Raw genomic sequence first — 57671 nt, forward strand, 5'->3', positions numbered from 1 at the left:
TCTAATCATCCCATGGTTGGAAGCTTTTTTTAAATGTTCAACAAAAAAATTAATCTTGAGATTCTGTATATTTACCAATGATAATCTAGTAAAATTAGGAATACAACTTTCCTCTTAAATAAAATTTTAATGCTTATGAAAAAGATCGAAATTTTGAAAAATAAATTGGCAATCACTTTTGGAACACTATTTATAGTGATTTCAAGTTTTGCTCAATCATCGAATGCAGAAAAAATAATTAATGAAACTATAAATACTTGGCACAAAGCAGCTTCTGAAGCTAATTTCAAATCGTATTTTGAATTAATGACTGAGGACGCTGTATTTATTGGCACTGATGCTAATGAATATTGGAATAAACAAGAATTTCAAAACTATGCTAAACCTCATTTTGACAAAGGAAAAGCTTGGTCTTTTACAGCTTTGGAACGACATGTCTATTTTGATGCTAGTGGAAATACCGCATGGTTTGACGAGTTATTGAATACCCAAATGAAAATTTGTAGGGGTTCGGGAGTCTTAGTTAAAGTTGGGAAACAATGGAAAATCAAGCACTATGTTTTGTCTATGACTATTCCAAATGATTCAAGCAAAGCGGTAATTGCAATCAAAGCGCCAATTGAGGAAGTGCTAATTCAAAATCGAAAGTCCAAAATGTAAAGCTACTTGGGTTTATTTTCTCCTAGATATTTCAAGCTAGTCTACTTTTGTCGTATATATTTCCTTAATTTTGCTGAAAATTTTAAAGAAAGTGGGAAGCAAAAATAAATTAAAGAGGTTCAAAGAAAACGAAACGTTCACAAATGTTTTTCAACCAACACGAGAAGAGGTAGTAGGAAATTTATTCCCATTGAGAGGAAAATGGAATGCTGATTTTTTTAAAAATGACAATCCAATTGTGTTAGAATTGGGCTGTGGTAAAGGAGAATATTCTGTAGGTTTAGCGGAACGATATCCGAATAAAAATTTTATTGGAATCGATATTAAGGGAGCTCGTTTTTGGCGTGGTGCCAAAACTGCTGTAGAAACAGGCATGCATAATGTGGCTTTCGTTCGTACTCAAATTGAATTAATCAATCATATTTTTGCTGAAAATGAAGTAGACGAAATCTGGATCACATTTCCCGATCCGCAAATTAAATACAAGCGTACGAAGCATCGTATGACCAATTCCCAATTTTTGCAATTGTATAAAAAAATATTGAAGAAAGAAGGGGTCATGAACTTGAAAACAGATAGCGAATTTATGCACGGCTATACCCTAGGACTCTTGCATGGGGAAGGACACGAAGTAGTCTATTCCAATCATAATGTATATAGAAATGAAGGAAGTCCGGAAGAGGTCACTGCATTTCAAACTTTTTATGAAAAACAATATTTAGAAATAAACAAAGCAATTACGTATATTAGATTTAAAATTAAATAGTGTCGTTTCGGTTTCAGTAATTGAAGTAAAAGCAACACATTGGTACTGAAACAAAGCACTATATGACTACAATTTCCGCATTATTTTTTGGGTTCATCAGTGCCGTTATCGGAATTTTTCCTCCTGGATTAATCAATATGACGGCAGCTAAAGTCAAAATAAAAGAAGGAAAACGCGCTGCTGTATGGTTTGTTATAGGTGCGGTGCTTATAATAATTATACAAGTTTATCTCGCTATTCTATTTGCTCAATTTATTGGCGAACACCCACAAGTAGTTGTATTACTTAGAGAAATTGGCTGTGGTATTTTTACACTTTTAACCGTCTATTTTTTAGCTATTGCCAAAACCCCTCAAAAAATCAAAGGAAAAATAAAAAAACAACGAACCTCCACCCGTTTTTTTTTAGGGATGTTATTGTCGGCTTTGAATTTCTTTCCAATTCCGTATTATGTACTAGTTAGTTTGTCGTTAGCCTCTTTTGGCTTTTTCGTTTTTGAACCACTCTCCATTTTCATATTTGTTCTAGGAGCCGTATTGGGTTCTTTTTTAGTTTTTTACACTTATATATCGTTTTTTACTAAGATTGAAAATAAAACCGATTTTTTTATGAAAAACATGAATAAAATTATCGGAAGTATTACGGGCATAATTGCTGTAGTTACCCTATTCAATATTATTAATTACTATTGGAATTAATTGAGTATGACCCATCCAAACGATAATTTTTTTGAGCGTGTTTACAGCATCGTCAGACAAATTCCTTATGGTAAAGTGACTTCCTATGGCGCTATCGCCAAGGCTTTGGGTACTGCTCGATCGGCAAGAATGGTAGGCTGGGCCATGAATGCGTCCCATCATTTAGAAGACGTCCCTGCGCACAGAGTTGTCAATAGAAAAGGGTTGTTGACAGGCAAGTTACACTTTGACGGAACGAATTTGATGCAACAATTGTTAGAAAATGAAGGCATTCAAGTTCGAGACAACCAAATTGTCGATTTTGATACGCATTTCTGGGAACCAGAGATGCCAAAATAACTTCCATTTTTTCTTTTGATTCAAATAATAAGTGTTGATTTTAGTATCAATAAATCCAATTTAAAAGGGGTAAAATAAGAATAGAATCTGTTATATTTGCAATTCATATTCAGTTTAAATAAATGAAACTTTTTCATTGGTTTTAAACGTCAAATCCGTAGTACTACATAAAATGAAATTAGATAGAAAAGAAATTCTTAAAGCCTTAGAAACGATTTCTATTGCTGGAGAAGGGAAAAATATGGTCGAGAGTGGAGCGGTTGCTAATGTAATCACTTTTGGAGATGAGGTAGTAGTTGATCTAGTGTTGCATACACCAGCGATGCACATCAAAAAAAGAGCTGAAGACGATATTAAAAAAACGATTCATGAATTAGTTTCGCCAGAAGCTAAAGTGAAAGTAAATACTAAGGTGGAAGTGGCAGATAAACCTGAAATTAAAGGGAAAGCTATTCCAGGAATTAAAAATATTATTGCGGTAGCCTCTGGTAAAGGGGGTGTAGGTAAATCTACTACTACAGCTAATTTAGCTGTGTCTTTAGCAAGAATGGGTTTTTCAGTTGGAGTTTTAGATGCCGATATTTATGGACCTTCTATGCCGATCATGTTTGATGTAGAAAACGAGAAACCGATTTCTATTGAAGTCGATGGCAAATCTAAAATGAAACCTATCGAGAGTTACGAAATAAAAATTTTGTCAATAGGATTTTTCACTTCACCAAGCCAAGCAGTTATTTGGCGCGGGCCAATGGCCGCCAAAGCATTGAACCAAATGATTTTTGATGCCGATTGGGGCGAACTGGATTTTTTATTAATTGATTTACCTCCAGGAACCGGCGATATTCATCTTTCAATTATGCAATCTTTGCCTATTACAGGAGCAGTTGTGGTAAGTACACCTCAAGCGGTAGCTTTGGCCGATGCCAAAAAAGGAGTAGCGATGTTCTTATCCGAAGCGATTAACGTACCTGTTTTAGGAATTATAGAAAACATGGCTTACTTTACTCCTGAGGAATTACCAAATAATAAATACTATATTTTTGGACAAGAAGGTGCTAAAAACTTAGCGACTGATTTGAATGTGCCTTTCCTAGGCGAAGTGCCAATCGTTCAATCTATTCGCGAAGCGGGAGATTACGGTCGACCAGCTGCCATGCAAGAAGGTTCGGTTATTGAATCAGTTTTCCAAGAAATTACTCGTAATGTAGTACAACAAACGGTGGCTAGAAATGAAAGTTTACCAGCAACAGAAGCCATAAAAATTACTACTATGGCTGGTTGTTCAGCAGTTAAAAAATAATTTTTAAAAATATGACAACAGAAGAAGTATTGGCTAATGTGCTAAAAGCCTTAGAAGAAATTAGACCGTTTTTGAATTCGGATGGTGGCGATATTTCATTAGTCGAAATTGAAGACGATAAGCATGTCAAAGTTCGTTTGGAAGGCGCATGTACAAGTTGTAGTGTCAACCAAATGACTTTAAAGGCAGGAGTTGAAACTACAATCAAAAAATACGTTCCGCAAATAGAAACCGTAGTAAACGTGCTTTAATTAACTTTACTAAATACACACACAACTAAACAAGAGAATAAATACAAAATGGACGTTTTAATAAAGATCAAAGATAGAGAAGGAGTCGTACATGAATTACAGGCGCCCACCGATATGGCAATGAATATCATGGAATTATGTAAAGCCTATGAGCTTCCGGTGGAAGGGACTTGTGGTGGAATGGCCATGTGTGCTTCTTGTCAATGTTATGTATTAAACGATGTGCCTTTGCCAGAAAAAGGCGATGATGAAGAGGCGATGCTGTCGGAAGCATTTTATGTAAAATCCAATAGCCGTTTGGGTTGTCAAATCCCAATCACCGAAGAATTAGAAGGATTGGAGTTGGAATTGGCTCCAGAAAATTAAATAAACGCCCTGTCATTTGATGGGGCTTTTATTTTTGAACCACTTCACTTGCTTTGGGAGCTATTCTATCTACAAATAAAGAATAAGCCTTTTCTGATGGATGAAGTCCATCGGTAGCCACTAAATCGGGTTCTGTTAATCCTAGTCTAGTGATGTCGGTGATGTTTATGAAAGTAACGCCATTGGTTTCACAATAATTTTTGGCAAATGCATTATAACGATCAATTTCTGTTGAAGTTTTGGAGGGATTTCCAAATTGTTGGCCAAATGAAGAATATGCATAATCAGGAATAGAAACAACAATAACATTGTTTTTATCCCCTTTGGCTAATGTGATTGCTGTTTGAACTAATTGCGGGAACTCACTTCCATAAATACTGAATTCCTTATTTTGGAATTGATTATTCACTCCAATAAGTAAAGTCACCAATTTATAATCAGGTGTTGGTTGCTGTTCTTTAATTGCTTGGATTAAATTAGAAGTCGTCCATCCTGTTTGTGCAATGATTTTTAAATCTACCGATAAATTAGGGATAGTGGATTCAAGTTTTTTCTTTAATTGTTCGGGAAAACGACAGGTAACACAAACACTTTGTCCAATGGTATAACTATCTCCGAGGGCAATGTAAGAAACTTTCTTACTTACAGGTTGAGGCAGAGGTTGAGGAGCAACTACTGGTTTAATTTCGGCTATGGAAACAAAATTTGTGTTTTCGCTAGAACATTGGTTAAAAAAAAACACTACAACCATCAAAACGAATAGGTGTAGTGCAGTCTTTATATGTATTGAAAAGTTGGCCATTACTTGTTTAGGCAATTTCCATTGTCAAACTCAGTTGTTCTTCAATTGCATCCCAAAGGCCAATGCGTTTTTCCAATGCGGCTATTGAAATTTGCTCTACTTCACTCCATTTTTTGGTGTCGTTTCCACATAATTCGGTAATCATTCCCATAGCCATTGGACCGTGTTCATCGGCATCTAATTCAATATGTCGTTCGAAATAGTAGATTAGTTTTTTCAAGTCGGTTTCAGGGAAATTGGCTTGAAAATTTTTCAAAATGGCGGTAAACATACTCGGAATCAAATCTTCTCTTCCAAAGGTAAATGCGGCTGCAATTTCGTGTGCTTTTCCTTCTTCAATTACTCTAAAAGTAAAATCTAAAAAGGCTTTGATATTCGGATGTAAATCACTGGTTTTAATGGCAACAAAAATATTGTTAAGCGAACTTAAATTGGCTAAAAAAGCTTCAATTTCATTGGTATTAGCGCCACAATCTTGCATAGCCTCAAGGTACATTTCAAAATGACTTTGGCGACGGCCGTCTAAAGTCAAATCGCTTTCTTCAGCTACAACAATTTCATTAATTAAATAACGCGTTTGTGTATTGGCTGTTGGAAACCAAGGCGTAGTGGTGCAAGTTAATTTAGACTGCAATGCTTTCAATAAAGACATAAAATCCCAAACCGCATAGACATGACTTTCTAAAAAACGGTGTAAGTCTTCAATGGTTTGAACTTTATTGTATAAAGGGTGTTGTAATAAGGCCTCTTTTTGAGTTTGAATACTATTGTTGATTGTATCGATAGTCATTTTTTCAAATTTTTTGTAAAAATAGAAAAGCTAATAGGTTTTCTACTTATTTCATCATCGATTTTATGAATACTTTAATAACTGTTTGCTTTACTTAAATGCTGCAATTCCAGTGACATCCATTCCAGTAATTAATAAATGGATATCATGGGTTCCTTCATAAGTTATCACCGACTCCAAGTTCATCATATGACGCATAATGGAATAGTCACCCGTTATTCCCATTCCGCCTAGCATTTGTCTTGCTTCACGCGCAATATGAATGGCCATATCCACATTGTTTCTTTTGGCCATAGAAATTTGAGCCGTTGTTGCTCTACCTTCATTTTTCAAAACGCCTAATCTCCAGGTTAACAATTGCGCTTTGGTTATTTCGGTAATCATTTCGGCTAATTTTTTTTGTTGTAATTGAGTGCCGGCAATGGGTTTGTCAAATTGAATTCGCTCTTTTGCATAACGCAAAGCAGTGTCGTAGCAATCCATTGCAGCACCAATCGCTCCCCAAGCAATTCCATATCGAGCCGAATCCAAACAGCCTAGCGGAGCACTTAATCCAGAATGGTTAGGTAAAAGATTTTCTTTAGGAACTTTGACATTGTCAAAAATCAATTCCCCTGTAGCAGATGCACGAAGCGACCATTTATTATGAGTCTCAGGAGTAGTAAAACCGTCCATGCCACGTTCCACAATTAATCCGTGAATACGACCTTCTTCGTTTTTAGCCCAGACAATAGCAATATCAGCAAAAGGCGCATTTGAAATCCACATTTTGGCACCATTCAAAATATAATGATCTCCGTTGTCTTTGAAATGAGTGGTCATTCCTCCAGGATTGGATCCATGATCGGGTTCGGTTAATCCAAAACAGCCCATTAATTCTCCAGTAGCGAGTTTGGGCAGGTATTTTTTTCGTTGTTCTTCGTTTCCGTATTTCCAAATCGGGTACATTACCAAAGACGATTGTACAGACGAAGTGGAACGGATCCCTGAATCTCCGCGTTCTATTTCTTGCATTAACAACCCATACGAAATTTGATCTAGACCTGCTCCTCCGTATTCTTCTGGAATGTAGGGGCCAAAACCACCAATCTCTCCAAGCCCTTTGATGAGTTGTTTGGGAAATTCGGCACGCTGAGCAAAATCTTCAATTATAGGTGAAACTTCCCGTTTTACCCAGGCTCTTGCCGATTCACGAACTAATTTGTGTTCTTCGGTTAATAAATCGTCAAGGTTGTAATAATCAGGAGCTTGAAAAAGGTCAGGTTTCATCTTTGTGTATTTAGTACTAACAAATGTACACAAAGAAATAGAACAAAATAAAACGAAGATGTTGTGTTATCTGGATTTTACATTTTCAAGTAAAATTCTTTTGTCAAAGCTATGTATTCAGAGGTATAATCATGACGACCGATTTCGATAATCAACTCGTAAATAGGATAATTTTCAATCTGAATTCGGCTTAAAGCCAAAAGGCTACGCTTTATTTCAGAAGAAGGGGTGCCTTTTACACGGGTAATTTGCATTGGATACAATTCAAATTCATTGGCTATGGTCAAAAATCGTTCTTCTTCTTTAAAAGGAATGATTACTGCAAAAATTCCGTTTTCAGACAATAACAAATCAGCGGCTTCAATCAAATCTTCAAAGGGAAGTGCGTCTTGAAAACGGGCCAAATCGCGTTGGTCGTCATTAGTTTTGTAATCTTCGGCATAGAACGGCGGATTGGAAACAATTAGATCGTATTCGTCTTCGGGTTCTTCCATAAATTCATCTAAGCCAGCATGAAAACAAAATAAGCGATCGTTCCATGGAGAGTTTTCAAAATTGTTTGTCGCTTGTTCGTATGTTTTTTCGTCAATTTCCAACGCGTCTATTTGTGCAGCATTGGAACGTTGTGCCAACATTAAAGCGATAATACCTGTTCCGGTACCAATATCTAGAATACTATAAGGTTGTTGTATGATAGGAGCCCAAGCACCCAATAGTACACCATCGGTGCCAACTTTCATTGCGCATTGATCTTGCTGAACAGAAAATTGTTTGAATTGGAATTTAGACAACTTAGATTATTTAGACTATTAGACTTTTTGGATTCTTTCTAAAGACGCAGACGTTTCTATTAATCGAAAAGCGCAGCGAATCTAAAAGGCTTACAGGTACATTTCAATCAAGCCTTCTGGCAAATTCATCACAACTTTTTTGTTGTCGCGATCAATGGTTACCAAGAAATGGTCAATCATTGGAATTAGAATTTCAACTCCGCCATGAAGCACTTCAAAAAGAGGTTGTGCGGTGGAATCGTTGATGGATTGAATGGTACCGACCACGCCAAGGCGTTGGTCTTCGACTTCAAATCCAATTACTTCGTGAAAATAAAATTTATTACCACTTAATTTCGGTAGCATACTTAAAGGAAGGTAAAGGTCATTCCCCAGTATAGCCTCGGCTTCTTCTTCTGTAGATACATCTTCAAAACGAATTCTAAGAAAGTCGTTTTTATGGAGGGAAGCGGTTTCAATAAAAAAAGGAACCAAGTGTTTGTTGCATTCAACAAACACTGATTCCAGATTTTCGTATAACTCGGGTTCGTCTGTGTCTAAATAAGCTAAGACTTCACCCTTGAAACTAAATTTTTTAGCGATTTTACCTAAATAGAAACAATCTTCTTTACGCATTGTCGCTTAGAGAATTTATGCTTCAGTTGTTTCGTTATTTTCTTCAGCAGCAGGAGCCTCTTCAGCAGGAGCTTCAACAACTTCTTCAGCAACAGCCTCAACAGCTACTTCTTCAGTAGGAGTTTCTTCTACTACTTCTTCAGATGCAGCTTCAACAGCTACTTCTTCTTCAGCAACAACTTCTTCTTCAACAGCAGGAGTTGCAGCAGCAATAGCATCAGCTTCAGCTTGAGCCGCTGCAGCTAAACGTTTTGCATTTACTTCTTTTTCTGCTTTCAAAGCTTTAGCTTTAGCATCGGCTTGCGCTTTTGATAAACCGTCTTTTTTAGCATCTACTTTACCAGCTTTTGCTTCTAACCAAGCAGCTAATTTAGCATCAGCTTGTTCTTGAGTTAAAGCTCCTTTACGAATACCTCCATCAAGGTGGTGTTTCAATAAAGCACCTTTGTAAGAAAGAATTGCTTTTGCAGTATCTGTTGGTTGTGCACCATTGTGCAACCATTTTACAGCGCTATCTAAATTTAATTCGATAGTTGCAGGGTTAGTGTTTGGATTGTAAGTACCGATTTTCTCTAAGTATTTACCATCTCTTTTTGAGCGAGCATCAGCTGCTACTACCCAGTAAAACGGTTTTTGTTTTTTACCGTGTCTTTGTAATCTAATTTTTACTGACATAATCTTATGATTAAATTTTGAGGTACTCGACCTCGGTTAATTAAGGGTGCAAAGATACATTTTTTATTTAAAAATGCTAATTCGAATTGTAATTTAATAATTGAAAATTATTTTACTGTTTTTATGCCTAATTCATTGACCTTAAGGAGTATTATCATTAAATTCATCATAAATAAGTGCAATCATAGTAGATTAGGATATATTAAGACTACATTTGTCCCTTAATTAAACAAGTTTATATGAACATTTTTGTGGGAAGTCTTCCATTCAGTATTGAGGAAGCAGATTTAAGAGAGTCTTTCGAGGCTTACGGAGCAGTAGATTCAGTAAAAATTATTACTGATAAATTCACTGGTAGAAGTAAAGGTTTTGGTTTTGTTGAAATGCCAAGCGACGAGGAAGCTCAAAAAGCAATTGACGAATTGAATGGTGCAACTGTTCAAGGACGTTCAATCGTAGTAAACAAATCTGAGCCGAAACCAGAAGGCGAAAGAAGAAGTTTTAACAACAACCGTGGTGGAGATTCACGCGGAGGTTACGGAAATAACCGTGGCGGTGGAGACCGTGGAGGTAGAGGAGGATATTAATATTTTTTCTTTATATAAAAAAAGGTGTCAATGAAAATTGACACCTTTTTTATTTTTAATCAGTTTGTAAATTACAAATTAGCCACTAACCAATCGCCTACTTCGCTTGTTTTGTACGCTTTGGATCCTTTTGGAGCTAGATCTTCAGTCACAATTCCTTCTTCTAATGATTTGTTGACTACGCTTCTGATCGCTTCCGCTTCCGCTTTTAAGCCAAAAGCATCTTCAAACATCATCGCTGCTGATAAAATTGTAGCCAATGGATTTGCAATATTCAATCCGGTAGCTTGTGGATACGATCCGTGAATAGGTTCGTACAATGAAGTGTGTTCTCCTACAGAAGCCGATGGCATCAATCCCATCGAACCAGAAATCACAGAAGCTTCATCGGTTAAAATGTCACCAAATAAATTTTCAGTAATTAAGACATCATAGGAATTAGGCCATTGAACCAATCGCATCGCCACAGCATCTACAAATTCATAAGACACTTCCACTTCAGGATAGTCTTTTTCCATAGCTTGAACGGTTTCTCTCCACAAACGAGACGTTTCCAATACGTTAGCTTTGTCCACACAACATAATTTTTTAGAACGTGTCATGGCTAACTCAAACCCTTTTTTAGCCAAACGTTGTACTTCGGCTCTAGTGTATACACAGTTGTCAAAAGCAGTATCGCCGTTGTCTTTTCTGCCTTTTTCACCAAAGTAAATTCCGCCTGTTAATTCTCGTAAGAAAACCAAATCAGTTCCTTCAATGCGCTCTCTTTTTAAAGGAGAATTGTCAATTAAAGAAGGGAATGTAAAAGTGGGACGTACATTGGCAAACAAACCTAATTTTTTACGCATCAACAATAATCCTTGTTCCGGACGTACTTTTGCTGAAGGATCGTTATCGTATTTTGGGTGACCAATGGCACCAAATAAAACCGCATCAGCTTTCATACAGATGTCGTGCGTTTCATCAGGGTAAGGAACTCCTACCGCATCGATAGCACAAGCTCCAGTTAAAGCGGGTGTCCAGTTGATTTCGTGATTGAATTTTTTTGCAATAGCATCCGAAACTTTTACAGCTTCATTAATTACTTCTGGTCCTATTCCGTCTCCGGCTAAAAGTGCAATATTGAATTTCATTAGGTATTATTTTTCGTGTTATATATTATATTTCGTTCTATCTATTTTAGATACTTACTACATTCAGCATTTTTTGAGTGGCAACTATTGCCGCTACTGTTTGATCGGAATCCAATCCGCGGGTTTTGAATTCTTTACCGTTGTTGGTCCAAGTAATAATAGTTTCGCACAGCGCATCCGAACTACTTCCTGGAGGGATTCGCACAGCGTAATCGATTAATTTTGGCAAACTCATTTTTTTGCTTTTGTAAATTTTGGCTAACGCATTCATAAAAGCATCAAACTGACCGTCGCCTTGTGCATTTTCTTCAATTGTCTCACCGTCAATTTTCAGACAAAGTGTAGTCGAAGGGCGCATTCCTTTGGCGTGAACTAACACATAGGATTCTACAATAATGCGTTCCTCATAAGTTTGGCTGTCCAAAACATCTGAGATGATGTACGGTAAATCTTCTTTGGTCACCGTTTCTTTTTTGTCACCCAATTCGATAATGCGTTGGGTAACCAATTTTAAATCTTCTTGATTCAGTTGTAGTCCTAATTCTTGAAGGTTTTTTTCGATATTGGCTTTGCCAGACGTTTTCCCTAAAGCATATTTTCGTTTTCTTCCAAAACGTTCTGGAAGTAAATCATTAAAATATAAGTTGTTTTTGTTGTCTCCATCAGCATGAATTCCTGCAGTTTGGGTAAACACATTGTCACCTACAATGGGTTTGTTGGCTGGAATTCTATATCCTGTAAACGTTTCGACTAATTTACTTACCGAGTACAGTGAAGACTCTTTTACATTGATACTTACTTCAGGAATGAAATCATTGATTACGGCTACGGTACTTTCTAAAGGTGCATTTCCAGCGCGCTCACCCATTCCGTTAACCGTAACGTGCAAGCCGTGAATACCTGCTTTTACCGCTTCAATAGCATTGGCAACACTTAAATCGTAATCGTTGTGCGCATGAAAATCAAAATGAGTATTGGGATATTTGGCAGTAATTTTAGAAATGAATTCAAATGTCTCTGACGGAATTAACACTCCCAAAGTATCGGGCAATAAGATTCTTTTGACCGGTTGTTGTGTCAAAAAATCCAAATAGTGAAACACATATTCTGGAGAATTGCGCATTCCGTTGCTCCAATCTTCTAAATAGACGTTAGTTTCAATGTTATTAGCTTTTGCCAAAGCTATGGCTTGTGCAATTTCAGTAAAATGTTGTTCGGGTGTTTTCTTTAATTGATGGGTCAAATGATTGAGCGAACCTTTGGTCAATAAATTTTGAACTTTGGCACCTGCTTTTTTCATCCATTCGATTGAAACGCCACCGTCAACAAAAGAAAGCACTTCAATTTTATCTGTATATCCTTTGGCCGTGGCCCACTCCATAATGCCTTTAACACCTTGAAATTCTCCTTCACTCACACGAGCTGAAGCAATTTCGATACGATCAATATGTAATTCTTCAAGCAACAATTGCGCAATGGTTAATTTTTCTGCAGCAGAAAAGGATACTCCCGATGTTTGTTCACCATCGCGAAGTGTCGTGTCCATTATTTCAATTTTTCTTTTTCCCATTATCAATTTGATTCTAAAGGCATTTTGATTTCGTTATTTTGAAATCAAAAGAGTTTATTTGTATAAAACGGTAAAAGCAGTTACCCAGTCAAACTGTAAATTTGACAATTGGTAACTGCATTTGTATTGTTTGGTTTTAGTAAGGCAGTTGATTGGCAAAACCAACAATTTCTTCCTTCATACTTTGTAAATAATCAATATCATCAAAACCGTTGATCATATTGTTCTTTTTGTATCCATTGATAGCAAAAGATTCGCTTTGGCCAGTGGCCAATAAGGTAATCGTTTGGGCAGGCAAATTGATTTCCAATTCGGTGTTTGGATCTGCCTCAATGGCGCTGAAAATAGTATCAGCAAATTCTGGACTTACCTGAACCGGAAGCACGCCAATGTTCAAACAATTTCCTTTGAAAATATCAGCGAAGAAACTCGAAACTACCGCTCTGAATCCGTAATCGTAAACCGCCCAAGCAGCGTGTTCTCTAGATGAACCTGAACCAAAGTTCTTTCCGCCTACTAAGATTTTTCCACTGTATGTTGGATTGTTTAAAACGAAATCAGCTTTTGGAGTATCGTCTCCATTGTATCTCCAATCTCTGAAAAGATTATCACCAAAACCTTCACGTTTGGTTGCTTTCAAGAAACGCGCTGGAATAATTTGATCGGTATCTACGTTTTCTATAGGTAGTGGCACCGCACTACTTCTTAGAATATTGAATTTATCGTATGCCATTTGATTTTTATTTTTTTATTAGTAATTGAGTATTCTTTTTTAAAATGAAAATCTCAATTCACAACTTAATTATAACCTCTTTTATTCTTAAAACAAATCTCTAGGATCAGTCAATTTTCCTGTAACTGCAGCGGCAGCAGCCATTATTGGACTAGCCAATAAAGTTCTTGAACCTGGACCTTGACGACCTTCAAAGTTTCTATTAGATGTACTTACCGCATATTTTCCAGCAGGGACTTTATCATCATTCATGGCTAAACAAGCCGAACAACCTGGCTGACGCAATACAAATCCTGCTTCGGTAAGAATGTCTAATAATCCTTCTTCTTTAATTTGTGCTTCCACAACATGAGAACCTGGAACTAACCAAGCGGTAACATTGTCTGCTTTTTTTCTTCCTTTTACAATTTCTGTAAAGGCTCTAAAATCTTCAATACGTCCATTAGTACAACTCCCTAAGAAAACGTAGTCGATTGGTTTGCCAATCATCACATCATTTTCTTCGAAGCCCATATAGGCTAATGATTTTTTATAGGTTTCCTCGCCACCTTCTACTTGGTTGGCATTTGGAATATTTTTAGAGATACCAATTCCCATTCCTGGGTTAGTACCATAGGTAATCATAGGTTCAATGTCCGAAGCCTTGATGTTTAGTTCAGCATCAAAAACCGCATCCGCATCTGTTTTTAAAGTTTTCCAATAGGCTACCGCTTTATCCCAAGCTTCGCCTTTTGGCGCGTGCAATCTTCCTTCTAAGAAATCAAAAGTAGTTTGGTCTGGAGCAATCATTCCGCCTCGAGCACCCATTTCGATACTTAAGTTACACACAGTCATACGACCTTCCATTGTCATGTTTTCAAAAACATCACCAGCATATTCTACAAAATATCCAGTACCTCCAGAAGTAGTTAATTGGGCAATAATATAAAGTGCTACGTCTTTTGGACCTACGCCTTTGTTTAATTGACCATTCACGTTGATGCGCATTTTCTTTGGTTTTGGCTGCATAATACATTGAGTAGACAATACCATTTCTACTTCAGATGTTCCGATACCAAAAGCAATAGCGCCAAAAGCACCGTGAGTAGACGTATGTGAATCGCCACAAACGATAGTAGCACCAGGTAAGGTGATTCCGTTTTCAGGACCTACAACGTGTACGATTCCATTTTTTTGGTGACCTAATCCCCAGTGAGAAATACCATATTCATTGGCATTGTCCTCTAAGGCTTTCAATTGATTAGCAGATAATGGATCTGCCACCGGTAAGTGTTGATTTATAGTTGGTGTGTTGTGATCGGCAGTAGCAAAAGTACGCTCTGGATATAAAACCGAGATTCCTCTTGTTTTTAAACCTAAAAAAGCAACAGGACTCGTAACTTCATGAATGAAATGACGGTCAATAAAAAACACGTCTGGTCCATCCTCAATTTTGCGCACTACGTGCGAATCCCATACTTTGTCAAATAATGTTTTACTCATTGTAACTATTTTTTTAAATGTATTTCTGTGTTTTCACTATCGGGTTTTAGAACCCAATTGTAAGAATTGATGCAAAAATAAAAAAAGAATTAAAGTCGCTTTGATACAATACGCACTATATACGATACCCAAAATGGCTTAATCAATACGATTAGTATTTTAAAGAATTCTGTTTTGAATTATTTTACCTTTACCTATGTCGTTTGAGTTTATTTAAAACTTCTTTTTATTGTGTTTTGTTCTAATTTTAGAAATTGCAAATTTAGGCTTGTTTTGTCCTAATTTGATGGTTTTTAAGCATAAAAATGTAACATTTGAGCATAAAATAGTCATAATTTGGAAAATTCGGCAGAATTTAATTTTCTGTTTTGAATCATTTTTATGTGTTTTTGAGCTTCGATTTTGAAAAATAAAACAGTCAGAATTGTTGCTTTTTTTTGAGTTCATTTTACGACATCCAAAAAAATTGAATTCCATTTTTTTGTTAATAACTTCCCGATTTTTTTAGCCTAAAAAAAACTAAATTTGAAACTCATTTTTTTTGAGTTTTTCTATTAATAAAATGTTTGCAACCAGTTAAATAAACAACTCAAATCAATCCGATTTTTGTTCCCGACGATAAGCGGCGGGCTGGGCTGAAGCTTTATGTACTTAATATTCGATACCGAAACCACAGGTTTACCAAAGCGTTGGGACGCACCCATAACCGATACCAACAATTGGCCACGCTGTATTCAAATTGCTTGGCAGTTGCACGATGATATGGGAAAACTCATCGAGCATCAAGATTATTTGGTAAAACCAGAGGGATTCAACATTCCTTATGATGCGGAACGAATTCACGGTATTTCAACTGAGTTAGCCGAGGCTGAAGGAATTTCTTTGGCCGAAGTGTTAGAAAAATTCAACATCGCTTTGGCGAAAGCCCAATTTATTGTCGGTCAAAATTTAGGGTTTGACGTCAATATTATGGGCTGCGAATTCCACCGATTAGGAGTAGAATCGCCAATGGCTTCGATGCCCGTTTTAGACACCTGTACCGAAGTAACAGCTTCACTTTTGCAATTGCCTGGCGGACGTGGTGGAAGGTTTAAATTACCAACTTTAACCGAATTACACAGCTATCTTTTTAACCAACCTTTTGCCGAAGCCCATAACGCGACTGCCGATGTGGAGGCAACAACCCGTTGTTTTTTAGAATTAATTCGCCGTGATGTTTTTACAAAAGAAGAATTGGATGTTCCGGCTTCTTATTTTGAAGATTTTAAAAATAGAAACCCAAGAACGATTGAATTTATTGGTCTAAAACACATCAATTTAAAAGAAGCTTCAGATCGAATTCGCCAACAGTTCGGTGAGAAACAGACTGAGACGGTTTCAAAAGCAACGCTTTCTGAAAATAAAAAAGCATTAGTTGATACTGATTTTGTTCATCTTCATAACCACACCCAATTCTCCGTTTTACAATCTACAATTAGTATTGCTGCATTGGTAAAAGCAGCTGCGCAACAAAAAATGCCTGCCGTTGCAATGACTGATCATGCTAATTTGATGGGCGCCTTTCATTTTGTTCGGGATATTTTGGCCCATAATAAATCGGCTGCAGCCAAGAACAAGACGGCAATCGAGAATGGAGAAGAACCTACTGAAGTTCCTATGAAACCGATTGTAGGTTGTGAGTTTTTTGTGTGCGACAATCATAAAGATAAGTCTCGAAAAGACAATGGATACCAAATTGTATTATTGGCGAAGACTAAAAAAGGCTATCACAATTTGGCAAAAATGTCATCGATTGCCTATACCGAAGGGTTTTATTATGTGCCCAGAATTGATAAAAAAGTCATTCAAGAATACAAAGAAGATATTATCGTTTTGTCTGGAAATCTATATGGAGAAATTCCAAATAAAGTTCTGAATTTGGGAGAAAACCAGGCTGAAGAAGCCTTGCTTTGGTGGAAAAACGAATTCCAAAATGATTTTTATATCGAGTTGATGCGTCACAATCAGGAAGATGAAAATCGTGTTAATTCGGCTTTAGTAACTTTGGCAAGAAAACATGAAGTAAAGCTCGTTGCGACTAATAATACTTTTTATATTGACAAAGAAAACGCCAATGCTCACGATATTTTATTGTGTGTGCGCGATGGCGAAAAGCAAACTACACCAATAGGTCGAGGTAGAGGTTACCGATATGGTTTGCCTAATCAAGAATATTATTTCAAGTCGGGAGACGAGATGAAACAACTCTTCAACGATTTGCCAGAAGCCATTTCTAATATTGCCGAAATTGTCGATAAAATTGAAATTTACGATTTAGCTCGCGATGTTTTATTGCCTAAGTTTGAAATTCCTGCCGAGTTTTTGGTTCCCGAAGATGAGATAGATGGAGGCAAACGAGGTGAAAATAAGTATTTGCGTTACCTGACTTTTGAAGGGGCAAAAAAACGTTATCCCGAAATTACTCCCGAAATTCAAGAACGCTTGGATTTTGAGTTGATGACCATTGAAAATTCAGGTTATCCAGGGTACTTTTTGATTGTTCAAGATTTTATCGCTGAGGCTCGTAACATGGGAGTTTCTGTGGGACCAGGAAGGGGGTCTGCTGCAGGTTCGGTGGTGGCCTATTGTTTGAAAATTACCAATATAGATCCGCTGAAATACAACCTGCTTTTTGAGCGTTTCTTGAATCCAGATCGTGTGTCATTACCCGATATTGATATTGATTTTGATGACGAAGGTAGAAGTAGCGTTATGGATTATGTGATTCGAAAATACGGATCCAAACAAGTAGCTCAAATTATCACCTATGGTAAAATGGCTACCAAATCGGCTATTCGTGATACGGCGCGTGTATTGGATTTGCCTTTATTTGAGGCCGATAAAATCGCGAAGTTAATTCCGGGTATGATGCCGTCAAAATGGAATTTGGCTCGTTTTCTAAACGAAGACGATGCATTAATTAAGAAAACGGTTCGTCCAGAAGAATACGATAAAATTAAAGAATTAATAGCCTTGGCTGGCGGGAATGATTTAGGAGGCGATACCATTCAGCAAGCCAAAGTGTTGGAGGGAAACCTAAGAAATACAGGAATTCACGCTTGTGGTGTGATCATTACGCCCGATGATATTACCAATTTTGTACCAGTAGCTACAGCTAAAGATTCTGATTTGTACGTGACCCAATTTGACAACTCCGTGGTAGAAAGTGCCGGCTTGTTAAAAATGGACTTTTTGGGATTGAAAACCCTAACCCTGATCAAAGACACGGTTAAATTGGTGAAATACCGATCTGGAATTGACTTGAATCCTGATGAGTTTCCTATTGACGACCAAAAAACCTATGAACTATTTCAACGTGGCGAAACCGTAGGGATTTTCCAATACGAAAGTCCCGGAATGCAGAAATACATGAAGGAATTAAAGCCTACGGTTTTTCCTGATTTGATCGCTATGAATGCGCTATATCGCCCAGGTCCGATTGCCTACATTCCAAGTTTTATTAAGCGTAAGAATGGCGAAGAACCAATTGTTTATGATTTGGACGATTGTGAAGAATTATTAAAAGACACCTACGGAATTACAGTTTACCAAGAGCAGGTAATGCTTTTGTCCCAAAAATTAGCTGACTTTTCTAAGGGGGATGCCGATGTATTGCGTAAAGCAATGGGAAAAAAGATGATCGATGTCTTGGCGAAAATGGAACCAAAATTCATCGAGCAGGCGATGGCCAAAGGACATGCTAAAGACAAATTAGAAAAAATTTGGAACGACTGGAAAGCCTTTGCCGAATATGCGTTTAACAAATCGCATTCTACTTGTTATGCTTGGATTGCCTATCAAACCGCCTATTTGAAAGCCAATTATCCAGCCGAATATATGGCGGCGGTGCTTTCGAATAATATGAGCGATATCAAACAAGTTTCGTTCTTTATGGAAGAATGTAAACGAATGGGATTGCAGGTTTTAGGACCAGACGTGAACGAGTCATTTTATAAATTTACGGTTAATGATGATTATGCGGTTCGTTTCGGAATGGGAGCGATTAAAGGAGTAGGTTCAGGAGCTGTTGCTACTATTGTAGAGAATCGAAAAGACGGGAAATACAAATCGATTTTTGATTTGACCAAACGCATTGATTTGCGAGCCGCCAATAAAAAAGCTTTAGAGAATTTGGCTTTAGCCGGAGGATTCGATTCGTTTGAAGGGACAACCCGAGCTCAATATTTTCATGATGATGGCGACGGAATTACCTTTTATGAAAAAGCGATGCGTTACGGAGCGAAGTTCCAAGAAAATGAAAATTCATCGCAAGTAAGTTTGTTTGGAGAAAGTAGCGATGTTCAAATTGCTGAGCCCGTGGTGCCACCTTGTGAAGATTGGAGCACTATGGAAAAATTAGCCAAGGAAAAAGAAGTGGTTGGAATTTATATTTCTGGGCACCCATTGGATGATTTCAAGTTTGAGATGAAATACTTTTGCAATGCCAAATTAGAGGCGTTGAAACACTTGGAACACTATGTAGGGAAGACACTTTCTTTTGGAGGAATTATAAATAATGTGCAGCATCGGGTGGCTAAAAATGGCAAAGGTTGGGCTTCTTTTTTTCTAGAAGGATACGATGAAAGTTACGAGTTTAGAATCTTTGGAGAAGAGTATTTGAAATTCCGTCACTTTTTGATTCAGAATAACTTTACCTACATGCGTGTATTGGTTAAAGAAGGTTGGGCGGATAAAGAAACCGGTAAAAAAGGAGAACCTCGTTTGCAGTTTACGCTGATCCAATATTTACAGGATGTATTGCCGTCATTTGCCAAAAAGCTAGTGTTATTATTGAATATCAATGATATTCAATCAGATTTTATTCAGCAATTGAACCAGCTTTTTCAAGACAATAAAGGAGACAATACGGTAACTTTCGAAATCATGGAATTAGAGAAAATTACCAAAATTGTCGAAACGATTTCTGAAATTGCCGAAACCGATGAGGAGGTATTTGTAGAAGAAACGGATATTGAAGATGTAGATGTTCCTTTGATGGAAACCCAAAAAATAAGTACCACTACTGAAGTAGAAGAAATCAATGTAGTGACCAAATTGAGTATGCCAAGTCGAAAATTAAAAGTTAAAATATCCAACGAGTTATTGTTGGAATTAGAAAAAAGACAGATTAACTTTAAGTTGAACTAATTAGCATATAAAAAAAGGCAATACTTTTATAGCCAAAACTAATTTCGTAGTGATGTTCGAATGGTTTTTAATTTATAAATTTGCATCACAATAATTAAACAAAATAAATAAATAACGATATTATGGCATTAGCAATAACAGATGCTACTTTTGATGAAGTAGTTTTGAAATCAGACAAACCAGTTTTAGTAGATTTTTGGGCAGCATGGTGTGGACCATGTAGAATGGTAGGACCAATCGTTGATGAATTAAGCAATGAATACGAAGGGAAAGTAGTTGTTGGAAAAGTAGACGTTGATGCTAACCAAGAATTTGCAGCAAAATACGGAGTAAGAAACATCCCAACGGTTTTGATTTTCAAAAATGGAGAAGTAGTTGGAAAACAAGTAGGAGTAGCTCCAAAACAAACCTATGCAGATAGCTTAGACGCTTTGTTGTAATTCATAGATTACAAAATTTATATAAATTAGGATTGGCGAAAGTCAATCCTTTTTATTTTAGTTGATATTTCAAATAAAGTATTCATTTCAAGAGATGGTTTGAAAACTATTAATTGTAAAACAGGCAGATAAAGCTCTGTGTATTTTGTATTACACTTTATTAGTAATCTAATATATATGACGTAATGTATTTTGAAAATCTAATGGGAACTTCTAGCTAAATAAGAATTCATTATGTCGTAGTTATACTGAATAAAAATTTTGAAAAAATCCTTTTAGCCTAGTTGGTTGAAAAACAAAACCTTGGTTGATTTCAAAACGAATTATTTAATTTTTTTTATAAAAACACTTGCGTAAACAGAAATCTGTTGTATATTTGCAACCGCAATTAAGCAGAGGTTTGGTAGTTCAGTTGGTTAGAATACATGCCTGTCACGCATGGGGTCGCGGGTTCGAGTCCCGTCCAGACCGCTAAATTGGGAAAAGCACTTCGTAAAGAAGTGCTTTTTTGCCCAAAAATGGTATCTAAGGCTAGTTGTGTTGTTTGGTCGGCCTTGTAAGCTGACCGGGTTTAGTAGTTAGACCGATGAAAAGCTTTCCAGAAATTCTGATTTTCAGAACTAAGGATAGCTTTTTTGATTTAGAAAGGTACTAAATCGTTATAGTTAGCTCTTATCTGTTTAAAAGAACATCTTCTCTTACATTTTTTCACTTGTTTTTTCTATTTTCATTCTTCTATCAAGATTTGTAACTTTATAGCCCTTCTCAAATAAAAATAATTGTATTTTTATACCCAATTAGTTCCAATCAAATACAATACATTGAAGCATTATTTTCTTTTATTACTTTTTCTTTTGTTTAATTCTTGTCAGTATTTTGGGAAGCAAGTGCCTACTGAACAGGAATTGTTGGCCAAAGAGTTAAACGAAATCAATTGGAAAGAAGTCGATGAGTTTCCTTCGCTAGTTGATTGTGAGAAAATTGAGAATAAGACCCAGCGCCAACAATGTTTTTTCGAAATTTTAACTCAGTTAATTCAAGAAAAATTAAGTGTTGATACGCTTTCGGTTTTGTATCCAGAATTAGATACTATAGAAGTAAAAGTCACTGTCTTTCCAAATGCAACACTGCAATTTGAACCTCAGTTTCCTAAAGATTCGGTGGCCTATGATACTATAAAAATTGACAGTATTTTAAAAGCTCGATTGGTTGATTTCCCGAAAGTAAATCCTGCTATCAAACGCGGTATTCCGGTTAAAACCCAATTTATTCTTCCGGTTATTCTAAAAGTAGAGTAATTGCTACCTGTAAACAATCCTCCATTGGCAAACGAACGCATCATATTAGGAATAGACCCAGGAACTACCATTATGGGTTTTGGATTGATTAAAGTAGTCAATAAAAAAATGGAGTTTTTGCAATTGAACGAACTACAACTATCCAAATACGACAATCATTACCAAAAGTTAAAAATCATTTTTGAACGTACTATTGAGTTGATTGAAACCCACAATCCAGACGAAATAGCGATTGAAGCTCCTTTTTTTGGAAAGAATGTGCAATCAATGTTGAAATTAGGACGAGCGCAAGGAGTGGCTATGGCAGCTGGTCTTTCACGCGGAATCCCTATTACAGAATACGAACCCAAAAAAATTAAAATGGCCATTACCGGAAATGGAAATGCCAGTAAAGAACAGGTTGCTAAAATGCTCCAACAATTATTAGGGCTTACAACTTTGCCGAAAAACTTAGATTCTACTGATGGATTAGCTGCTGCTGTTTGTCACTTCTTTAATTCGGGTCGAGTAGAAATTGGGAAAAGCTATTCGGGTTGGGATGCTTTTGTGAAGCAAAACGAAGAACGAATCCGATAAATTACAAATTAAAATGTCAGGAATCTATATTCACATTCCATTTTGTAAACAAGCCTGTCATTACTGCGACTTTCATTTTTCGACTTCGATGAAGAAGAAAGAGGAAATGGTTTTGGCTTTAGCCAAAGAATTGCAGTTGCGTAAAGACGAATTTCAATTCGATGCTGAATATCCATATATCGAAACTATTTATTTTGGAGGAGGAACCCCATCTGTATTGAATGTAGAGGATGTCCGATTATTGATTGATACAGTGCGCCAAAATTATCCGGTGTCCCAAAACCCTGAAATTACTTTAGAAGCCAATCCAGATGATTTATCGGAAGAAAATTTGAAAGCATTTGCTGCAATCGGGATTAACCGACTTTCGATTGGGATTCAATCTTTCTTTGAAGAGGATTTAGAGTTGATGCATCGTGCACATGATGCGGCGCAAGCCAAAAAATGCCTAGAGTTAGCTACCCGATATTTTGACAATATTTCTTTGGATTTAATTTATGGAATTCCTGGGATGACAAACGAAAGATGGCAACAAAATATTGAAACGGCACTCTCTTTTGGAATACCACACATTTCCAGTTATTCCTTGACGGTAGAACCAAAAACGGCCTTAGATAAACTTATTCAAACAGGCAAAATTGCTTCGCCTAAGGATGAAGTAGCTCAAGAGCATTTCATAATTTTGGTTGAAACGCTTGAAGCCAATGGGTTGCTGCATTATGAGTTGTCTAACTTTGGTAAAGAAAATTATTTTTCTCGTAATAATTCGGCTTATTGGTTAGGCAAAAAATACATTGGAATTGGCCCTTCGGCTCACAGTTATGATGGCGTTTCTAGGAGTTGGAATGTTGCTAATAATACTTTGTATTTGAAAGCAATTCAGAAGGATGAATTACCAAATGAAGCTGAAATATTAACTCCAGAAGATCGCTATAATGAATACATCATGACCGGATTACGAACAATCTGGGGTGTTTCTTTAGTTCGAATCGAGCAAGAATTTGGCACAGATTATTTGAATTATTTGGAACAACAATCACAAAAATTCATAGCTGATGGTTTGCTTATTATTACTGATGGTATTTTGAAACCAACATTGAAGGGTAAATTTTTAACTGACGGAATCGCTTCTGATTTGTTTTACTTAAATTTGGAATAGTCTAACCGTAGGGTTAAATAATTATGAAAGCAACAATCAAAAATTTCGAAATTGACTTATCAAAACCCATAGATATTTCGCTTCCAATAACAAATGACGAGCACAATCCGATTGCTTGGTACCAAAACGCACCTGAAATTCAACCGGTAGTAATGGGAGATTGGATTGGTAAAGTTTCAGAAGGACAATCGTCTACCAATTTCAACAATCTATTTTTTAACCCGCATGCGCATGGCACGCATACTGAGTGTTTGGGACATATTACGAAAGAGTTTTATAGCATCAACCAATGTTTGAAGCAGTTTTTCTTTGGGGCGACATTAATTACCGTTCAACCCGAAAAAGTAAGTGAGGACGAAGTAATTTCAAAAGAGCAGATTGAAAAGGCATTGAAACTTTTTCATGACTCAGAAATGAAATCAGAAGCTATTGTAATTCGGACATTGCCTAATGAGGTTGCCAAAAAATCATTCAAGTATTCCAATACCAATCCGCCCTATATGTCTGAAGAAGCCGCATTGTTTCTTCGCGAAAGCGGAATCCAACATTTGTTGATTGATTTACCTAGTGTTGATAAAGAAAAAGACGGGGGGAAGTTAGCCGCACACAAAGCCTTTTGGAATGTGACAGATGTCAACCAATTGAATAAAGGTGCGAGATTGAATTGCACCATTACCGAGATGATTTTTGTGCCTAATGAAGTTACTGATGGGAATTATGTGCTCAATTTACAAATCGCTTCTTTTGAAAATGATGCGAGTCCGAGCAAGCCCATTTTATACCCAATCCAATAAAATAATTAATTACACTTTAGTATGAACTTGGACTATTTTTACGAATTTTGTCTTTCTAAAAAAGGAGTTACTGAACATTTTCCATTTAACGAAGATACGCTGGTACTAAAAGTAGGCGGTAAAATGTTTTTATTGAGTTCGCTAAGTTCATGGGAAAATGGAAGTCCGCAGGTCAATTTGAAATGTGATCCAGAAAGAGCGCAAGAATTGCGGGCTGAATATGACGGAATCCAGCCAGGATATCATATGAGTAAAAAACATTGGAACACAATTAGCATCAATAAAGATGTATCAGATGCTTTGGTCAAAGAGTTAATTGATCATTCGTATGAGCTGGTTTTTACTAGTTTGCCCAATAAAATAAAAAATGAAATCCTGACAATAGAAAATTAGGTAGTATATTTACTTTCACTAAAATAATTCCCAAATAAAGCAATTATGAATGAGCAACTTAAAAAGTTTTTAAACGAAGAACAAGATCCTAAAGCCATCGAAAAAGTCATGTCAAAACTGAATGATTTGTTGATGAAAAATGAAGAAATTGGATATATTGCGGTGCAAAAAAAACCAGCTATTACGGTTTTGCCAGATAGTATTGTAGTGACGAACAAGCGAATCATTATTTGCCAACCGAAAAATTTAGGGCTTTCGATGAACTTTACGGATTATTCTTGGGACGAAATTGAAAGTACTTTTGTGAAAGAAGGAATTTTGGGTTCTGATTTTTCATTCGTTACTAAAACAGCTATTTCGGTGACAATAGAGTATATTCCGAAAGTTCAAGCGAGAAAGATGTATGCTTTTGCAAAGGAACAAATCGATGTGTTAAAAGGTGGATTAAGTTCTACTACTAACTCGGCAGTGGAAGAAATAGAAACAGAAGAAGTTAGTTCATTTGCAGAGATTATGCCATCTCAAACCCCTTCGTTTTCGGAATACAGCACAATGGATGTAGATAAACCACTAAATGAATTGTCCTCAGATGAACTTTTTGAAAAGTTGCAGAATTATAAAAAACTACTCGATAATGGATTGATTTTACAAGGCGAATATGATGCTTTGAAAAAGGAAATTCTGAGTTATATGTAATAAAAAAGCGGTTTCAATTGAAACCGCTTTTTTTATTTTCTTGTTTTTAAAATCGAATAACCGAGCATTCCCCATGCGAGTATCAGTAATAATCCGCCTATTGGCGTTATGAATCCGATGGATTTGAAACTAACACCTGTTATTCCCGTCGTGGACAACAGATAAATTGATCCCGAAAAGAAAAGAGTTCCTGATAGGATTAGTGTAAAGATTGTTTTTTTAGTTTTCTCCAAAATATCCTTTTGAGTGCCTAAAAAGAACAAAAAGAACGCTTGGTACATTTGGTAACGCACCCCTGTTTCAAAACTAATTAATTGTTCTGGAGTGAGTACTTTTTTTAAAGCGTGTGCGCCAAAAGCACCTAATATTATGGCAACCAATCCTATAAAGGCAGCAGTTGCCGTGATTTTTTTATTCATAATAGACCAACTATTTACTTAATTCTACAAAATACTTGTAAAATAACGGAATGGTTTCGATTCCTTTCAAGTAGTTAAATATTCCAAAATGTTCGTTTGGTGAGTGAATGGCATCGCTATCCAATCCAAATCCCATCAAGATGGTTTTACTTTTCAATTCTTTTTCGAATAAAGCTACAATTGGGATACTTCCGCCGGAGCGAACCGGAATTGCAGGAACGCCAAAGGTTTCGGTGTAGGCTTTGTTGGCAGCTTGGTAGCCAATACTGTCTATTGGTGTAACATAACCTTGTCCACCATGATGAGGTGTTACTTTTACCGTTACGCCTGCAGGAGCAATACTCAAGAAATGATTGGTAAATAATTCAGTGATTTGTTCCCAATCTTGATTCGGAACCAAACGCATCGATATTTTGGCGAAAGCCTTACTTGCAATAACTGTCTTAGCGCCTTCACCGGTGTATCCACCCCAAATTCCATTCACGTCAAGTGTTGGACGGATTGAGTTTCTTTCGTTGGTTACATAGCCTGTTTCGCCATAAACAGCATCTATGTCTAAGGCTTTTTTATAGTTTTCCAAACTAAAAGGGGCTTTGGCCATTTCGGCTCTTTCAGCAGCAGAAAGTTCTTCTACATTGTCATAAAATCCCGGAATAGTAATATGATTATTTTCATCATGAAGCGAAGCAATCATTTTGCTTAGCACATTGATTGGATTAGCAACAGCCCCACCATACAATCCAGAATGTAAATCGCGATTGGGTCCTGTAACTTCGACTTCAACATAACTCAAACCACGAAGCCCTGTCGTAATGGAGGGTTGTTGATTTGAAATCATTCCAGTATCCGAAATTAAAATCACATCATTTTTTAGTTTTACTTGGTTGCGTTCTACAAACCAACTCAAACTTTTGGAACCAATTTCTTCTTCGCCTTCAATCATGAATTTTACATTGCAGGGCAAACAATTTGTGCTAACCATAAATTCAAATGCTTTGACATGCATGTACATTTGTCCTTTGTCATCGCAAGCGCCACGCGCAAAAATAGCACCATCAGGGTGAATTTCGGTAGTTTTGATTACAGGTTCAAATGGAGGGGAAGTCCACAGTTCCATAGGATCTGGGGGTTGTACATCATAATGACCATACACTAAAACAGTAGGTAAATTAGGATCGATTATTTTTTCGCCATAAACGATAGGATATCCAGGAGTGTCACAAATTTCAACTAGATCACAGCCCGCTTTTTCCAAGCTTGTTTTTACGGCATCGGCGGTGTCAAAGACATCTTGAGCGTAAGCAGTATCGGCACTTACTGATGGAATTCTTAATAATTCAATTAATTCGTTGATGAAACGCTCTTTATTTTTCTGAACGTAAGACGCAATATTTTCCATAAATAGATTTCAGATTACACCCTCAAAAGTACAAAAAAGGAGTGAAATATTTTTGTTTAATTTGCTTTGAAAATTAGAACTTATGTGTATATTTGCACCCACAATTACGCGGATATGGTGAAATTGGTAGACATGCCAGACTTAGGATCTGGTGCCGCAAGGCGTGTAGGTTCGAGTCCTATTATCCGCACAAAAAAAGCTTCTCAATTGAGAAGCTTTTTTTATTTTACAATGTACCCAGGAATAAGGCAATTTTGCTAAGATCGGTTTCATTATCAAAATCCAAATCGTTCGATTTAATGAAATTTGTTATTTGATCTTTAAAATTCGGGAAGCTATTGATTAATTGTTTTTTATTTTCAGGAAAAGCTATAATTGGATTATTCTTGATGCCAATAAAATAACGTGCCTTCATCCGAATTAATTTAGGTTGTGTTGTTATTTCAAATGAAGTCATGGCCTCTTTGCCTGGAAGTAGTTCAATTTTATCTCTTCTAAATAAGGTGATTTCATTTCCAGAAGCAATTTCAACAAGATAGCCATTGCTTTCTTTTTTAGAAGTACCCCAATAATTGACTAAGCGTAATTTATATGCTCCGCGATTTATTAGAATGGTATTGAATTCACTTTCTTTTTTCAAAGCATAAATTTCATTTGCACTTTTTTCTACTTCAATTTCATCCGCATAGGCATTGTATCTCATGTTGAAAGTATGTTGTATACCCACGATTTCTGAAGGGGTAAAAGCTTCAATTATATAAGGGCTGCCATCTATTTTCCTATCATTTAAATATCCTTTTCTATATTCTGAAATTTGATTTAAAGAATTGAACATCGGGGCAGTAAAATTTTTATCCCCACTATTTAATGGGGTTCCGTAATTTTTAAATTCTTGAGCTGAAGTAATAAAAGCACACAATAAAACAAATGGTAATAGCAACTTTTTCATATCGAATTGGGTTATAATGACTTTGGCTAAAGTAATTATTTTTATTTTATTCTCTTTTCATTTTATAAGTAATTGTTTGTAGTATTTGATTAAATTTACTTTTTTAATTCTCCAATTTATGATACAAAAAACTTTATTTGTTTGTCTAGTCATAGGAAGTATGCTAACCGCAAATGCACAAGAAATGACCACTATGAACCCATTTTTCCAGGCGTATAATACGTCATTTAATGTTCCGCCTTTTGATCAAATTAAGAACGAACATTTTAAACCCGCTATTTTAGAGGGTATTAAAAGGAATGCTGCTGAGATTGATGCGATTGCAAATAATACAGCCGAGCCTACATTTGAGAATACAATTTTGGCAATGGAAAATGCGGGAGAGTTATTATCAAATGTCAACACCGTTTTCTCTAATTTGAATTCGGCTCACACCAACAAAGAAATTCAAACTATAGCCAAAGAAGTTTCTCCCAATTTATCATCACACCGCGATAACATCTATTTGAATGAGAAATTGTTCGCAAGAGTGAAAACACTTTGGAACAAAAAAGAAACCTTAGGATTGAATTTAGAGCAAGCTCGAATTTTAGATAACGCCTATAAAGATTTTGTTCGTTCTGGCGCTAATTTGTCTCCTTCAGAGAAAGAAACGCTTCGAAAAATTAATGGAGATTTGTCTTTATTGAGTTTGAAATACGGCCAAAACATTTTGGCGGAGACCAATAAATACCAATTGGTCATTACGGATCAAAAAGAATTAGCAGGACTTCCTCAAAGTATTATTGATGCGGCAGCGGCCGATGCTAAAGCTAAAGGAAAATCAGGAAGTTGGGTGTTTACTTTAGCCAATTCAAGCGTGATGCCCTTCTTGCAATACAGTGCCAATAGAAAACTGCGTCAAGAAATTTGGAATGCTTATCAAACGCGTGCTAATCACGATGATGAAACGGATAACAAAGCCAATGCGATTCAGTTAGCCAATCTTCGTGGACAAAAAGCACGTTTGTTAGGATATGCGTCCCACTCTAATTATGTATTGGAAGAATCTATGGCCAAAACACCAGAAAATGTCAATAAATTATTGAATGATTTATGGAAACCTGCTTTGGAAAAAGCCAAAGTAGAAGCTGCCGACATTCAAAAAATGATGGCTAAAGACGGGATTAAAGGACCGGTGCAACCCTATGATTGGCGCTATTATACAGAGAAAATCAGAAAAGAACGATTTGATCTAGACGAGCAAGAATTGAGTCCGTATTTTAGTTTAGAACTGGTAAGAAACGGAGCTTTTCAAGTGGCGCAAAAATTATATGGATTACAGTTTAAAGAATTAAAAGACATTCCTAAATACCACGAAGCAGTAACTGCTTTTGAAGTTTTAGAAGCTGACGGAACTCATGTTGGGGTACTGTACACCGATTTTCATCCACGTGAATCCAAAAGAGGTGGGGCTTGGATGACATCATATAGAAACCAAAAAACAGAAAATGGCATTCGTAAAGCACCAGTAGTTTCGATTGTGTGCAATTTTACAAAACCAACAGAAAACAAACCAGCGTTATTAACTTTTGACGAAGTGACAACGCTATTTCATGAATTTGGGCATTCTTTACATGGTTTGTTGTCCAATGTAACCTACAAAAGTTTAGCTGGAACAAGTGTGCCAAGAGATTTCGTTGAATTGCCTTCGCAAATTATGGAAAACTGGGCAGCAGAACCGGAAGTACTTAAACTATTTGCTAAACATTATCAAACTGGCGCTGTGATTCCCGATGCTTTAATTGCTAAATTGAAAAAGTCAGGAACCTTTGATCAAGGTTTTGGAACTACTGAATATTTAGCTGCATCATTATTGGATTTGGCATACCATTCTCAAACTAAAGACATCACCATTGACGCCAATACTTTCGAAAAACAAGCCATGAATAAAATTGGCTTAATTGAATCTATTATTCCAAGATATAGAAGTACGTACTTCAGTCATATATTTTCGGGGGGCTATTCTTCAGGATATTACAGTTATATCTGGTCTGGAGTTTTGGATACTGATGCTTTTGAAGCGTTTAAAATCACTACTCTTTTTAATCCTGAAAAAGCGAAGTCTTTCCGAAAAAATGTTTTGGAAAAAGGTGGAACAGAGGATCCAATGGTCTTGTACAAACGTTTTCGTGGTGCAGAGCCAAGTATTGAGCCCTTACTACGAAAAAGAGGCTTAGACAAGAAAGAAGAAACTCCTGTTAAAAAGTTTAAAGGATAATCATAGTCTAAAAAATAAAAAACCTGCCAAGTAATTGGCAGGTTTTTTTATGAATTGAATTTGATAACTAAACGTTTTTCAAATTAATTATTTCTTGTTCTGTAAGCATTCGCCAATTGCCTCGCGGTAAATTCTTTTTGGTTAAACCTGCAAATGCGACACGATCAATACGCAATACATTGTAATCGAAGTTTTCAAAAATAGCACGAACTACTTTTACATTGGAAGAACGTAATTTAAGACCGATTTCACTCTTAGGTTCGTTATCGATATAACTTACTTCTTCTACAAATACACGGTGTCCGTCTAAAACTAAACCTTTACTAATTTTTTCTAAATCTTCGTATTTCAAATTTTTATCTAAGGAAACTTGGTAGATTTTAGATGATTTTTGATTAGGTAAAGTAAATTTTCTAATCATATCCGTGTCATTGGTAAACAATAACAATCCAGTAGTATTTTTATCCATTCGACCTACGGCGCCAATTTTGGCAGTGGTAGCTCCACGAACCAATTCCAAAACATTACGAAATTCTTGGCCTTCGTCAAGTGCTGTTGTAAAGTTTTTAGGTTTGTTCAAAAGGATGTATTCTTTTTTCTCTGGCGTTAATTGGACTCCGTCAAAATTAACTGTATCGGTTATTTTTACTAAATACCCCATTTCAGTTACAGGAACTCCATTTACTTTTACATTCCCTGATTGGATGTAAATATCGGCATCGCGTCGAGAACATACTCCTGAGTTTGCGATGTATTTATTCAAACGAATTTCGTCAGCCGCCTTGGCTCTTTTAGGCTCTTGATTTGGTTTTTTAGCTACTTTACTAGCTTCTACTTCAGCAACCTTTGTGTTGATTTTAGCCTTTTTAGGACCCTGCGCACGCTTTTGCATCGCTGGCTTTGGCTTATTTGAATTGGGTCTAGAACTATTGGTTCTTCCACCACCTCTATTAGTATTCATGATAATTGGTAATTTAATGCTGCATTCGGACGAAATTGTCCTTCAGCCTGCAAAGATAGTATTTATATCCTTGAGAAACGATTTTAGCATCAAAGAGTTGAAATCAGCAGTTGTTACATAAAATGCAACAATCGTTTTCCGTGCCACAAAACGGATGGATTAATTAACACGATACAAAAGACTCCGGCTACAATGAGGAACTTTAAAACATTATGCAATCGAAGAAATTGTTCTTTTTGCGTTGCTTTTTGTAAAGCCAAAACAAAGAAGAGGAGTACAATTAAACAACCGTAAAAGTAAGTGTCCATATAACCTACATCGTAAATTTCAATTAATATATACACAGGAAGAACTGTAGCAATAATTAAAACCGAGATTATATTTTTCGAAAATTTTTCACCATAAACAATGGGGATAGTTTTGTAATTATTGGCTAAGTCCCCTTTTAGATTTTCTAAATCCTTTATCATTTCTCGAATGAGTAATAACAAAAATAAAAAGCTAGCATGAGCAAAAATTACTGCCAATTGATTGCTGTAGTTTTCAATTGCTTCAAATGGGATTTGGTTGTAATAATATAAGAGGATGGCAAAAAAAGGCAATACCGCTAAAAAGGCCGACATTAAATTCCCGATAAAAGGCTGTTTTTTTATTTTATGGGAATAGAACCAAATCAGGAAAATGTACACTGAAAAAAATAGAAAGGCACGCCAGGAAACAAATAAGGCCATTAATGCGACTATGAAATTGAGCGTGAAATAGACATTCAGTTTGGTTTTTTGACTCACCAATCGATCGAGCATGGATTTATTAGGGCGATTGATTAAATCTTTTTTACTGTCGTAAAAAGAATTGATAATATAACCAGAGGCAATTGTCAAACCTGAAGCAAAAACCAAGATAAATAAATTAAAGTCGAGTAGAACGTTTAGCGCTCTTTGCTCAGGTGCCAAGATAAAAACGGCTGATAGGTATTGCGCTAAGATAATAATGGGAATGTTGTACCCTCTTACTACAGAGAACAAGCTGATAATTTTCTTAATCACCAATTTGTTCGCTTTGCTTAGCATGGTAAGGTTATTAAATGATTGGAATTAGAATTGGTATACCACTTCTAATTTGTAGTCTTTCAGAGAAGTTTTGGCACGTTCTAAATCTTCGGTAAATCCTAAGATATAGCCACCGCCACCTGAACCACACAATTTTAAATAGTAGTCATTGGTATCAATTCCTTTTTGCCAAATCGCGTGAAATTCTTCTGGGATCATCGGTTTGAAATGGCTTAAAACTACTTTAGATAGTTTTTTAGTATTGGCAAACAATGATTTAATATCGCCACCTAAGAAATTCTCTACACACGAATCCGTATATTTTACAAATTGTGTTTTAAGCATGTTTCGGAAACCTTGGTCTTTCAAATTTTCCATGAAAATATTTACCATTGGAGCAGTTTCACCTACAATTCCAGAGTCGATTAAGAAAACCGCTCCTTTGCCATCTAGGCTTTGTGTTGGAATGCCCGTCGCTTCAATATTGTCTTTGGAGTTGATTAAAATTGGGATGCTTAAATAACTGTTTAACGGATCTAAACCAGAACTTTTTCCATGAAAAAAGCTTTCCATTTGAGAAAAAATGGTTTTTAATTCTAACAATTTTTCACGAGTTAGGTTTTCTAAAACGGTGATTTTATGTTGGGCATATTTGTCGTAAATAGCTGCAACTAAAGCACCGCTACTTCCCACTCCATATCCTTGCGGAATGCTGGAGTCAAAGTACATACCTTTATTTACATCTTGTTCTAAAGTAACTAAATCAAATTGTACTAGAGTAGGCTGTTCAACGGCTAAATTTTTCAAATGCGCCACAAAACGTTTCAAATGTCCGTTAGAGGTAATAGCTTCTTCCGAAGGATTTTTGTCGGTTTTTAAGGCACCGTTATAAAAATTATAGGGAATTGAAAGTCCTTTGGAGTCTTGAATAATTCCGTATTCTCCAAAGAGTAATATTTTTGAATAAAATAAAGGTCCTTTCATACTGTTGATTAATCAATTAATTGACTGCCATTTCCAATTTGATCACAAATATACTGACCATTTTGACAATAGCCAACTAATTCGTCCTGAATAAATTGCAAGACTTTTTCTTTCACTTGATATGGGTAGAGAACATGAACGTTAGCACCGGCATCTAAGGTAAAACAAACAGGTATTTGAGTTGCATTTCTGAATTGCCAAATACGATTGATAATTTCTAATGTATTCGGTTTCATTAAGATAAAATATGGCATCGAAGTCATCATCATGGCATGTAGTGTCAAGGCTTCGCTTTCCACAACAGCGATGAACTGTTCTAGATTTCCCGATTCAAAAATAGCAATCAGTTGGTCTAAATTTTCATGTGCTTGTGTAAATCGTCTTTCGGCAAATGGATGGTGGTGCATCAAATCGTGACCCAATGTGCTAGATACTTGTTTTTCGCCTTTATCTACTAAAAGTATCGTGTCTTGGTAATTCTTGAAAGTATCATGAATTGTGTGTGGAAATTCTACTCCAAATAAATCCGAACTTCCAGGAATATTCGCTTGATTACCCCAAACTACTAGTTCTCCTTTAACACTTCGACAGGCGCTACCCGAACCTAAACGTGCTAGCAAAGAGGCTTTTTGGTAAAAATACGCTTCGGTCATTGCAGGATTCAATTCCTTTTCCAAACTCATTAAATTCATGGCTAACGCTGCCATTCCAGAAGCCGAAGAAGCAATTCCGGAACTGTGTGGAAAGGTATTTTGAGTATCAATTGTAAAATGATAGTCTTTCAAAAAAGGCAAATAGATTTCAATTCGCTCTAAAAACTTTTGAATTTTGGGTTTAAAATCTTCTTTTGGCTTTCCTTCAAAAAGTAAGTCAAAAGAAAAAGTCGATGGGTCTTGATTCTGTTTTTTGGCGAAAGCCAATTGGGTAATGGTTTTACAATTATTCAAGGTAAAACTTACCGAAGGATTCGCGGGAATTTGATTTTCTTTTTTCCCCCAATACTTTACCAATGCAATATTACTTGGCGCCGACCATTGAAAAACACCCTGATCAATCGAATGGGTATAGGGAGCTGGAATAAAATCGTTTGCTGTGGCCATGAATCAAAATTTTAGCAAAGATACTTTTTTTGCTGAATTGGTTTTGACTAAATTTGATTCAAAATAAACAAAATGAATAAATTCTCTCGTGTTGCCATTGTTGTTGTTATTTGTTTAGTAGTGGGCTATGTGTCTGGTATGGTCACCCGTACTTCAATAACCACTTGGTATCCTACTTTAGTCAAACCTAGTTTTAATCCTCCCAATTGGATTTTTGCTCCGGTTTGGACTTCGTTGTATGTGATGATGGGTGTTGCAGCGGGATTCATTTGGAATCAAATTACAACGCAAAAAGTAGCAGTTACTAAAGCCTTGCAAATTTTTGCCATCCAATTGGTATTGAATGCGCTTTGGTCGTATTTATTTTTTGGATTGCACAATCTGATGTTGGCAACTATCGAAGTAGTTTTGCTTTGGCTTATGATTTTTGAAACCTATTCTCAATTTGCTAAAATTAACAAAACAGCGAGCTATTTAATGCTGCCGTATTTGGCTTGGGTAAGTTTTGCTTCGGTATTGACGGCTAGTATTTGGTGGTTAAATAGGTAGTTGCCTTTCTAGTTTGTAAGCAATACCATTTTTATAATTCTGCTATAGCATTCGCTACAATAAACCCAGATGTCCAGGCATTTTGGAAGTTAAAGCCACCTGTAATGGCGTCTATATTGACGATTTCGCCAGCAAAATATAAGTTAGGATGTAATTTACTTTCCATAGTTTTGAAATTAATTTCTTTCAAATCAATGCCGCCCGCTGTGACAAATTCTTCTTTAAAAGTACTTTTGCCGTTGACTTGAAAAATCCCTTTAGTAAGTTGGTTGGCTAGGTTTTGCAATTGAATTTTGGATAAATCAGCCCATTTGGTTTCTGCACCAATTCCGGAAGCGAGAACCAAACTTTCCCACAACCGATTTTGCACTTCCAATGGCGATTTTTTGGCTACTGTTTTTTTGGCATGTTCTTGTTTGAGTTCTTTCAAAAGAGTTTCTGCTTCTTCAGTATCGATATCGTTGAGCCAATTCACTTCTATCGCAAATTGGTAGTTTTTATCGTGTAAGATGCGTGCTCCCCAAGCCGATAATTTTAAAATGGCAGGACCGCTCATTCCCCAATGGGTAATTAATAAAGGGCCTGTTGACTCTAGTTTGCTGCCTATTACTTTGACGTTCACTTGAGTTGCAATACCCGGTAATTCCTTAATTCGAGGATCTTTGACATTAAAGGTAAATAGAGAAGGAACAGGTGTAATTATAGCATGGCCGAAGGTATGCAACATATCCCAAATTTTCGGATTGCTTCCAGTAGCTAAAATCAATTTTTCGGCTAGATAATTTTCGGTTTGTGTTTCAATTTTCCAGCAATTTTCTTTTTTGAAAATGGATTGAACACTTTGTCCTGTCAAGATGGTAATGCCTAATTTGTGACTAGCATGTAAAAAACAATCGATGATGGTTTGTGAAGAATTGGAAACAGGAAACATTCTACCATCGTCTTCAATTTTAAGTTCGATACCATGTTTTTCAAACCATTCGATGGTATCACCAGAACAAAATTGATGAAACGGACCGCGTAGTTCTTTTTCACCCCTGGGATAAAATTTCACTAATTCGTTGGGATCAAAACAGGCATGAGTGACATTGCAACGACCTCCTCCTGAAACCCGCACTTTGGAAAGTACTTCTTTCCCGCGTTCTAGAATCGCCACTTTGAGTTTAGGATTGCGCTCTACGATATTGATCGCCGAAAAAAATCCAGCAGCGCCACCTCCCACAATTAGTATATCAAAGTTTTGATTCATTTATTGATTTTGAACGACAAAGTTAAGAATAAAAAAACGCCTTTATTCTTAAAGGCGTTGCTATAATTGAATTGTATTTTATTTTTTTAATTCCAAAAGAACCAAATCATATTCTGAATCAACTGTTACTTTTCCATTGGTAACAACCGCCTCTTTTCCAGAATAAGCATCTATTAGTTTAGCTCCATTTTGAAAGATAGTTCCGGTTGGAATCGTTTTTTTGCCTTTGGTTAGATCCAATCCTACAACTACTTGATCCGTGTAATTTTCTTGAAAAAAAGTACGACTAAACACATAAGGACTAGCTGAAATTTTTTGATGAACACCAGCTCCTACTGCAGGATGATTTTTTCGAAATTGACCTAATTTTTGCCAGTGTGCCAAGGTTTTTTGAGTAGTTGGGTTGTTTTTGATATCCTCCCAATTCATGAATGAACGCAAAGTCGCATCGCCTTTAGTTCCTTCAATTACTAAATTACGGCCTGATTCGTCTCCGTAATAGACTTGTGCCGTTCCAGGAGTTAGCAATAATTTGGTAGCACTTTCAAAAGTTTTTTCTCTTTTACCATCAAAAGGAGTGGAGTCGTCGTGAGAAGAAACATAATTCAATACCCCAAATCCTTTTAACTCTTTTTGCAATGTATTGGAGTAGTAAGAAAACAAACTTTCGTAGTCTTTTTTGGCTTCGTTTTTAAATTCAAAATTGATTAAACTATTGAATCCATTAGCAAAGTAGTTTACTTTTTTATCGCCAAAATCATAGTATAAACCACCGCTAATGTTATAACCAGAAACTTCACCAGTAGTGTAAAAAGCTGTGTTGTCCAATACTTTTGCAGGATTATTTTTCTTCCAAGTTACAAAAGCATAGTCGCATTGTTTTTTGAATTCGGCCCAAACACCTTCCTCCAAATGTTTTGTAGTATCAGCACGGTAACCGTCAATTCCGTATTCAGTAATGTAATCCGTCAACCATTTAATAATATAGTATTTAGGTGCTCTTGGGTAACCAGTACGCGCAAAGAACTCGTCTAATTCTTTTACTTCTTGTTCGTAGCGACCTTCTTTTTTCCATTTTTCGACTAAAGCTGCAGGCAATTCTACGTTTTGTTCGCTCTCCGTTAGAATGTCTGGAAGATTGGCAACTAAGGTACAAGCCGTAGTATTTTTATAATTTTTATAATCGCAAGCTGGAGATGTTCGTACCCAATTTTCTGGCCAAACGGCATCTTGTGGTGTAACAGGACCGGTGTGATTAATTACCCCATCAAATACGATTCGAATACCGTGTTGGTGTGCTTTTTCAACCATGTTTTTTACTTCTTCAGGAGTGCCAAAGTTAGGATCTAAAGCAGTCCAGTCTTTGGCCCAATACCCATGAAAACCATAGCTATATCCAGTTCCTTCATCTGTTCCATCGTGAATTTGCTCCACTAAAGGCGTCATCCAAATCGCATTAATTCCCAATTGGTCAAAATAGCCTTCTTCAATTTTTTGAGTTATTCCTTTAACATCACCACCCATGAAACCACGTAATTTACCTGTTTCTTTATTTCGGTTGTAATTGCTATCATTGCTTGAATCTCCGTTGTTAAAACGGTCGGTCAATAAGAAATAAAGATTGGCTCCTTCCCATACAAATGGAGTGGAGTTCGTTACTTTTTTAGTTTGCGCTTGAGTTGCATTTGGCACAACGAATGCCGCCAAAAGGGCAACTAATAGAATATTTTTTTTCATGGTATTCATTATTTAAGTTCTAATATTAAAGCTGATTTGGCCTCAATATTAATGTTGTTTTTAAGGTTAATTATTTGTCCAGTAATCACATCTTTTCCAGTTGAATAATTCTGAGTGTTTTCTCTAAAACGAGCAACGTTTACTTCTTGTTTTTCATCCGAATTGTTCAGCAAAACCATAACACTTTCCGAATCATTGTATCTAAAATAAGTGTAGACATTGTTTTCAGGAACAAAATGTGTAGTTTTTCCTGTATGAATCACTGATTTTCCTTTCCTCCAGTTGAATAATTGCGCTGTAAAATCATAATACTGTTGTTGTTCCATGGTACGACCCACAGCAGAAAAAGCATTGTTAGTATCGCCTTTCCATCCCCCTGGGAAATCGTGACGAATATCGCCATCCCCTACATTTTTATCCCCTTTCATACCAATTTCAGAACCGTAATATAATTGCGGAATCCCACGAACTGTAGCGACCAAACTCATGGCCATTTGGTATTTTTTAAAATCGCCTTGGTATATTTGGTTAAAACGACTGGTATCGTGATTTTCGGCAAAAACCAAGAGATTATTGGTGTTTGGATATAGGAAATCATTCGTAAAATTTTCATATACTTTGATAATTCCTTTGTCCCAATTGGCTTTACTTTCGTTAAAAACACCTCCGTTAATAGCATCATGTAAGGTAAAATCCATTACCGAAGGCAGGTTGGAATTGTAGCTTTGGATCGCTCCAATTTTACTGTCTTTTTGCCAATAAGCCATTTGCGCTTGATCGTGCATCCACACTTCTCCTACAATATTAAAATGCGGGTACTCGTCGGTAATAGCTTTAGTCCAAGTTGCAATACCTTTCTTATCGCAATACGAATAAGTGTCTACTCTAAAGCCGTCTAAGTCGGCATATTCAATCCACCAAATAGCATTTTGAATTAGGTAATTTAATACTAATGGATTCGACTGATTCAAGTCGGGCATCGATTTGACAAACCATCCGTCCATGCACATGGCAGCATCTGTTTTGGATGCATTGGGATCAAATTGAGATGTCATTCTATAATTGGTTTGTTTAAAACCTGGAAATTGATGAATCCAATCGTAAGTTGGTAAGTCATTCATCATCCAATGTTTGTACCCCCAATGATTCGTCACATAATCCATAATATTTTTCATGCCGCGTTGGTGTAATTCGGCACTCAAACGAACATAATCTTCATTGGTTCCAAAACGGGAATCGATTTTGTACACATCGGATTGACCGTAAGTATGGTACGAACCTCTTTCGTCATTGTCTTCGCAAAGTGGAGTAGGCCAAATGGCAGTGGCGCCTAATGACTTGATGTAATCTAAATTATTGATGATACCTTCGATATCCCCACCGTGTCGACCGTCTTTATTGGCACGATTGGCTTTTTCAATCGTTTCTTTGGTGCTGTCATTATTTGGGTTGCCGTTTGCAAAACGATCGGGCATCAACAAATAAACCATGTCTGAGCTATCAAATCCTTTGCGAAAGCGGGAATTTTCTCTTCTTGATTTCAAGCTATAAGGCTTTGTAAAGGCTACTTTTTTATTTTTGGAAAACGAAAAAACAAGCTCTTGTGCCGGTTGATTTTTAGTGTCAATCGTTACAAATAGATAGTTAGGATTTTCTGTTTTCTGAATGGTTTTAATCACCACTCCATTGGAAACAGCTACTTCATTTTGGGCAATATTTTTTCCGTAAAACATAATCTGTACTTCTGATAGATTCATGTCGGCATACCAAAACGGCGGTTCCACTCGATCGATTTGAGCAAATGCAAAGCTTGTGGTCAGTAATAAAAAGAGAAACTTTTTCATAGAAGTAAAATTTATTTTTTTAATAAAAATTGCAAAGGAATGTGTAGACGTTCTGCCCACGATTTTTCGGAATGGTCTTTTCCATCAAAAAATTGGGTCGACCAATTGGTGTTGGTAAAACCTTTTTTCTGCATAAGAGCATCTACTTTTTTCTGTAACTCAGGATACAACGCATCTAGTGTTTTATTGCCATAATCGAAATAGATTTGGTGTGTTTTTGGATTGGGTAAATGGGACTCCATATACTTTATAAAAGCGTTTGGAATAGGGTTATTCTCAGAGGAAAATGTTCCAGGCCAATGGGTTGAAATACAAGCAGCACCGCCAAAAACTTCCGGATATTCGCAAATGGCATACATGGAAATTAATCCGCCCATACTGGATCCCGCAATAACAGTATTTTCTTTGTTTTTTATAGTAGCAAAATGACTATCGATATAGGGTTTTAATTCGGTCACCACAAATTTCAGATACAAATCGGAGATAGGATGAAAGATTTCTTTTGTCCTTCCAGCTTTTTGTAATTGTGCCGTAATCGTGTCTTTTTGTGTTTGATTTAAACTTTCATAGGGCTTTTGCGGAAAATATTCAGGATGGCGTTTTTGTGAATTATTCCAAATACCTACTACAATGAATTTTTTGATCTTGCCTTCTGAAATCAATTTTCCAGCTACTTCATCCACTTCCCATGATTGCTTGTTCCAAGTTGTGGCTGCATCGTACAACATTTGTCCATCGTGCATATACAAGACAGCATATTGTTGTGTGTCAGAATACCCATCCGGCAGCCAAACATCAATAGTTCTTGAATCAACATAGTTGGATTTAAAGTTGTCAATGCGCTGCACTTTGCCAGAACTCACTTGAGGACTTTGAGCTTGCATTTGCATGGAAAGTAAAACGATTAATAGGATTATTTTTTTCATTGTATCTCAATTAAAAACCCTTTTAGAATTATCGTCTAAAAGGGTTTCTTACCATTTTTGTTTAAACCGTAACTGCAGCATTTGCAGCTACAGCAATTTCTTTTCCATTAACGACAACTGTAATAGCGGTGTTACCCTCTAAAGCAATTTGAGTTGCTTTTTGATCAACCGTTACTTTTACAATTTGGTTTCTGAAATTAATTTTGAAGGAGTATCCTTCCCATTCTTTTGGAATTTTTGGCGCAAAATGTAAGCTGTTATCCTTTACACGCATACCGCCAAAACCTTCAACAATGCTCATCCATGTACCTGCCATGGAAGTGATATGACATCCTTCTTCTACTTCTTTGTTATAATCATCTAAGTCCAAACGAGAAGTTCTCAAATAGAAAGTATATGCCATGTCCATTTTATCCAAAACAGCTGCCTGGATGGAGTGAACACAAGGTGAAAGCGAACTTTCATGAACCGTAAACGATTCGTAGAATTCAAAATTATTTTTCAATTGTTCTTTAGAGAAATGATCTTCAAAGAAGTAAAAACATTGCAAAACATCGGCTTGTTTGATATAAGGCGAACGTAAAATTCTATCCCAAGACCATTTTTGGTTGATCGGGCGTTGACTTCTGTCTAAATCGGCAACGCGAACTAATTCTTTATCCAAGAATCCGTCTTGTTGCAAATACACTCCCAATTCTTCTGATTGCGGGAAGTACATATTATCCGCCACTTTTTTCCAATCTTGTAATTCGGCATCGGATAAATTTACTTTTTCGATAACGCGTTTGTGATCAGATGGGTATTCTAAAGATACTTTCTGAATTTGTTCAGCCGCATAATCAATACACCATTTGGCAATGTAATTAGTGTAGAAATTATTGTTGACATTATTTTCATATTCATTTGGACCGGTAACTCCTAAAATCACATACTGATTTTTATGGGTTGAGAAAGTAGCTCTTTGGTGCCAAAAACGAGCAATACCAATTAATACTTCCAATCCTTTTTCAGGAATATAACTATAATCTCCTGTAAAACGGTAATAGTTAAAAATGGCAAAAGCGATTGCACCATTTCTATGAATTTCTTCGAAAGTAATTTCCCATTCGTTATGGCATTCTTCACCGTTCATGGTTACCATTGGGTACAAAGCGGCGCCATTAGTGAATCCTAATTTACCAGCATTTTCTATGGCTTTGTCCAATTGGTTGTAACGATAGGTCAATAAATTACGAGCCACTTCTTGGTCTTTGGTTGCCATATAGAAAGGAATACAATAGGCTTCAGTATCCCAATAGGTAGAGCCACCGTATTTTTCTCCGGTGAATCCTTTGGGGCCAATATTTAAACGAGAATCTTTTCCTAAATAGGTTTGGTTCAATTGGAAAATATTGAAACGGATTCCTTGTTGTGCTTTCACATCACCTTCGATAGTGATATCTGACATTTCCCAGATTTTAGCCCAAGCTGTTTTTTGTTCTTCTAAAAGGACATCATATCCTTTAGCTAAAGCCAATTTAATTGCATTTTCAGCTGCAGATTGGGTATTAGCATGATTCATAGAAACGGTATAGCCACCAATTTTTTGAATCGCTGAGGTTTGTCCTTGTGCAATTACGGTTTCGTAACTGTGTTGGATTTTTTCGTTAGTCGCATCTATGGCTACTGGAGAAATATTTTCGTTTTTTCCATTGGCCCAAATGCTATTGTGCATGAAAGTAGTTGCTTTGAAATGCGTCTTGAACGTTTGAGCCGTTACAAAAGCTTCATTGCTTCCTTTTTTCACTTCCAATGGTTCCCAAAATTTTTCTTCCCAGTTCGCATCTTCATTGGTTACACCTGCGTCGATGAAGGGTTTGTATACAATTTTGGCATCTTTATTTATAGGAGAAATTTCATAATTGATCATTCCCACTTCGTCCAAATCGATTGATAAGAAGCGTTTTACATTGACTGCAATCTCGGTTCCGTTTTGCAAAGTAGCTTCAAAAGAACGTTGGTACCAACCTTCTTTCATATTCAATTCACGGCGGAATTTTCGAACAGAAGCACATTGATGTAAATCTAAATTTTCTCCATTGATTTCAATATCGATTCCAATCCAATTGGGTGCATTCAATACTTTGGCAAAATATTCTGGATAACCATTTTTCCACCAGCCCACTTTGGTTTTGTCTGGATAATAGATTCCGGCAATATAAGATCCTTGAAAGGTTTCGCCAGAATAGGTTTCTTCAAAATTGGCACGTTGCCCCATGGCACCGTTTCCAATACTAAAAAGACTTTCGGATGATTTTACTCTTTCTACATCAAATCCTTCTTCAATAATCGACCAGTTGTCTGGTTTAATATAATCTTGATTCATTTTGTTAATTTGAAAATTTGAAATTCGAAAAGGAACTAATGAGTCCTAATTCTCATTTTAATTATTTATAAGTGAATTTAAAAAGGCTTCATCGATATAAGTGAAGTCTTGAAAATTGAATTTTGCTTCGTTTAAAATAGCCGCTTCTCCAATACCAATACTGGTCATAGCCGCAATGTTAGCGGCTTGAATTCCGGCAACCGAATCTTCAAAAACAATTGAGTTTTCGTTGCTAATGCCTAATTTTTGAGCCGCTTGAAGAAAAACTTCTGGATCAGGTTTAGCGTTACTTACGTCATTTCCGTCCACAATGGCATCAAAATAAGATAAGATTCCTGTTTTTTCTAAAATAGGTCGGGCATTTTTACTCGCTGATCCTAAGGCGATAGGTTGATGATTGGCTTTCAAAAATTCCAAAACCGTCATCACTCCAGGAAGAATTTCACTTTGATCCATATCCACTAAATAGGATAAATACTCTTCGTTTTTTTGTATCAACCATTGGTCTTTTTGCTCTTGAGAAGCATCTACGTTTCCTAAACCTAATATAATATCGAGTGAGCGTACGCGGCTTACTCCTTTTAATAATTCGTTGTGTTCGTGTGTAAATTCGATACCTAAGGCGGTTGCAATTTTTTTCCAAGCCAAATAATGGTATTTAGCCGTATCTACAATTACGCCGTCAAGGTCGAATATGAATGCTTTTTTTGTCATTATTTATTTTTTTACTACGTCATCTACATCTTTAACACGTGTCACTAAAAGTGCAGCGATGATGAAACTCACTCCACTAGTTACAATGGCATAAATAGCGTTGTCTTGATACACATATTTAACTAAAGGACCACCAATTAAGGCGTTTACGATTTGTGGCAATACCACAAAAAAGTTGAATATTCCCATGTACACTCCCATTTTAAAAGGAGAAATAGAACCTGCAAGAATAGCAAATGGCATAGATAAAATACTAGCCCAAGCAATTCCTATTGCGATCATAGAAAGAATTAACCAATTTTCATTGGGCATAAAATACATTGAAATTAATCCAAGACCCCCAATTGTTAGTGAGATAGCATGAGTTGATTTTCGTCCAATTTGTTTAGCGATGTAGGGCAAAGCAAAAGCATAGATAGCCGAAACTAAGTTGTACACGCCAAATAAAACCCCTACCCAGTCGCCTGCATTTTGATAGGCATCACTAGAGTTATCACTGATAGGCAATCCATAAATATGATGTGCAATAGCTGGAGTAGTAAATACCCACATCCCAAACAATCCAAACCATGAGAAAAACTGAACAAAAGCCAATTGTCTCATCGTAGAGGGCATTTGTCTAAAATCGTCAATTACATCAAAAAGGCTAGATTCTTTTTCTGAAATTGGTTTTTCATCAGCAAATTGTGCTAATTCTTCAGGTGAATATTCTTTGGTGCTAAAAATAGAAATCAATACTGATCCTACTAATACGACAGCTCCAATGATAAAGGATAAGATTAAATTATAAGGAACACCGCCTTCTTCGTTTTTGTTGGAAATTCCAAACCAATTGGTTAATACATAAGGAAGCCAAGACCCAATAACGGCTCCAAATCCAATTAAGGCCGTTTGCACGCTGAATCCTGCAGTTCTTTGATCGGTTCTTAGGTTGTCGCCCACTAAAGCTCTGAAAGGTTCCATCGCAATATTGAAGGAGGCGTCCATAATCATTAACATTCCGGCACCCACCCATAAAGCAGGAAGTACAGCAATGAAGATTTCGGCTTGCGGCATAAGGATTAAGCCTATTGAAGCTAGTACTGCACCGGCAAAGAAAAATGGTTTTCTTCTTCCAAATCTTCCCCAAGTTTTGTCACTGTAGTAACCGATGATAGGTTGTACAATCAATCCCATTAAAGGTGCAATTATCCAAAACCATGAAAGTTCGTGCACATCGGCACCAAAAATTTGAAGAATTCGGCTGGCATTAGCATTTTGCAATGCAAAACCCATTTGTATCCCCAAAAATCCAAAACTCATTGTCCAGATTTCGGCGGTACTTAATTTACGCTTTTCCATTATCGTAAGGTTTAAATTAATACGATAAGCGCTATGCTTATCAAAACTTAACTGTAATTTTCGAAGTAATAGTAAAAGCTTTGATGGTCCAAATATAAATAAATACCTATAACTTTTATTTCAAAACTCGTTTTTTTACATGAAAAATTGAACTACAAGGTTGTAGTACTGAATGAATTAACAAATTGGTTCTAATTTGTAGATTCTCTTTCTATTAAATGGGTGGAAATTACTTCGGTGACATAATTCTCTTCCCCTTCATTATAATCATCAGCTTCTAATCGCTTGATGAGTATTTTAGCAGCTTTAGCTCCCATTTTTTTTCCATTCTGACTTACGGTGGTGATGGTAGGAGTTGAATATTTTGAAATAATACCGTCTGTAAACGCAATTACCGCAACATCATTAGGTACCTGAAGTCCCATTTTGTTGGCCATTTTTATAATGGTTACCGCAAATAGTTCATTCACTGCAAAAATAGCATCAATAGTTTTGTCTTCTAATAATTTACTAATGGTAATTTCGCAGGTATCCACATTTTCAATTTTGATAATTAAATTTTCATCAAAAGGGATGTCGTTGTCTAATAATGCTTTAATATATCCGTCAGTGCGCAGTTTTCCAACACTCACATAATCGACAGTTGTAACCAGCGCAATTTTTTTCTTCCCTTTATCTATTAGGCTTTGTACCGCTTCGTAGGCTGCAGCTTGATCGTCAATAATCACTTTGTCGCAAAGAATATCATTAGTAACTCGATCAAACATAACTACTGGCATGCCTTGGCTAATCACTTCAGTAATGTGGTGAAAGTCGCCTTTGAATTGTGTTTCTTTAGATAAGGACATGATAAAACCATCAATACTTCCATTGGCTAGCATTTCCATATTTAATACTTCCTTATCGAAAGAGTCGTCTGATAAACAGATAACGACACTATAGCCATTTTCATTGGCTACATGTTCAATTCCGTTGATTACCGTAGAAAAGAAATAATGTACAATTTCAGGAATAATGATGCCGATGGTTTTAGTTTTTCGATTTTTTAAACTCAGGGCAATATTGTTGGGTTTGTAGTGATACAATTTAGCAAAAGCTTGAACCTTTAAACGAGTTTCTTCACCAATTTCGTGGCTGTTCCTCAATGATTTGGAAACAGTAGAAATAGAAACGTCAAGTTCCTTAGCAATTTGTTTTAGCGTGACTTTTCTTTTCATTGTAAAAGGGAGAAATGGTTATTGTGAATAAAAGTATTGTTAAATTATTTCAATTGCAAAAATACCCGATATTAATTGTTGTCAGTGCAAACTTTTCAACACTATCACGTTTTCGTAAAAAGAAATCGTTTTCGTGCTTTCGAAATCGTTATCGTTTTATTATGTTTGTTATTCGAAGTAATGTAATAGTTTATTAAAGTAAACCAAAATTTCAATTAATTTAAACAAACAAGTATGAAAACAATTTACAAAAAGTTGTTAGTTTTATTACTACTCTTACCAGCAAGTTTGTTGGCACAGAGTTCATTTAATGGTGTTGTTGTTGATGCTAAATCAAATCAACCAATTCCAGGAGTAAATGTGGTAGTAAAAGGAGCGCAACAAAGTGTTACTACTGATTTTGACGGTAAATTTAAATTGTCAAAAATTAAACAAGGTGATGCTGTGGTATTCTCATTTGTAGGATACAAAGGACAAACCATTACCTATTCTAACCAAGCTAACCTAACGGTAAAACTTCAAGAGGCTGAAAATCAACTTCAAGAAGTAGTAGTTCAAGTAGGGTACGGGTCTGTTAAAAAGAAAGATGCGACAGGATCAGTTGCTGTAATTACGGCAAAAGATTTCAACAAAGGAGCTATTACAAATACTGAAAACTTACTGAATGGTAGAGTTGCAGGTGTTGTAGTAACTCAAGGCGGTCGTCCTGGAGATGGTGCTGCAATCCGAATTAGAGGAGGAGCTTCTTTAGGAGCATCTAATGATCCTTTGGTAGTTATCGACGGTTTACCAGTTAATAACGGATTGTCTTCTATCAACCCAAATGACATTGAATCATTCTCTATTTTGAAAGATGCTTCGGCTACAGCCATCTACGGTTCTCGTGGATCGAATGGTGTAGTATTGATCAAAACTAAAAAAGGAACAAAACAAGACGGTGTAAAAGTTTCATTTAACTCATTAACTACATTGAATACAGTTGCTAAAAAAGTAGATGTATATACAGCGGATGAGTTTAGAAATATTATTACTACTTACGTACCTTCAAGAGTAGGTTTGTTAGGAACTGGAAGTACTGATTGGCAAGATGAAATTTACCGTAATGGTATTACATTTTCAAATGATTTGTCTTTAAGAGGTAATTTCTTAAAAGTAATTCCAACGAGATTATCTGTTGGTAAAACTAATATTGATGGGGTTTTAGAAACTTCTTCATTCAAAAGAAATACCATTGCGTTGTCTATGACACCATCATTTTTAGACAATCACTTGAAATTTGAAGTGAATGCTAACTATGCTACTGAAAAAAATAGATATGCTGATGAAGGAGCTATCGGTTCAGCTATTTCATTCAATCCAACTTATGTAAACTACGACGCTAATTCACCATTTGGGGGTTATAAAGAAAGTTTCACATTAAATTCTCCTAATAACTATACTGTTTATGGAGCAGCTAACCCAGTAGCTTTATTGCAACAAAAAGACAATCAAGGGAAAAGCACTCGTGTTTATGGAAACATTCAAACGGAATATAAGTTACACTTCTTTGAAGACATCAAAGCGGTGGCTAATTTAGGGTATGATAGAATTGAAAGTAAAGGTACCAATGTTACAAGTGCTAATTCTAGAGCAGGACTATATAATGCGGGAAAATTAGGATACAATCAAAACACATGGGGTAACTCAACCAATACATTGTTAGATGGTTATTTGAATTACAACAAAAAATTTGGTAATGTAAAAGTGGATTTAACAGCAGGTTATTCATATCAAAACTTTGATTCAGAGAGCTATTATTCAACTAACACTTTATTGCCAGCTGCTGAACAAAAACCAGATGTTGTAACAAGTCCAGGTGTAAATTTGCAAGCGTATTATTCTAGATTGAATGTAGACTTAAGTGAAAAATACTTACTTACACTTAACTTTAGACGTGATGGTTCTTCAAGATTTTCTGAGTTAAACCGTTGGGGTAATTTCCCTGGAGCAGCTTTTGCTTGGAAAGTGTCTAGCGAAGAATTCTTGAAAAATTCTAAAACTGTTTCTGAATTGAAATTACGTTTAGGATGGGGGGTTACAGGTCAACAAGATATTGGAGGAGCAGCTTATGATTATTTCCAAAGATATAATTTAAGTGCTTTAACTTCAGGAGCTACTTACCAATTTGGAAGTCAATTCTATCAATTGGGTCGTCCTGAAGGATACAATGCTAACTTGAAATGGGAAGAAACTACAACAGTGAATGCTGGTTTGGATTTCGGATTGTTTAACGATAAAGTAACAGGTTCGTTAGATGTATACAGTAAAACTTCAAACGATTTGATTGCTTATGTTCCTGAAGGTTCATTACAGAACTTTAGAACTGCTGGTTTCCAAAACATTGGTTCATTAACTTCAAAAGGGGCGGAATTAAACATTAATTATAAAGCAATTGAAACTGCTAATTCATCTTTGAATTTTAACTACAACATTGCTTACAATGATATCAAAATTAAAAATCTTGGTGGTCTTGAATTTTTCCAAGGTTCAGTTGGTTTAGATGTGTATTCACAAATTCACCAAGAGCGTTTAGCTCCAAATACTTTCTGGTTGTATGAGCAAGTGTATGATGCTGCAGGAAAACCAGTAGAAGGGGTTTATGTAGATAGAAATGGTGACGGTCAAATAACATCATTAGATAAACATGCATTTAAAAAACCAAATGCTGATATCACAATGGGATTCATGACGAACTACAACTACAAAAAATGGGATTTCTCAATGGCTTGGAGAACAAGTTTAGGGAATTATATTTATGATAATGTAAATGCAAGTAGAAGTTTCTTATCTCAAAGTATCTCTGATAACAATGTTAATGCTATCAACAATACTACTGTTGATTTTGACAATACATTGTTTACTCAAAAAAGAGCTGAATCTGATTACTACGTTAAAGATGCTTCTTGGTTAAAATTAGATAACGTAACAATTGGATACTTAATTGAAGCGCCATTTAATGTTCAATCATCCTCTTTACGTTTGTACTCTGGAGTTCAAAACGTATTGACAATTTCTAAATACAAAGGAATGGATCCTGAAGTTTTTGGAGGTATAGATAGTACAATTTATCCACGTGCAAGAATGTTCTTATTCGGATTAAACTATAATTTTTAATATACACTATTATGAAAAAGATAAAATCAATTAATTTTAAATTATTTGTATTTCTTGGATTAATTGCATTTTTTGTATCATGTACTAATGATATGAATGTGTCTCCAAAAGATGATGATGATTTTACATCAGAAGCTTTCTACAAAGACCCAAGTTCTTACAAACAGTTTTTAGCTAAAATCTATGCAGGTTTAGCTGTTACAGGTCAAAATGGACCTGATGGAAGTGCTGATATTCAAGGTATTGACGAAGGTTTTGGTCAATATTTAAGAGGATACTGGCAATTACAAGAGTTGCCTACTGATGAAGCTATGGTTTCATGGGGAGATCCAACTTTACCAGAATTGAACAATCATACTTGGAATGCAGACAACCGTTTTGTAAAAGCGTTTTATGCAAGAGTATTTTACCAAGTAGGATTATCTAACGAATTTTTGCGTGCTACAACTGACGAAAAATTAGCTTCAAGAGGAGTTAGTGATGCAGTAAAAGCAGAGATTAAAACATATAGAGCTGAGGTGCGTTTCTTGAGAGCATTATCGTACTATCATGGTATTGATTTGTTTGGAAAAGTAGCATTTGCAACTGATGCAGATTTAGTTGGTACTAAACCAGTTGAAAAAGACAGAGCGTTTGTTTTTGACTTTTTAGTTAAAGAATTGAATGCTATTGATGCTGATTTAAAAGATGCTAGAACTAACGAGTACGGAAGAGTTGACAAAGTAGCTGCTAAAATGTTATTGGCTAAATTGTATTTGAACGCTAAAGTATACATTGGAACTAGTAAAGATGCGGAAGCACTTGCAGCTATAAACTCTGTAATTGGATCTGCTTATACAATTGCTAATGTTCCTTATAGCAACTTGTTTATGGCTGATAATGATAGAACTGCAGTACAATCTGAAATTATTTTTCCAATTCGTTTTAACGGTGTAAACACTAAAACATGGGGTGGAACTACTTTCATTATTCATGCTGCAACTGGAGGTTGGAATACTGAAGTTGGTGTTGATGGTGGTTGGTACGGATTAGCTGCTCGTAAAGAGTTTGCTAACGTATTCTCTGATTTGACAGGTACGACTGATAGAAGAGCGATGTTTGATGCTGGATCTACTTCAACTTTGACAATTAATACTGTTTCTGATTTCTTTGGAAATGGTGGATTGAAAGTAAAAAAATTCTCTAACAAAACTTCTGCTGGAGCTAATGGTAGTAATTTAACACACACAGATACTGATTTCCCATTATTTAGATTAGCAGATGCGTATTTAATGTATGCAGAATTAGCAGCTAACAATGTGGCTTCTGCATCTAAATCTGTTGCTAGAGGTTATGTTAACGCATTAAGAACTCGTGCTGGAGCAGCTGCAGTAGCAAATGATTCAGATATTACTCCAGATTTTATTTTGGATGAAAGAGCTAGAGAGTTATACTGGGAAGGTCATAGAAGACAAGATTTGATCCGTGCTAACAAATTTACTGGAAGCGCTAAATTATGGCAATGGAAAGGTAATGCTTTGAATGGAGCAAGTATTGATGCTAAATTCAATGTATACCCAATTCCTCAAACTGAATTGAATACCAATTCTAACTTGACTCAAAATACTGGATATTAATGTTTAAAAAATCCAATGGTCAAAACTTTTGACCATTGGAAAATAAATTAATAATTATGAAAAAAATATATTTAAGTTTAATTTTAGTAGCAGGAATACTATCAAGTTTAGTTTCTTGTTCAGATGATCTATTAGATCCAGTTGCTGCAAAAGGAGATGCTATTGTACTTTCTGCACCAACAGGTGGTACCTATGCTTTATCAGCTTCTACCGCTTCTGCAACTGCCTTTACAGTGAAGTGGACCTCTTCTACTTTTGGATATTCAGCTGCAGCAAGATATACATTACAAGTTATCAAAAGCACAGGTAATTTTAATGCACCTGGAACTTTTCCATTAGGTGACTACGGTGTAGCAACTTCCATTAATTTAGAAAAAGCAATTACTAACAGACAATTAAATGCAGCTTTATTAGGAGCTGGTGGTCCAATTGGAGCATCACAAGCATACAAAGTACGTGTTGTTGGAAGTCCATTAAACCAATCTTCTTCAACTGTTACAGCCTATGAAGTTATTTCAAATGAAATTACAATTACTGCTACTGCTTTTGATACCTATGATGAGTTTGCTAGATTATATGTACCTGGAAATTACCAAGGAGCTAGTGGTTATGGCAACAACTGGTCTCCAGATAGTCCTAGTGTAGCTAAATTGTTCTCTGCTGGGAATAATGGTGTTTATGAGGGATTTGTTTGGATGAACGATGCAAATCCAGAATTCAAATTTACTCCAGTGCCATCTTGGTCAGGGGATAAAGGAGAATCTAACGGTTCAGGTGCTTTTTCTGGACAATTAGGAACTTCTAGTAACATTAAACCTTCAGCTGGGGCAGGTACTTATTTCTTTAATATAAACTGGAATACAGGTGCTTATACAATGGATAAAAGACAAGTATCAATTATTGGTGCAGCTACTCCAAATGGATGGGGTAATGGAACTCCTATGACATTTGACACGAATCCAAGTTCGCCTTATTACCAAATGTACACCATCACTTTAACTTTGGCTAAGGACGAATTCTTAATTCGTTTAAAAGACGATTGGTCAGTTAAAATGGGGACTCTTTCAGGAAATACTGAAAACACTACCACAGGTGGTCAATATAAAATCAAACTTGGAGGAGGTAACATGAAAGTGCCAACTGCGGGTACCTATAAAGTTGTTTTAGATATCAGAAACTCTGCTAACTATAACATTCGATTAATGCCACAATAAACAGTAGTATGTAATAAAAAGCACTAAATTTGTATAATTAAGTGCTTTTTTTGTTTTAACTAACCAACAATACACCAATGAAAAAAATTTTACTAACTTTTTTAATTCTTCTTGGTTGCCGTTCTTTTGCTCAACAGCAAACGGCTACCTATAGCGTGAGTCCTGCCGCTTTTGAGGAAAACACATCGATTACGGTTACCATTAACGGGAGTAGTATCGATGAAGCTGCTTGGGGAGTTACTGGCAATGTGTTGTACATGTGGGCTTGGGCATTTGATTTAGGTGGAGTTACTCAAAAAGGGACACCCTTGAATGGTACTTGGAATAATTCGGATGAAGCAAGTAAATTTACTTACAATCAGGCCAATGATACCTACACCAAAACCTTTACGCCAACAACCTATTACAACACAACAGGAATTGGAAAAATTGGATTTTTGATTAAAGCCAAAGACGGAACAGGAGACAAAAAATCGCAAGATATCTTAGTTGAGGTAGGTTCTTTTCAAGTTAATCTAACAGCACCATTACAAAATAGTGCGACCATTATTAATTCGGGTGCTAATTTTACAATTACTGCTACTAATACCAATGGAAATGCAAGTTATAATTTGAAATCGAATGGAGTGAGTATTCATACCAACGGTTCGACTTCAAGTTATACTTTTACACAATCCAATATTACGAGTAATCAGAATTACGAATTAGAAGTGCTTCAAGGAACAACTACCATTACTAAAAAGTTTTCGGTAATTGTTAATCCAGGTGCTAATACACAAGCCATGCCTACTAATTTAGTAGACGGGATAAACTATAATTCAACAGATGCTACAAAAGCTACCTTGGTTTTGGATGCACCTTTAAAAGATTTTGTATATGTAGCGGGAAGTTTCAATAATTGGCAACCTACCAATGCACATGCCATGCTAAAAGATCCAACTACTGGAAAATTCTGGTTGGAATTAACTGGTTTAACTTCAGGGTCAAATTATACCTACCAATATTGGGTTGTAGATGCTACGCCAATTGCAGGAACGCCAGCCATGGTAAAAACAGCCGATCCCTATTCGACTTTAGTTTTATCTCCTTATGACGATCCAACTATCCCAGCTGCATCCTATCCAAACTTACCAGTTTATCCAACAGGTCAAGAACGTGAAGTAACTGTTTTACAAACTGGGCAAACTCCTTATGCATGGAGTACTGCGACTACCAATTTTGTTAAACCAGCTAAGGAAAAATTAGTGGTGTATGAATTGTTGGTCCGTGATTTTGACGCTAATCGAAATTTTCAATCCGTAATTGATAAATTAGATTATTTTAAAAATCTTAAAATTAATGCGATTCAATTGATGCCTGTAATGGAATTTGAAGGCAATGAAAGTTGGGGATACAATACCGCTTATCACATGGCTTTGGATAAATTTTATGGGACTTCAAATAAATTGAAAGAGTTAATTGATAAATGCCATCAAAATGGTATTGCTGTTATTTTAGATGTGGCTTTGAACCATGCGTTTGGCAGAAATCCTATGCTCAGAATGTGGATGAATGATCCTGATGGTGACGGTTGGGGAAGCCCTTCGACCGAAAATCCCTATTTCAATACAGTGGCAAAACACAGTTATAGTGTAGGGGAAGATTTTAACCATCAACAACCACGAACTCAAAATTATACAAAACGGGTTATTAAACATTGGATTGAAGAATTCAAAATTGATGGATTCCGTTGGGATTTGACTAAAGGATTTACTCAAGAATGTACTGCCGGGGATGACAATTGTACCAATGGATACCGTGCAGATCGTGTCGCGCTTCTAAAGTCGTATGCTGATTATTCATGGAGTTTAGACCCAACACATTACACCATTTTTGAACATTTAGGAACCGATGCTGAGGAGAAGGAATGGGCTAATTATAGAATTTCCGAATCGCCTAGTAAAGGAGTGATGTTGTGGGGTAAAATGACGACCGAATACAATGAACTTTCTATGGGATATACCGCTAATATTGCTAGAATGAATAGTTCTAGTAGAGGATTTACGAATCATCGTTTGATGGGGTATGCCGAAAGCCATGATGAGGAACGATTGATGTATAAGAACTTGCAGTTTGGAAATTCAGCAAACACAGCTCATAACGTAAAAACGTTGAACACTGCTTTGTCAAGAATGTCAGCTATTGGAGCCGTATCATTATTAGTTCCAGGGCCAAAAATGATTTGGCATTTTGGAGAATTAGGCTATGACGATTCTATTTTCACTTGTAATAATGGAACCGTTAATTCACAATCGGATACAGCTACAGGTGATTGTAAATTAGATACAAAACCACAAATACAATGGACCAATAATTGGTTAGCCAATGCTAATCGATTCAAAATCTATTCGGATTGGGCTAAAATGATTCGCTTAAAAACAGAAGAAGCCGTATTTTCTGGGACTGCAACCATAACTAATGCAAGTTCATTAGTGCAAACTATCAAAATTACCGATGCGGCACTTCCTGCTACTAGTTTAAAGGATGTAGTGATCTTGGCTAATTTCGATGTGACAAGCAAAAGTGTTCCCACAGGATTCCCTTATGCAGGTGAATGGTTTAATTTAATGGATAATTCAACTTTGAATGTGGTCAATGTAAACGATCCAATCACCGTTTTACCAGGTCAGTTTAAAATTTACGGAAACAAACAAGCTTTTGGGGCGAATGCTGCTTTTGCATTACCTGCTGATAATTTTAGTATAGAATCTAGAGCGGAGACTTGTGCCAATAAAAATAATGGACAAATCGTAATTAATGCTGCTCAGACCTATGCTTATGTAGCCACCATAAACGGGACCAATTATAATTTCACCAATAATAGTTTGACGATTTCTAATTTAGCGCCAGGTGTATATCCCGTTTGTATTTCTATTCCGGGTAAAACCTTTGAACAATGTTATAGCTTAACAATTACTAGAGGTTCTTCCCTAGCTGGAAAATCATCAGTATCTTCAAATCTTGCCTCAGTGCAAATAACCGAGGGAACAGCTCCTTTTGAAGTTTTTGTTAATGGGTTGCCTCAATTTGAAACCTCGGCATCGAGTTTTTCAATTCCTGTAAAACAAGGCGATTATTTAGAAATAAAAACAGCAAAAGCTTGCGAGGGGATTTATGCCACTAGCATAATGGATCCATTAAACGGTATTGCAGCGTATCCTAATCCAACTCATGGATTAATTGAAATTGCCATACCTACTCTTAAAACAGCCATTGCGATTGAATTGTATAATTTGAATGGGCAATTAATTTCAAAAGGGATCTATACTGTTTTGAATGGAAAAGTACAATTGAATTTAGAAAAAGAATCGGCTGGAGTGTATTTTGCAAAAGTACATTTAGATACTCCAATAAGTTTAACTATTGTAAAAGAATAAACATGAGAAATATTTTATATCTAGCGAGTATGGCCTTTTTGTTTGTCTCTTGTGGAGGAGGTGGTTCAGATGGAGCTACTCCAACACCAGAACCAGCAAATACAGCACCATCTGTTCCAAGCTTAGTTGCGCCAACAAATAGTTTGTTGTGTATTAATAACGTAGTTACTTTTGAATGGGGAGCTTCAACAGATGCCGAAAATAACCCAATAGTATACCAATTACAAATTGCGACAGATAATCAGTTTAGCCAAATTGTAAGTACAAATGAAGTGTCTTCTAGAACCCAAGCCGTTACATTAGACAAAGGCAAAGCCTATTATTGGAGAGTGAAAGCTACTGATAGTAAAAATGCATCAAGTGCGTATTCAGGAACTTATAGTTTTTATACCGAAGGTGCGGCTGTAGCCAATCATTTGCCTTTTTTGCCAGAGATAATACAACCAGAAACTAACACTACAATTAGCGGTGTTACAGCTACCTTAAAATGGTTTGCTTCTGATGTTGATGCTTCTGATGTGCTGACATATGATGTATATTTTGGAACTGCGAATCCTCCAACGATAAAAGTCGCAGAAAATAGGACTACTCCAGTTTATGAGGCTACTTCATTACAAGCCGCAACCCAATATTATTGGAGAGTGGTAGTTAAAGACAATAAAGGAGGAGCAACAACGGGACAAGTTTGGAACTTCAGAACTAATTAGAGAATCCTACATTAGTAAAACAAAAAAGCTACTCCCCGAAAGGAGTAGCTTTTTTTAACTACAATTAACACATTAACTAAAAACTAAATTTTGCCATCTTTGATTTCATCCACAATTTCTGGATTTAATAAAGTGGTAATGTCTCCAAAATTGGAGAAGTCGCCTTCTGCAATTTTACGCAAGATTCTACGCATGATTTTTCCAGATCTTGTTTTTGGTAAACCGGATACGAATTGGATTTTGTCCAATTTGGCAATCGGTCCAATGTGGTCTGAAATATGTTGGTTAATCTCTTTGCTTAAGTTTTCACGGTCGCGGTATTCACCAGATTCTTTTAAGATAACAAATCCGTATAGTGCATTCCCTTTGATATCATGAGGAAAACCTACAATCGCCGATTCAGCCACTGCTGGGTGTTCATTGATGGCATCTTCAATTGGTGCAGTACCTAAATTGTGTCCTGAAACAATTACTACATCATCGACACGACCTGTGATTCGGTAATACCCCACTTCATCACGTAAGGCTCCATCACCGGTAAAATATTTGCCTGGGAAAGCACTAAAATAAGTGTCTTTATAACGTTGGTGATCGCCCCAAATGGTTCTGGCAATACTTGGCCAAGGGAATTTGATACACAAACTTCCAGTTACTTGATTGCCTTCAATTTCATTTCGTTTTTCATCCATTAAAACTGGTTGAATTCCAGGTAGGGGAAGGGAAGCATAGGTTGGTTTTGTTGGTGTTACAAATGCCAAAGGCGAGATCATGATACCGCCCGTTTCGGTTTGCCACCAAGTGTCAACGACAGGACATCTTTTTCCACCAACGTGATCGTTGTACCAGTGCCAAGCTTCTTCGTTGATAGGCTCGCCAACCGAACCAATAACTTTTAATGATTGTAATGGATATTTTTGAACGTATTCAATGCTTTCTTTAGCCAAAGCACGAATGGCTGTTGGTGCTGTATAGAATTGAGTAACTTGGTGTTTTTCGATTACTTCCCAGAAACGACTAAAGTCAGGATACGAAGGAACTCCTTCAAAAATTACGGTTGTCGCTCCGTTCAATAAGGGTCCGTACAGAATGTACGAGTGACCAGTAATCCAACCAATATCGGCAGTACACCAGA

Annotated in this window: 49 protein-coding genes and 2 tRNA genes (1 of these 51 running past the window's edge); 25 read left to right on the forward strand and 26 right to left on the reverse strand. The window is 36.3% G+C overall.

The window, feature by feature from the left end; translation table 11 throughout:
• Positions 1–135: 135 nt before the first annotated feature.
• The 7 genes from LPC21_RS03865 (at position 136) to LPC21_RS03895 (ending at position 4380) form a co-directional block, all read left to right on the forward strand.
• The gene (locus LPC21_RS03865) at positions 136–660 is read left to right on the forward strand and encodes a nuclear transport factor 2 family protein (RefSeq protein WP_229318193.1); all 525 of its coding nucleotides are present in this window, start codon (positions 136–138) and stop codon (positions 658–660) included.
• A gap of 91 nt (positions 661–751) precedes the next feature.
• Entirely contained in the window at positions 752–1426 is a 675-nt protein-coding gene (trmB, locus tag LPC21_RS03870) for a tRNA (guanosine(46)-N7)-methyltransferase TrmB (RefSeq protein ID WP_229318547.1), read from the forward strand.
• Positions 1427–1488: 62 nt separating this feature from the next.
• Entirely contained in the window at positions 1489–2124 is a 636-nt protein-coding gene (locus LPC21_RS03875; protein WP_229318194.1) for a LysE family transporter, read from the forward strand.
• Between the two features lie 6 nt (positions 2125–2130).
• On the forward strand, positions 2131–2463 hold the full coding sequence (locus tag LPC21_RS03880) for an MGMT family protein (RefSeq protein ID WP_229318195.1): 333 nt from the start codon (positions 2131–2133) through the stop codon (positions 2461–2463).
• A 172-nt stretch (positions 2464–2635) separates the two neighbouring features.
• Complete coding sequence (locus tag LPC21_RS03885; RefSeq protein ID WP_229318196.1) at positions 2636–3763, forward strand: Mrp/NBP35 family ATP-binding protein; 1128 nt, start codon at positions 2636–2638, stop codon at positions 3761–3763.
• Between the two features lie 11 nt (positions 3764–3774).
• Entirely contained in the window at positions 3775–4014 is a 240-nt protein-coding gene (locus LPC21_RS03890; RefSeq protein ID WP_229318197.1) for a NifU family protein, read from the forward strand.
• Positions 4015–4062: 48 nt separating this feature from the next.
• The gene (locus LPC21_RS03895) at positions 4063–4380 is read left to right on the forward strand and encodes a 2Fe-2S iron-sulfur cluster-binding protein (RefSeq protein ID WP_229318198.1); all 318 of its coding nucleotides are present in this window, start codon (positions 4063–4065) and stop codon (positions 4378–4380) included.
• Between the two features lie 28 nt (positions 4381–4408).
• Here the strand turns inward: LPC21_RS03895 and LPC21_RS03900 are convergent, their stop codons facing one another.
• The 6 genes from LPC21_RS03900 to LPC21_RS03925 form a co-directional block, all read right to left on the reverse strand.
• Entirely contained in the window at positions 4409–5131 is a 723-nt protein-coding gene (locus tag LPC21_RS03900) for an SGNH/GDSL hydrolase family protein (protein WP_229318199.1), read from the reverse strand.
• A 58-nt stretch (positions 5132–5189) separates the two neighbouring features.
• Positions 5190–5972 carry a DUF3050 domain-containing protein gene (locus tag LPC21_RS03905; protein ID WP_229318200.1) on the reverse strand — a complete coding sequence of 261 codons (783 nt, stop codon included), beginning with the start codon at positions 5970–5972 and terminating at the stop codon, positions 5190–5192.
• A 90-nt stretch (positions 5973–6062) separates the two neighbouring features.
• Positions 6063–7241: an acyl-CoA dehydrogenase family protein gene (locus LPC21_RS03910; RefSeq protein WP_229318201.1), complete on the reverse strand. Its 1179-nt coding sequence runs from the start codon at positions 7239–7241 to the stop codon at positions 6063–6065.
• 77 nt (positions 7242–7318) lie between these two features.
• The gene (locus LPC21_RS03915) at positions 7319–7981 is read right to left on the reverse strand and encodes a tRNA1(Val) (adenine(37)-N6)-methyltransferase (RefSeq protein WP_229318548.1); all 663 of its coding nucleotides are present in this window, start codon (positions 7979–7981) and stop codon (positions 7319–7321) included.
• Positions 7982–8122: 141 nt separating this feature from the next.
• Positions 8123–8647 carry a ribosome maturation factor RimM gene (rimM, locus tag LPC21_RS03920; protein WP_229318202.1) on the reverse strand — a complete coding sequence of 175 codons (525 nt, stop codon included), beginning with the start codon at positions 8645–8647 and terminating at the stop codon, positions 8123–8125.
• A 15-nt stretch (positions 8648–8662) separates the two neighbouring features.
• Positions 8663–9322, reverse strand: a complete 660-nt coding sequence (locus tag LPC21_RS03925) for a 30S ribosomal protein S16 (protein ID WP_229318203.1) — start codon at positions 9320–9322, stop codon at positions 8663–8665.
• A 239-nt stretch (positions 9323–9561) separates the two neighbouring features.
• Between LPC21_RS03925 and LPC21_RS03930 the strand changes: the two genes are divergently transcribed.
• Positions 9562–9909 carry an RNA recognition motif domain-containing protein gene (locus LPC21_RS03930; RefSeq protein WP_229318204.1) on the forward strand — a complete coding sequence of 116 codons (348 nt, stop codon included), beginning with the start codon at positions 9562–9564 and terminating at the stop codon, positions 9907–9909.
• Between the two features lie 71 nt (positions 9910–9980).
• Here the strand turns inward: LPC21_RS03930 and leuB are convergent, their stop codons facing one another.
• The 4 genes from leuB to leuC all read right to left on the reverse strand — a co-directional run bounded on the left by leuB (position 9981) and on the right by leuC (position 14827).
• Positions 9981–11042 carry a 3-isopropylmalate dehydrogenase gene (gene leuB / locus LPC21_RS03935; protein ID WP_229318205.1) on the reverse strand — a complete coding sequence of 354 codons (1062 nt, stop codon included), beginning with the start codon at positions 11040–11042 and terminating at the stop codon, positions 9981–9983.
• 46 nt (positions 11043–11088) lie between these two features.
• Positions 11089–12612 carry an alpha-isopropylmalate synthase regulatory domain-containing protein gene (locus LPC21_RS03940; protein ID WP_229318206.1) on the reverse strand — a complete coding sequence of 508 codons (1524 nt, stop codon included), beginning with the start codon at positions 12610–12612 and terminating at the stop codon, positions 11089–11091.
• Positions 12613–12748: 136 nt separating this feature from the next.
• The gene (gene leuD / locus LPC21_RS03945) at positions 12749–13345 is read right to left on the reverse strand and encodes a 3-isopropylmalate dehydratase small subunit (RefSeq protein ID WP_229318207.1); all 597 of its coding nucleotides are present in this window, start codon (positions 13343–13345) and stop codon (positions 12749–12751) included.
• Positions 13346–13432: 87 nt separating this feature from the next.
• Positions 13433–14827: a 3-isopropylmalate dehydratase large subunit gene (gene leuC / locus LPC21_RS03950; RefSeq protein ID WP_229318208.1), complete on the reverse strand. Its 1395-nt coding sequence runs from the start codon at positions 14825–14827 to the stop codon at positions 13433–13435.
• Positions 14828–15472: 645 nt separating this feature from the next.
• Between leuC and dnaE the strand changes: the two genes are divergently transcribed.
• The 9 genes from dnaE to LPC21_RS03995 all read left to right on the forward strand — a co-directional run bounded on the left by dnaE (position 15473) and on the right by LPC21_RS03995 (position 25370).
• Positions 15473–20014 (forward strand): DNA polymerase III subunit alpha, encoded by a 4542-nt coding sequence (gene dnaE / locus LPC21_RS03955; protein WP_229318209.1) that lies wholly within the window; start codon positions 15473–15475, stop codon positions 20012–20014.
• 122 nt (positions 20015–20136) lie between these two features.
• Positions 20137–20454, forward strand: a complete 318-nt coding sequence (gene trxA, locus LPC21_RS03960; RefSeq protein WP_229318210.1) for a thioredoxin — start codon at positions 20137–20139, stop codon at positions 20452–20454.
• A gap of 397 nt (positions 20455–20851) precedes the next feature.
• Positions 20852–20925: transfer RNA gene (locus LPC21_RS03965), tRNA-Asp, on the forward strand.
• A 350-nt stretch (positions 20926–21275) separates the two neighbouring features.
• Complete coding sequence (locus LPC21_RS03970; protein ID WP_229318211.1) at positions 21276–21752, forward strand: hypothetical protein; 477 nt, start codon at positions 21276–21278, stop codon at positions 21750–21752.
• Positions 21753–21776: 24 nt separating this feature from the next.
• Positions 21777–22328 (forward strand): crossover junction endodeoxyribonuclease RuvC, encoded by a 552-nt coding sequence (gene ruvC, locus LPC21_RS03975; RefSeq protein WP_229318549.1) that lies wholly within the window; start codon positions 21777–21779, stop codon positions 22326–22328.
• A 13-nt stretch (positions 22329–22341) separates the two neighbouring features.
• Positions 22342–23487 (forward strand): radical SAM family heme chaperone HemW, encoded by a 1146-nt coding sequence (hemW, locus tag LPC21_RS03980; protein ID WP_229318212.1) that lies wholly within the window; start codon positions 22342–22344, stop codon positions 23485–23487.
• A gap of 23 nt (positions 23488–23510) precedes the next feature.
• A complete protein-coding gene (locus LPC21_RS03985) occupies positions 23511–24281 on the forward strand; it encodes a cyclase family protein (RefSeq protein ID WP_229318213.1) in 771 nt (256 codons plus the stop codon).
• Between the two features lie 21 nt (positions 24282–24302).
• Positions 24303–24674: an MmcQ/YjbR family DNA-binding protein gene (locus LPC21_RS03990; protein ID WP_229318214.1), complete on the forward strand. Its 372-nt coding sequence runs from the start codon at positions 24303–24305 to the stop codon at positions 24672–24674.
• Between the two features lie 45 nt (positions 24675–24719).
• Positions 24720–25370, forward strand: a complete 651-nt coding sequence (locus LPC21_RS03995; protein ID WP_229318215.1) for a PH domain-containing protein — start codon at positions 24720–24722, stop codon at positions 25368–25370.
• A 32-nt stretch (positions 25371–25402) separates the two neighbouring features.
• Here LPC21_RS03995 and LPC21_RS04000 read toward each other — a convergent pair whose 3' ends face one another.
• Positions 25403–25789 (reverse strand): DUF423 domain-containing protein, encoded by a 387-nt coding sequence (locus LPC21_RS04000; RefSeq protein ID WP_229318216.1) that lies wholly within the window; start codon positions 25787–25789, stop codon positions 25403–25405.
• Positions 25790–25799: 10 nt separating this feature from the next.
• Positions 25800–27188: a dipeptidase gene (locus tag LPC21_RS04005; protein WP_229318217.1), complete on the reverse strand. Its 1389-nt coding sequence runs from the start codon at positions 27186–27188 to the stop codon at positions 25800–25802.
• Positions 27189–27296: 108 nt separating this feature from the next.
• Between LPC21_RS04005 and LPC21_RS04010 the strand changes: the two genes are divergently transcribed.
• Positions 27297–27378 (forward strand) — tRNA-Leu (locus tag LPC21_RS04010).
• A gap of 36 nt (positions 27379–27414) precedes the next feature.
• Here the strand turns inward: LPC21_RS04010 and LPC21_RS04015 are convergent.
• The gene (locus LPC21_RS04015) at positions 27415–28137 is read right to left on the reverse strand and encodes a hypothetical protein (RefSeq protein ID WP_229318218.1); all 723 of its coding nucleotides are present in this window, start codon (positions 28135–28137) and stop codon (positions 27415–27417) included.
• A gap of 118 nt (positions 28138–28255) precedes the next feature.
• On the opposite strand from LPC21_RS04015, the gene LPC21_RS04020 reads away from it, so the two are divergent.
• Positions 28256–30397, forward strand: coding sequence for a M3 family metallopeptidase (locus tag LPC21_RS04020; protein ID WP_229318219.1), 2142 nt, complete (start codon positions 28256–28258; stop codon positions 30395–30397).
• A gap of 67 nt (positions 30398–30464) precedes the next feature.
• On the opposite strand, the gene LPC21_RS04025 is transcribed toward LPC21_RS04020, so the two are convergent.
• The 4 genes from LPC21_RS04025 to LPC21_RS04040 all read right to left on the reverse strand — a co-directional run bounded on the left by LPC21_RS04025 (position 30465) and on the right by LPC21_RS04040 (position 34491).
• The gene (locus tag LPC21_RS04025; protein WP_229318220.1) at positions 30465–31358 is read right to left on the reverse strand and encodes a pseudouridine synthase; all 894 of its coding nucleotides are present in this window, start codon (positions 31356–31358) and stop codon (positions 30465–30467) included.
• Between the two features lie 113 nt (positions 31359–31471).
• Positions 31472–32428: a geranylgeranylglycerol-phosphate geranylgeranyltransferase gene (locus LPC21_RS04030; protein WP_229318221.1), complete on the reverse strand. Its 957-nt coding sequence runs from the start codon at positions 32426–32428 to the stop codon at positions 31472–31474.
• A 24-nt stretch (positions 32429–32452) separates the two neighbouring features.
• Complete coding sequence (locus LPC21_RS04035) at positions 32453–33391, reverse strand: mevalonate kinase family protein (protein WP_229318222.1); 939 nt, start codon at positions 33389–33391, stop codon at positions 32453–32455.
• Positions 33392–33399: 8 nt separating this feature from the next.
• Entirely contained in the window at positions 33400–34491 is a 1092-nt protein-coding gene (locus tag LPC21_RS04040; protein WP_229318223.1) for a diphosphomevalonate decarboxylase, read from the reverse strand.
• A gap of 72 nt (positions 34492–34563) precedes the next feature.
• On the opposite strand from LPC21_RS04040, the gene LPC21_RS04045 reads away from it, so the two are divergent.
• A complete protein-coding gene (locus LPC21_RS04045) occupies positions 34564–35040 on the forward strand; it encodes a TspO/MBR family protein (protein ID WP_229318224.1) in 477 nt (158 codons plus the stop codon).
• Positions 35041–35071: 31 nt separating this feature from the next.
• Here LPC21_RS04045 and LPC21_RS04050 read toward each other — a convergent pair whose 3' ends face one another.
• The 8 genes from LPC21_RS04050 to LPC21_RS04085 form a co-directional block, all read right to left on the reverse strand.
• Positions 35072–36289, reverse strand: a complete 1218-nt coding sequence (locus LPC21_RS04050) for a BaiN/RdsA family NAD(P)/FAD-dependent oxidoreductase (RefSeq protein WP_229318225.1) — start codon at positions 36287–36289, stop codon at positions 35072–35074.
• A 78-nt stretch (positions 36290–36367) separates the two neighbouring features.
• The gene (locus tag LPC21_RS04055; RefSeq protein ID WP_229318226.1) at positions 36368–38026 is read right to left on the reverse strand and encodes an alpha-amylase family glycosyl hydrolase; all 1659 of its coding nucleotides are present in this window, start codon (positions 38024–38026) and stop codon (positions 36368–36370) included.
• A gap of 8 nt (positions 38027–38034) precedes the next feature.
• On the reverse strand, positions 38035–39870 hold the full coding sequence (locus LPC21_RS04060; RefSeq protein WP_229318227.1) for a glycoside hydrolase family 13 protein: 1836 nt from the start codon (positions 39868–39870) through the stop codon (positions 38035–38037).
• An 11-nt stretch (positions 39871–39881) separates the two neighbouring features.
• Positions 39882–40796, reverse strand: a complete 915-nt coding sequence (locus LPC21_RS04065; RefSeq protein WP_229318228.1) for an alpha/beta hydrolase — start codon at positions 40794–40796, stop codon at positions 39882–39884.
• A 61-nt stretch (positions 40797–40857) separates the two neighbouring features.
• Complete coding sequence (locus LPC21_RS04070) at positions 40858–43161, reverse strand: glycoside hydrolase family 65 protein (RefSeq protein ID WP_229318229.1); 2304 nt, start codon at positions 43159–43161, stop codon at positions 40858–40860.
• A 57-nt stretch (positions 43162–43218) separates the two neighbouring features.
• Positions 43219–43875 (reverse strand): beta-phosphoglucomutase, encoded by a 657-nt coding sequence (pgmB, locus tag LPC21_RS04075; protein WP_229318230.1) that lies wholly within the window; start codon positions 43873–43875, stop codon positions 43219–43221.
• Between the two features lie 3 nt (positions 43876–43878).
• Positions 43879–45216 carry an MFS transporter gene (locus LPC21_RS04080; RefSeq protein ID WP_229318231.1) on the reverse strand — a complete coding sequence of 446 codons (1338 nt, stop codon included), beginning with the start codon at positions 45214–45216 and terminating at the stop codon, positions 43879–43881.
• A 191-nt stretch (positions 45217–45407) separates the two neighbouring features.
• Entirely contained in the window at positions 45408–46433 is a 1026-nt protein-coding gene (locus LPC21_RS04085) for a LacI family DNA-binding transcriptional regulator (protein ID WP_229318232.1), read from the reverse strand.
• Positions 46434–46667: 234 nt separating this feature from the next.
• Here LPC21_RS04085 and LPC21_RS04090 point away from each other — a divergent pair, with 234 nt between their 5' ends.
• The 5 genes from LPC21_RS04090 (at position 46668) to LPC21_RS04110 (ending at position 56539) form a co-directional block, all read left to right on the forward strand.
• Positions 46668–49586 (forward strand): SusC/RagA family TonB-linked outer membrane protein, encoded by a 2919-nt coding sequence (locus LPC21_RS04090; RefSeq protein WP_229318233.1) that lies wholly within the window; start codon positions 46668–46670, stop codon positions 49584–49586.
• An 11-nt stretch (positions 49587–49597) separates the two neighbouring features.
• Positions 49598–51202, forward strand: a complete 1605-nt coding sequence (locus tag LPC21_RS04095; protein WP_229318234.1) for a RagB/SusD family nutrient uptake outer membrane protein — start codon at positions 49598–49600, stop codon at positions 51200–51202.
• Positions 51203–51258: 56 nt separating this feature from the next.
• Positions 51259–52416, forward strand: a complete 1158-nt coding sequence (locus LPC21_RS04100; RefSeq protein WP_229318235.1) for a SusE domain-containing protein — start codon at positions 51259–51261, stop codon at positions 52414–52416.
• A 77-nt stretch (positions 52417–52493) separates the two neighbouring features.
• The gene (locus LPC21_RS04105; RefSeq protein WP_229318236.1) at positions 52494–55832 is read left to right on the forward strand and encodes an alpha-amylase family glycosyl hydrolase; all 3339 of its coding nucleotides are present in this window, start codon (positions 52494–52496) and stop codon (positions 55830–55832) included.
• 2 nt (positions 55833–55834) lie between these two features.
• A complete protein-coding gene (locus LPC21_RS04110; protein WP_229318237.1) occupies positions 55835–56539 on the forward strand; it encodes a glycoside hydrolase family 78 protein in 705 nt (234 codons plus the stop codon).
• A gap of 83 nt (positions 56540–56622) precedes the next feature.
• Here the strand turns inward: LPC21_RS04110 and acs are convergent, their stop codons facing one another.
• Positions 56623–57671 carry the 3' portion of an acetate--CoA ligase gene (gene acs / locus LPC21_RS04115; protein WP_229318238.1) on the reverse strand. It continues 859 nt past the right edge of the window, so only the last 1049 of its 1908 coding nucleotides appear in the window; the start codon falls outside the window, past its right edge; the stop codon is at positions 56623–56625.

Source organism: Flavobacterium ammoniigenes (assembly GCF_020886055.1).
GTDB lineage: Bacteria > Bacteroidota > Bacteroidia > Flavobacteriales > Flavobacteriaceae > Flavobacterium > Flavobacterium ammoniigenes.

Coding starts and splice junctions, on each gene's coding strand:
- LPC21_RS04005 (WP_229318217.1), bottom strand. CDS start 27,188: ATGGAAAATATTGCGTCTTACGTTCAGAAAAATAAAGAGCGTTTCATC.
- hemW (WP_229318212.1), top strand. CDS start 22,342: ATGTCAGGAATCTATATTCACATTCCATTTTGTAAACAAGCCTGTCAT.
- LPC21_RS03910 (WP_229318201.1), bottom strand. CDS start 7,241: ATGAAACCTGACCTTTTTCAAGCTCCTGATTATTACAACCTTGACGAT.
- LPC21_RS03915 (WP_229318548.1), bottom strand. CDS start 7,981: ATGAAAGTTGGCACCGATGGTGTACTATTGGGTGCTTGGGCTCCTATC.
- LPC21_RS04100 (WP_229318235.1), top strand. CDS start 51,259: ATGAAAAAAATATATTTAAGTTTAATTTTAGTAGCAGGAATACTATCA.
- LPC21_RS04105 (WP_229318236.1), top strand. CDS start 52,494: ATGAAAAAAATTTTACTAACTTTTTTAATTCTTCTTGGTTGCCGTTCT.
- LPC21_RS03985 (WP_229318213.1), top strand. CDS start 23,511: ATGAAAGCAACAATCAAAAATTTCGAAATTGACTTATCAAAACCCATA.
- LPC21_RS04110 (WP_229318237.1), top strand. CDS start 55,835: ATGAGAAATATTTTATATCTAGCGAGTATGGCCTTTTTGTTTGTCTCT.
- LPC21_RS03925 (WP_229318203.1), bottom strand. CDS start 9,322: ATGTCAGTAAAAATTAGATTACAAAGACACGGTAAAAAACAAAAACCG.
- LPC21_RS04045 (WP_229318224.1), top strand. CDS start 34,564: ATGAATAAATTCTCTCGTGTTGCCATTGTTGTTGTTATTTGTTTAGTA.
- LPC21_RS04095 (WP_229318234.1), top strand. CDS start 49,598: ATGAAAAAGATAAAATCAATTAATTTTAAATTATTTGTATTTCTTGGA.
- LPC21_RS03940 (WP_229318206.1), bottom strand. CDS start 12,612: ATGGGAAAAAGAAAAATTGAAATAATGGACACGACACTTCGCGATGGT.
- LPC21_RS04055 (WP_229318226.1), bottom strand. CDS start 38,026: ATGAAAAAAAATATTCTATTAGTTGCCCTTTTGGCGGCATTCGTTGTG.
- pgmB (WP_229318230.1), bottom strand. CDS start 43,875: ATGACAAAAAAAGCATTCATATTCGACCTTGACGGCGTAATTGTAGAT.
- LPC21_RS03895 (WP_229318198.1), top strand. CDS start 4,063: ATGGACGTTTTAATAAAGATCAAAGATAGAGAAGGAGTCGTACATGAA.
- LPC21_RS04030 (WP_229318221.1), bottom strand. CDS start 32,428: ATGCTAAGCAAAGCGAACAAATTGGTGATTAAGAAAATTATCAGCTTG.
- leuC (WP_229318208.1), bottom strand. CDS start 14,827: ATGAGTAAAACATTATTTGACAAAGTATGGGATTCGCACGTAGTGCGC.
- LPC21_RS04050 (WP_229318225.1), bottom strand. CDS start 36,289: ATGAATCAAAACTTTGATATACTAATTGTGGGAGGTGGCGCTGCTGGA.
- LPC21_RS04035 (WP_229318222.1), bottom strand. CDS start 33,391: ATGAAAGGACCTTTATTTTATTCAAAAATATTACTCTTTGGAGAATAC.
- LPC21_RS03930 (WP_229318204.1), top strand. CDS start 9,562: ATGAACATTTTTGTGGGAAGTCTTCCATTCAGTATTGAGGAAGCAGAT.
- leuB (WP_229318205.1), bottom strand. CDS start 11,042: ATGAAATTCAATATTGCACTTTTAGCCGGAGACGGAATAGGACCAGAA.
- LPC21_RS03875 (WP_229318194.1), top strand. CDS start 1,489: ATGACTACAATTTCCGCATTATTTTTTGGGTTCATCAGTGCCGTTATC.
- LPC21_RS04040 (WP_229318223.1), bottom strand. CDS start 34,491: ATGGCCACAGCAAACGATTTTATTCCAGCTCCCTATACCCATTCGATT.
- LPC21_RS03880 (WP_229318195.1), top strand. CDS start 2,131: ATGACCCATCCAAACGATAATTTTTTTGAGCGTGTTTACAGCATCGTC.
- LPC21_RS03865 (WP_229318193.1), top strand. CDS start 136: ATGAAAAAGATCGAAATTTTGAAAAATAAATTGGCAATCACTTTTGGA.
- LPC21_RS03900 (WP_229318199.1), bottom strand. CDS start 5,131: ATGGTTGTAGTGTTTTTTTTTAACCAATGTTCTAGCGAAAACACAAAT.
- LPC21_RS03905 (WP_229318200.1), bottom strand. CDS start 5,972: ATGACTATCGATACAATCAACAATAGTATTCAAACTCAAAAAGAGGCC.
- LPC21_RS04020 (WP_229318219.1), top strand. CDS start 28,256: ATGATACAAAAAACTTTATTTGTTTGTCTAGTCATAGGAAGTATGCTA.
- trxA (WP_229318210.1), top strand. CDS start 20,137: ATGGCATTAGCAATAACAGATGCTACTTTTGATGAAGTAGTTTTGAAA.
- LPC21_RS04080 (WP_229318231.1), bottom strand. CDS start 45,216: ATGGAAAAGCGTAAATTAAGTACCGCCGAAATCTGGACAATGAGTTTT.
- LPC21_RS03990 (WP_229318214.1), top strand. CDS start 24,303: ATGAACTTGGACTATTTTTACGAATTTTGTCTTTCTAAAAAAGGAGTT.
- LPC21_RS04070 (WP_229318229.1), bottom strand. CDS start 43,161: ATGAATCAAGATTATATTAAACCAGACAACTGGTCGATTATTGAAGAA.
- dnaE (WP_229318209.1), top strand. CDS start 15,473: ATGTACTTAATATTCGATACCGAAACCACAGGTTTACCAAAGCGTTGG.
- LPC21_RS03885 (WP_229318196.1), top strand. CDS start 2,636: ATGAAATTAGATAGAAAAGAAATTCTTAAAGCCTTAGAAACGATTTCT.
- LPC21_RS03995 (WP_229318215.1), top strand. CDS start 24,720: ATGAATGAGCAACTTAAAAAGTTTTTAAACGAAGAACAAGATCCTAAA.
- LPC21_RS04060 (WP_229318227.1), bottom strand. CDS start 39,870: ATGAAAAAGTTTCTCTTTTTATTACTGACCACAAGCTTTGCATTTGCT.
- LPC21_RS04025 (WP_229318220.1), bottom strand. CDS start 31,358: ATGAATACTAATAGAGGTGGTGGAAGAACCAATAGTTCTAGACCCAAT.
- LPC21_RS03890 (WP_229318197.1), top strand. CDS start 3,775: ATGACAACAGAAGAAGTATTGGCTAATGTGCTAAAAGCCTTAGAAGAA.
- LPC21_RS04065 (WP_229318228.1), bottom strand. CDS start 40,796: ATGAAAAAAATAATCCTATTAATCGTTTTACTTTCCATGCAAATGCAA.
- LPC21_RS04090 (WP_229318233.1), top strand. CDS start 46,668: ATGAAAACAATTTACAAAAAGTTGTTAGTTTTATTACTACTCTTACCA.
- LPC21_RS04000 (WP_229318216.1), bottom strand. CDS start 25,789: ATGAATAAAAAAATCACGGCAACTGCTGCCTTTATAGGATTGGTTGCC.
- LPC21_RS04085 (WP_229318232.1), bottom strand. CDS start 46,433: ATGAAAAGAAAAGTCACGCTAAAACAAATTGCTAAGGAACTTGACGTT.
- LPC21_RS04015 (WP_229318218.1), bottom strand. CDS start 28,137: ATGAAAAAGTTGCTATTACCATTTGTTTTATTGTGTGCTTTTATTACT.
- rimM (WP_229318202.1), bottom strand. CDS start 8,647: ATGCGTAAAGAAGATTGTTTCTATTTAGGTAAAATCGCTAAAAAATTT.
- leuD (WP_229318207.1), bottom strand. CDS start 13,345: ATGGCATACGATAAATTCAATATTCTAAGAAGTAGTGCGGTGCCACTA.